Origin of the sequence: Cohnella sp. GCM10020058 (assembly GCF_042683485.1) — a bacterium.
In the GTDB taxonomy this organism is placed as follows: Bacteria; Bacillota; Bacilli; order Paenibacillales; family Paenibacillaceae; genus Cohnella.
This window is the reverse complement of sequence record NZ_JBHUJV010000015.1, coordinates 287,380-345,050: the sequence shown is the minus strand read 5'-3', so window position 1 is coordinate 345,050 and position 57,671 is coordinate 287,380. Positions and strand designations below refer to the sequence as shown.

Genomic DNA, 57,671 nt, shown 5'->3' with positions numbered 1-57,671 from the left:
CTGGCTGGCCGTCGTCACCTCGTTCATCCGCAAATACCGCTGCAAAATGTCGTTGTACTGCTCCTGCGTCTTCTGGTTGTAGTAGGTCAGCGTCATCCAGATCGCGACCATGATGAACAGGACGATGGCGGCGAGCGTCCAGATCTTGCGCTGAATGCTCGTCATGGCGCCTCCTTCAGCTTAAGCATCCGGATGTCGGTCAGGTAGCCGTCGGTATTAAGCGGCATGACTTGTCCGTTCAGCCATTTGACCATCAAATTAACGCTCAGCCTTCCCATCTTGTCGGGCGATTGCTCAAGCATGCCGTCCAGCTTGCCCGTCTTGAGCAGATCCAGACTATCCGAGCTGTCGTCGAACGAATATATATCGTACGGCCCCACCTGCGAACGCCTGCCGATCTCCTGAATCATCGCGTCTGCGATGTTGGCGTTGACGGCGACGAAGGCGTCGACATCCGGCAGCCGATTCATCATGTCCTGCGTCGTCGCAATGATTTGCTCGCGCGTTTCCCCGGTTTCCGCGTAGGCGGTCTTCACGTCAGGATAGTTTTTGAGCACGTCGTTTATGCCCTGAATGCGCTGCCGTTGATAATACTCCTGCCGGTTGTCGCCCATCAGGATGACGGTGCCCGACTTGCCCATGTCCGCGATCAGCTGCTTCGCGATCAACTGCCCTGCCGCGAATTGATCCGAGCCCACATAGGTTCGCCGGAGGCTCTCGGCCATCGGCACATCGCTGCCGACCGTGATGACGGGGATACCGTAAAAGGCAGCCTTGACCTTCGTCAACTCTTTAAACGCTTCCGTATCCAGCCCCTGAAGAATGATTCCGTCCACCTTGGAATCGATGGCGATCTCCAGCTTCTTCAGGAAGTCGTCCTGGTCTTTGTTGTAGCTGCCCCACACTTCGATGCTGGCGCCGTTCGCCTTGGCCTCCGCCTTCGCGCCGACGGCGACCTGGTTCCAGAACGGCGTGTCCAGCTCTTGCGTGATCAGGACGACACGGTAGCGGGCCTCCTGCCCGGCCCGCGTCTGCGGGAGCTGCCGGTCGGAGCGGAATACCCGGTCCGCCGACTGGACCGTAAAGTACAGAAGCACGGCGCAAAGGGCGCCGATCAGGATAAGCAACGATTTGCGCAAGCGAATGACTCCGTTTCCAATTGGACTAGCTACATCATAGCAGAGGCCAACGGAAGTTCAAGCGTCAACACGACGGGAAGCGCAAAGAAGCCCGGCTGTCTGCGAGGCAGACAGGCCGGGCCGGGTACGAATACTATGGTTGGGCTGCGGTTTGATCCAGGCAGCGCAGCAGCAATGCGACGACGTCTACAAGCCCAGCTTGTTGCCCCGTTCGAGTCGCAGGATTTGCTTTTCGCCGGTGTCCGCCAGCTCGCGGAACTGATTGATCGTCTCGCGCATCTTCGGCAGCGCCTCCTGCTTGTAGGCACTGATCGAATCGAGTGCCGACAGCACGTCGGTGAACGCCTGCTTCATCGTATCGACGGAGATGTTGGCCTCGAGCGACTGCTTGTGGATCGACGCGCCTTGTTCCTTGAGCATCCGGGAGGTGCCGGCGATCAGCTCGTTCGTCGTCTGGTTGAGCAGCTCGATTTTTTTCAGCACGATCTTCTGATTGTACAAGGCGCTTGCCACGATGACGGCGATCCGGAGCGCCGATACCGTCACGTTCTTCGCGCGGTCGACGCCGCGGATGAGCTCCTTGTTGTTCCGCACGACGACCTCGATCGCCATGATGCCCTGCTGATTAACGACCTGCATCTGCTGCAGGTCCATCAGGCGCTGGCGCAGCGGGAACATGACCTCTTCCGTGATGAAACGGACCTTCTCGGGATCCTCGCCGCGCACCTTGGCCGCTTCGACCTGCTGCTCAATCGACGAATCCATGAGCGTACCGAGCTCGATTTCCTTTTGCAGCTTCTTCGTCAGGTCGCGCAGCGTCTGCTGCTCGATCTCGAGCGTCGTATTATCGTTTTTCAGCGTCGTCTTGCCCTTGTCGAGGGAGGTGATGATGTCGGCGATGACGACATCCGCCTTTTCGTACCGCGCGAAGTAGGCGCGCAGCGGATTGAACAGCTTGCCGAGCAGCCCGTGCTTGGCGAAGTCGACGGCGCTCGGGTCGAGATCCTTGAGCTGGATGTTCAGCTCCGAGAGCCCCTTGGCGACCTGACCGCCTTCATCGCCCGTCTTGGACAGGTTGCCGACGGAGATTTGCAGCAGCTGATTTTTTTCCGCGGAATTCCGCATCGTATTCATGCCGAACGTATCGATCGACTGCAGAATGCCCTTGCGATGGTCGAGGGATTCGAGGTCGAGCGTCATTATCGCGTTCACGTTGTTATCCGCCAGCTCCTTGAGCTTGGCGACTTCCTCGGGGACGGGCTTGACCTCTTCTTCGATCGCGACCTTAATTTCTTCCTGGCTTGGGACTTCCATCGAAAATGACATTTCGCGTCCACCTCTCCTATGTGTTGAGCTTACATTTGAACGTTAAACAAGTTGCCGAGCTTGTAGACGACATCGTCCGTGTCCGCGTTGATGCTCGCCGCTTCGTTGATGCTCGAAATATTTTGCAGCGCCTTGATGTCCGCGTTATAGCCGACCGTGTAGATCGGAATCTTGTAGCTCGCGATCAGGCTCTGGACTTCCTTGAGCTTAAGACCGACGTTGGTCTCGCCGTCGCTCAGGACGAAGATCAGCGGCTTGACGTTGGGATTGGCCGCCATGTAATCCTGCAGCATCTTGAGTGCCACGACGACGCCGTCGAACGTCGCGGTGCTGCCGCCCGCCTGCAGGCCGTCCACAGCGCCGACGAACATCGACTGCTGGTTCGTATCGTACTTGCCGATCGGCAGGTTGATCGTGACCGCGCTGGAGTACGAGACGAGTCCGATGCTGTTGTCGCGTCCAAGGTACTTCTGCCCCTTGAGCAGAGATTCCTTCAGCCTGTTCAGCGGCTCGCCGTCCATGCTGCCGGAGACGTCGGCGACGAATACCGCGGCGATCGGCTTGGCGCCGTTTTTCTTTTCCTTCCACACCTTCTGCGCGGCGATCAGCGTACTTCCGTCAACCGCGCCGACCGTCGGCTTGTAATCCTCCAGCTCGTTGAAGCCCTTGCTCTTGGCAGCATCCTGGTACTTGGCCTGCGCCGCGAATTCGGCGAATTTCTTGACGATCTCAAGCTTGGTAGCGGAAATGTTGCCGAGCGCATACAACGGGCTGTCATGCCGGGCGCCGAAAGGCGTGAACACGTAGCCGCCCTTCAGATCCGCCGCGTTGACGTACGTCTGATACTCCAGCACGAAGCCATCGAGCGCGCCCGACTTGGCGGCGTCGCGCATCTGCAGCGTCGTCGACGCGATGAACGGCACGTTCGCCTGGAAATTCTCGAAGCCCTGGACCGCCTTTTCGCTGAGCAGATTCGAGCCGTCGAACGTCTTTAGCGCGGACACGAGGAAATTAAGTCCCGTCGAGCTGGCAAAGGGATCCGTATAGCCCATCGAAAAGTCCCCTGCCGCGATCGCCTCGGTGACGGTCTTGACGCTCACTGAGCCGTATTTCTGGACAAGCGCGTCGTTTTTGGCCTTGGCGATGACGATCCCCGGCACGTTGCCGACGAGCCGTTTGGAGACGAGCTGCGTCTTCACGCCGGAAGCCTTGACCATCTCGCCCCACAGCTCGTTGGACGGCGTGAACGCGTCCGGCACGTACTTGCCCGAACGGATATAATCCGCCGCCGTGCCCGAGGCGATGTTCCGCAGCTTGACCGAGACCGTCTTGCCGTTCACGCTGATATTCGCCTTGTTAAAATCGTTCGCCACGTCCGTCAGCCAGCCGTCGTTGCCCGTGCCGGACTTTTCCGTCGAGGAGAAAATCTCCGCAAAGTCCGATGTCGTGCTGTCCGCCGTAATCGGGAACTTGGCGATATCCGGCAGCGTAGCCGCCACGTCGACCGGATCGAGGTCGATCTGTCCCTTGACCGGCGTCTCGGTCGTAACGTCGATGTTGTTGTAAAGCTTATTCAGCCGCTTGCCCGCATCCTCCGTCGCCACCTGCTTGTCGGACTTGCCCCAGTTCGTGGACACGTTGACGCCGATATAGACAATCGCGAATACGACGATCAGAATGATGCCGGTTACCCATAAAAACTTTTTGCCGCTCCTCAATGCGCTTGCACCCCTTACTGTTTATAGTACTTGGTTTGCTTGATCAGCGAGTCGATCTCCACCATGGCCGGCATCTGCTCGATGTCGCCGGGCTCGATGCTGTCCAGACGCGAGATCTCAAGCAGCAGCTTGTCGAGCTGCAGGAGCATCTCCTCATTGGTGCCGATCGCGTGCTTGATGTAGGACATATAATCGTTGTAAAAATCGGTTTTCTCCTGGAGCAGCTTCGGCGAGTATCGTGCCGACTTCCGCGTCATGACCCGCTCGTATTCGGCTTCGTCGAACACGCCGAGCCGATTGAGCACGCTCTTTATATTCAGATAGAAGAGATTTTCCACCTCTTCGGCCACGCTTGAGAACTTGGCGAAGCTCATCTCGGCAGGATCGAAGCGCTGGTGCAGCACCTTGAACAGCGTCGCCTTTTTCTTGTCCATGCGATCCATCTGCTCCAGCGCCAGCGCGATATCCTCCGCAAGCGCGCGAACTTTGCCGTACGGCGCGAGCGCGCTCGCATAGTCCTCACGAGTCTTGATGGGCTTATTAGTAGCCAGCACGATCGAAGACTTGTAGAGCCAATTATAGCTGCCATAAATGATCGCGATCGCGCTCGCGGCCAGCAGCGTCACGCCCAGCGCCGTCTCGAACGCGCTGCCACCGATCGTCAAGCCGGCGAAGGCGGGAGACAGCGCTAGGATATTCACGAGGGCCGCGCCAACCACGACCCCCAGCATTTTCAAATAGTTCTTTCCGACCAACGCCAGTAGCCCCTTCCCTCGTTGTATGGATGTCCGTTCCGCTCGCTCTGCTGCTATGCTATGAATATGCGATCGATCGGGCGCTCAGTTCATATAATTAAATAGTACCATATAATGCTAGGGTTCGAGGATTGCAAACAAAATATCCATATAAACGGTTGCCTTCGACAGCGCGGCGGCGCCGCCGTTTCATTCCTTATATCGGGAATACGTAAGAACGGCTTAAGAAGTTACTCTATTTTTTTAAAGCTTGTACTTTGCGTGTAGCGGATTAACGGGGCTTGACTCTTAGCGCGCGGCCGCAGCGGGCACAATAGCGCGTCTCGCGCGGAGAGACGGTGCCGCAGCCGTCGCAGCGGAGCTCGCCCGGCACGATCGATGCTTGTTCGACGTGCCGTACCGCCTCTTGGACGTAAGGATTCAACGCGGCGAAGGCGCGGTACTCTTCTCTGCGGCCCGTGCGAACCAGCAGGTACAGGAGGCCGATGCCGGCGCCCCCGACCGCAGCCATCATCCCGACCTTCGCCAGACCGCCGGCGAATTGCAGATCCCATGCCGCGTGCAGGGCAACGACGGCTGCCAGCAGAAGCGCCGCGCGCCAAGGCCGGATCCCCCGCCTACGCCTTGATTCCCTCCCTGCACCCGGCGCCCAAGCTCCGGCTGCGATCCAGATGCCTGCCGCGGCGATTGCCGTCCAGGTGCCATGCCCGAAAGGAGACAGCAGCGCACGGATCCAAAGCACGGACAGCATGCCCAGCGACGAAGCCTCTTCCAGATGGGACCAGCCGTAAATTACGCTCTCGATGGCCGCGAACCCCATCCCCGCCGCCGCTCCGAATACGACCGCGTCCATCAGGAAGCGCATCTGCTTTGTCCGGATCAGCGCGAGGCATACGAGCAGCTTGGCGCCCTCTTCGATGACAGACACCGTCAAGGGGGTTTGGAAACTCGAAAAATCGCTCTGTCCGGCGCCGAAAAGCGACATATGCTCCAGGTACCACGCCAGCGGCACGGCGACGACCGCGGAAGACAAGAAGATCAGACCGAGACGCAGCGTGCCGAAGCCGAGCAGTTGATGGCCGCGAATATAGGCGACAAACGTCACCGGGCCGACGAAGGCGCCCACGATCAAGGTCGCGAAGCTGAGCCATTCGCTGCGCACGAGCAAGGCGAGCACGGTCAGCAGGACGAAGCCGCCGCCGAGCCATAGCAGCACGTCGACCCATCGCTCCTTACCCTTGGGCAGCGCGGACTCGGGTACGACGGCAGGCGTTTCCGCGCCGCCTGCTTGCGGGATCAGATGCGGAGCCCGAATGCGCAGCATCTCCAAGAACTGCCGGCGCACGGGTGCATAGTAGTCCAATATGTACTGAAATTCGCTTTTTCCCATCACGAGCAGCTCGCCGTCCTCGGCGGCCATGACCGACATCTGAGAGGGCATGCCGGTCAACAAACCGATCTCTCCGAAAAAGTCGCCCTGGCGCAGCTGCGTTTTCCGCCGGCCTGCGCTTCGCACCTCTACGCGTCCGCTGCTAATCATATAAAAAGAGTCCGCTTGATCACCTTCCTTAACGAGCAGCTCGCCTTTTCTCATCGGCCGGACCGTCGTGATCTCCGCCAAGCCGCGCAGCTCGGCATCGGGGATGTCCGACCAGATCGAGGCTTTGCGGAGCATCCGATGAATCATTCGGAGCCGGACCGTGAGCAGCAGGCTCTCGTGGAACAGCGGACTGCGCCCGGCAAGCAGCTCGAACGACCGGCGGTCCAGCCGCAGCGCCTCGACCTCGCCGTTCGCCGTCACCGTCGCCGTTCGTCGTTCGCGGCGCAGCAGTCCGATCTCCCCGACGAGCGCCCCTGGACCAAGCTCGGCAAGCAGCAGCGTCTTACCCACCAGATTGCGGGAAGACACTTGTACGGAGCCCCGTTTGATAAAGTAACAATCCTCCCCCGCAGCTCCCTCCACAAGCAGCGAACGGCCGTCCTCGAACGAGACGGGCTCGATCGAAGCGGCCGCGATGCGGAGCTCTTGTTCGGGTATGCCGCGCAGCAGGACGTGTTCGCCCAAGAACGCGATGATGTCTTCTCTGGTCATGGCTGCTCTTCCGTTTCCGCGATGGCCCCGGCCGCTTATCTGATGTTGCCGACGATCGATCTGCGGGAATCCTGCGTCATTTGAATGAAGTTATTTCCAGTCTAATTTGTCCGCGGGGGAGCGTCAACGAAAAAGGAGGCGGGACGGCGCTAACCCAGGGATCCGCTCAACGGTTGAGAATCCCGAGATATTGGACCCAGGGGCCGACGTCCGTCTTGTAGCGCAGCGCCATCGTTCTGACGATCTGTGCAAGATGCGTCAGGTCGTGCACGACCCAAGCGGAGATGAGCTCCCTGGCCTTGACCGTGCCGAATGCCGGATGCGCGCCGGTGCGCTCCAACCGTTCATCGGCGGCGATGAGCGCCCTCAGGCTTTTAATGCCGCTTGTTCTGAGCTCCGCAAATTCCTCAAGCTTGCGCTCCGTCGTGCGGCTCTCGGCACTCAAGTGCGCATACCGGTCGAACGCGGGAAACGGCTTGCTCTCGCCCTCCTGCAAAATAAACGCAAGACGCGGAATCCAGTTCGTTTTCTCCCCTTCGATCAGATGGCCGACAACTTCGTCCGCGTTCCAGGTACCTTCCCCTTCGTTGCAGCTCAGCCAGCCTTCGGGCAAACCCGATAGGAGCGAGGCGAGCGTCTGCGGCGTCCGGCTCAAGATCGCGACGGCTTCATCTATGTTGAAATTCATGAGTAAATCCTCCTTTGGAGCGATTGTGCGGCGCTGGCGAATGTGTTGAAGGAGCGGCGCGCAGCGCCACGGGAATTGCCTGCACGACAAGAGGCAAAGGGCGCGATGGCCGTTCGGATCCGGCGATTGCCTTCTCTACGAGAGGCGATGGGGCGGGTGGCCGCCCGGATTCGGCGATTGCCTTCTCTACGAGAGGCGATTGGGCGGATGGCCGCCCAGATCCCGCGATTGCCAGTACGACGAGAGGCGATGGGGCTGCTTTAAACCTTTTTGCCACGTTTCGCTTCGGCCCGCGCCTTGTTCTGGCTGACTCTGTAAGCGGTGATTCGACTGATCAACTCGTGAGGCAGCGGCTTGTCCAGCGGAAACTGCACCGAGCCCTTCGCCCCCTTGTACGCAGACAGCTCCTCCTTAAACGCCGCAATGCCGTCCGCGCCCGGGTAAAATCCGATATGGTTTTTGAATGCGGCGAAGTGCACCAGGTTGCCATGCAGATCGAACGTCGGCATCTGGTAGCTAATCTTCTCCTTCGCTTCCGGCGCCGCCGACCGAATCGTCTCCCGGACGTCCTGCAGCAGCCGCTGAATCTCGGGCGGGAAGGCCGCGATATATGCTTCCGTCGATGTTAACGAGGTACCTTTTTCATCCATGGCAATGCGCCCCTTTTGGTCGGATTGGAGATGACATCTATAGTATATTCGAAATGAATGAGCGAGGGGGAAAAGAAAAGCTTCCGCGAGGTGGCGTGGCAGTCGATGAGAAGACGAGGCGAGAGGCGTTGGGCCAAACAGTGGCGCGATGCGAGCAATCGCCTTCTGTACAGAAGGCGTTGGGCCAGATAGTGGCGCGATACGAGCTATCGCCTTCTGTATAGAAGGCGTTGGGCCAGACAGTGGCGCGATGCGAGCAATCGCCTTCTGTACAGAAGGCGTTGGGCCAGACAGAGGCGCGATGCGAGCAATCGCCTTCTGTACAGAAGGCGTTGGGCCAGACAGTGGCGCGATACGAGCTATCGCCTTCTGTATAGAAGGCGATGAACCAATCGGTACCGCGACACGAGCAATCGCCTTCTGTACAGAAGGCGTTGGGCCAGACAGTGGCGCGATGCGAGCTATCGCCTTCTGTACAGAAGGCGTTGGGCCAGACAGTGGCGCGATGAGAGCAATCGCCTTCTGTACTGAAGGCGTTGGGCCAGACAGTGGCGCGATGCGAGCTATCGCCTTCAGTACAGAAGGCGTTGGGCCAGACAGTGGCGCGATGCAAGCAATCGCCTTCTGTACAGAAGGCGTTGGGCCAGACAGTGGCGCGATGCGAGCTATCGCCTTCAGTACAGAAGGCGTTGGGCCAGATAGTGGCGCGATACGAGCTATCGCCTTCTGTATAGAAGGCGTTGGGCCAGACAGAGGCGCGATGCGAGCAATCGCCTTCTGTACAGAAGGCGTTGGGCCAGACAGAGGCGCGATGCGAGCAATCGCCTTCTGTACAGAAGGCGATGGGCCAGACAGTGGCGCGATACGAGCTATCGCCTTCTGTACAGAAGGCGATGAACCAATCGGTACCGCGACACGAGCTATCGCCTTCTGTACAGAAGGCGTTAGCCGGCGATGCCTCTCATCCGCAGCAAAAACGGGACGAAGCCAATATCGCTTCGTCCCGTTTGCAAACGCCGCCTCATGCAGCGGCGCTTACGGCGTCGGCGTGCCACCGTTCGCGTTTAGCGTCTCGCCGCTGACGTAACTGGATTCCTGGCTCGCCAGGAATACGTACGCCGGCGCCATCTCAGCCGGCTGGCCCGGACGGCCGAGCGGCGTCGTCTCGCCGAACTTCGCCAGCTTCTCCGTCGGCTGGCCGCCGGATACCTGGAGCGGCGTCCAGACCGGGCCGGGCGCCACGACGTTGACGCGGATGCCCTTGCTCGCGACCTGCTGTGCCAGCGCCTTGCTGAACACGTTGATCGCGCCCTTGGTCGTCGCGTAGTCGAGCAGAATCGGCGCGGGCTTGTACGCCTGGATGGAAGACGTATTAATGATCGTGCTGCCCGGCTTCATGTGCTTGATCGCCGCCTTGCACAGCCAGAACAAGCCGTACACGTTCGTCTTGAACGTCGCGTCGAATTGCTCCGTCGTCAGCTCTGCGATATCCGGCACGAACTGCTGCATGCCCGCCACGTTCGCGAGGATATCTAGACCGCCCAGCTCGCGGACCGCAGTCTCGACCAGTTGCTCGCAGTAGGCCTCGACCTTCTGGTCGCCCGGCACCGCGACAGCCTTGCTTCCGGCTTCTTCCACCAGCCTGACAACCTGCTGCGCGTCCGCTTCCTCCTCCGGCAAATACGACAGCACGACATCGGCGCCCTCTCGCGCGAAGGCGATCGCCACGGCGCGGCCGATGCCGCTGTCCGCACCGGTCACGATCGCCTTGCGGCCTGCAAGCCGTCCCGTGCCGCGGTACGTCCGTTCGCCGCAGTCGGGTATCGGCGTCATCTCGACCTGGAGCCCCGGCGGCTCCTGCGTCTGTTGATACTCCGGTCCCGCTTTGGGATACTGCTTCGTCGGATCCTGCATCGCGTACTGGTCGGCCATCGTCAATCCCTCCATTGGATGTTTCGCAAATTTTTAACGGATAGGCTTAAACTCCTCTCTATATAACCTTCCTGGCCTGCCTTTAAACGAAAATGCCGTCCCAATCGATCTCGACCGTACGGCCCGTCGCCATCGATACGTCCGCCCGGAAGCCCGACACATGCCCGACGATCGAATGCGCCAGCGCTGTCGAATAACCGGCGTCCGGATCGCCCCTGACGACTCGCAGGAAATCCTCGACAAGCCGATGGTCGCCTCCCCCGTGCATCTCGCCCGACACCTCGATACGGACCTCCCGCTCCGAAAAAACGCGTCCGTCCGCCCATGGATCCGGATGCCGCACGACGAATACGCCTTCCTCCAGCTCGCCTTGAATCTCTCCCCTGGTCCCCGTAATATGCACGGTCCGGCAAGCCTTGGCGGCGCCCCCCACGAGGCTGTGCGCGGCCGTGCTCCCGTCCTCGAACGCGAACTGGACGACTTGATGGTCCACGATATCGTTGTCGCAGCGCCAGACGTAGCGGCCGAACCGATTGTCGCCCGCAAGGCTCGCCAGCTTCTCCTCGTCGCTCAGCCGCACGCCGTCCAGGTAACCCGGCCATACGTAAACCGGCCACAGCTCCCGATCGACATAAAGCGTCTTGGCGGAGTAAGGACATGCCGCTTCGATCGGACAATCCGTCACGCATCTCGTGCCTGCGCCTTCCGGCGCCCGATCCTCGCGGAACTGTGAGAGCCGCCCGAAGCTGCTGACGCGGACAGGTTTGATTCCGGTCTTGAACCAGGAGATCAAGTCGAGATCGTGGCAGCATTTGGCCATGAGAAACGAGGACCCGTCCCGCGCAAGACTCGCGAATTTGCCCCGTACGAAGGCGGTCGCCATATGGTGATAATCAACGTTTTCCTCCGTATGGACATGGATGACGTCGCCGATCTCGCCGGTCTGGATAGCGTGATTCAACGCCTGGTAGAAAGGCGCGTAGCGCAGCACGTGGCAGACCATGACCTTGCGGCCGTAAGTCTCCGCGGTCCAATAGAGCGCCAGCACCTCCGCTTCCGAGATGCCCACCGGCTTTTCGAGCAGCACGTCGTAGCCCTTGCGCAGCAGCGGCAGCGTCGTCCGCACGTGGTGCGCGTCCAGCGTCCCGTTGATGACGGCATCGGCGAGCTGCGGGCGGGATACGAGTGCGTCGACGCTGTCAAAGCACCGGTCCGCCGGTAAATCGTATAAGCTCGCCGTATGCGCCCGCCGGACGGGATTGGGCTCCACGACGCCGACGATCCGCATCGCATCGGGATGCTTGAGCGCATAGGAGGCATAGTTCATCGCGCGGCTGCCTGCGCCGACAATAACGACGGTGACCGGATCGCGAGACGCGCTCGCCGCGTCGCTGGTGGTTACGTTCACTTTCATCCATCTCCTTAGCATGATAAGAGCGCAGGACGTTTGTCCTGCGCCGCGTTCTATTAACCGATATGCAATTTGATCGCCGAGTTGACCGATTCCCGCAATCCCAGCAGCCATGCGGCGTCGCGCGGATACGCGCTGAACGTCAGCGGCTCCTCGAGCCCCTCTTCGATCATCGCAAGCACGCGCTCGCGTCCGATCAAGCTTTCGAGCAGCTGCAGCGCCCGCAGATCCTGGAGCCCTTCCTGGAATACCTCCATGCGGATCGACTCGACGGGCGTACCGTCCGCCCCGGGATAGACCAGGAACGCGTCTCCCGAAGGAAACGTGCAGCCCGCGTCGGTCACCCGATACGGATCGATCGCCTCCAGCGAATACTGGATGTTCCAGAAGTTGTAGCCCCAGTGCAGAAATCCGGCGATTCGATACTTGTACAACTGAATGCCGATGATCCGGTTGCGTGCCGACGGCATGTTGAAAAAACGGTTGGATACGTCCTGGTACTGCACGCAGCAGTAGTACGTCCAAAGCTCCGGAACGTCATGCGCGAGAAAGGGTTCGATATGATTGTTCGCCGGAATCGGCCGCCGCACCAGCCCCTGCTCGTAGTAAGCATAGTCGGTGAGCGCGTCGTTAATCGGCAGTTCACCAAGATGCGCCTGCATCAGCTCGCTCGCGCTGCGGTACCAGGGCATATGCTCGGCAAGCGGCTCGTCGGAAATGTGAAAGTAGCTGCGGTCCAGCAGGCCGTCCCGGCGGAGGAAGGCGACCAGGCACGGCAGAAACGCGCCCAGAAAAGCCCTGTATTCCTCGCCTGCGGAATCGGTATCCCATCCGAAAATCCGCCGATGCGTACCGTTGTCGTCCGCCATGATCTTGGGCGCATGCTTGGCCCCCCATTGCGTGAACAGATGCGAAAACTCAAAGTAACGGATGCCGACGCGGTCGCACATGGCGATCCAGCGCTCCAGACGTTCAAAGCCGAAGACATAGCATTCTCCGTCCTTCGCTACCTCTACCAGTTGAACCGTCGGCCGCTCCCCGCCGACCGCAGTATCGAGCGGCGGCGTGAAGAGCGGGGTCAGCACCATGTTCATGCCATGCCGCACGGCCGTATCCAGGTATCGTTCGATCAACGACCCATGTGCTTCGCCGAATACGTGGACGCCATAATAATTGGCCAGACAGTCGCTATGGAACCATTCGGTATGGATGAGCGTCTGCGGAGGCAGCTCCGCGTCCAAGACCTCCAGCTCGAAGCGCGCTTCCCCGAGCGGCTCGCCCGTCTCGGCGGCGAATCGCACGATGACCGGATATACGCCGGCAAGCGTATCTGCGCCGGTCTCTACCGTGACCCACACCGACCGCCACTGATCGGGCAAGCCCGTCACGCCATGCGCTTCCCGGATCGGATACAACGGATCGGGATACAGTCCCCGGCGTCGCCCGCAGGACGTGCTCGTCGCGATCGTGCATACAGGGAAGCTCCGACGGAGACAATCCGACGACTCTTAGAGAAACGCGCTCCCCAAGCGGCGATTGTACGGCGACGGCCTTGGTCAGCTCCGACGCGCGGTAAGCAACCTGGAAGGCATAGGTTTCTCCCTTGAGCGCCGAGCCGCGCGTATAAGCGGCTGCGCTAAGCGCCTCGTCGGGAAACACCTTTTCCAGGGAATGCAGGCATCTGGTCTCGAAAAGCGGGGCGGGGCGGGTCATGGCGATTCTCCTTCTGCTAAACGCTTATGCTTTTAATCGATAAAACATCCTGCCCAACACATTCTGCTGTGAAGCGCGTTAGAGCTGCTTGAAGATACGGTACAGCATCGTCGCGGTCTCGGCCCTCGTCGCGGAGAACTTCGGATTCAATTGTCCGTCGCTGCCCTGGATGATGCCGGCGCCGACCATGCCGCTTACGGCTTCCTTCGCATAACCGGAGACAGCGCCTCCGTCTTTAAACGTAGACAGGTCCGCCGAAGCGCCTGACAGTTCGAGTTTGCCCGATACTTGCAGCGCTCTCGCAATCAGCACCATCATATCCTGCCGCGAAATCTCGGCTCTCGGATCGAAGTTCGTGCCGTCGATGCCGTTGGTGATGCCGAGCTTCTTCACGACCGCCAGCGTCCGGTAAAAGTAATCGTTGGGCGAAACGTCCGCGAAGTTGTCCGCGCCGTCCACGTCCGCTTCGAGACCCAGCATGCGAACGAGCAGCGTCATGAAGTCCGCGCGCGTGATCGGCTTGGCCGGATCGAAAGTCGATTCGTTCGTGCCCTGGATGATGCCCGCTGCAGCGAGCGTTCCGATCGCTTCGTCCGCCCAGGCGTATTTCGCATCTACATCCTTAAAGATCGCAGCGCCCGATGTCGGTGCCGGCGTAGGTGTAGGCGTCGCGGTCGGCGTCGGCGTTGGAGACGGAGAAGATGTCGGAGACGGCGTTGGCGTCGGTGTCGAAGCAGGTGTCGGCGTCGGAGATGTCGACGGCTGCGGATCCGGCGTGTCGCCTTCGACTGTGACTTCGAGCTTCGAGATGACGGCCTTCACCGGAATCTTGCCCGCGCCGGAGAACATGCCGATGCCGGCGAGGAAGTCGCCGTCTTCGAATTCGACGGTCGTGCTGCCGATCGATACCCATGCGTTGTCTTTCAAATAAAACCCTTCGACGCTATCTCCCTGCTTGACCAGTTTCATCTGGAAGGGAGCGTCGATGCTCTTGCCCTGGTAGTCCAGCAGCAGACCGGTTTGCGATCCCCAATACTTCTGCTGGGCAATGGGCTTCTGCGCGTCCAGAATGCTCTCTTCGTTGCGGAACACGTAACGGAGCACCTTGCCGGTCCCGTCCGTGCGGAAGTGCACGTGCTTGGAATCCGCAGTGTCCTGCGCCCGAAGCATCAGGCCGACCGAAGCCGGATCGCCGGCGCCAAGCGAATCGATGGTCGCGGTCAGCGTGACCTTCGCATTCGTGTCGTTCACATGCACAGGCTTGCTAAAATAAACGAAGTCGTCGGACGCGTTCCATACATTGTCGCCTTGGCCGATCAATGTATAGGTCGAGTTCGCCACCGTGGCGAAGCCGCGGCTGTTCGTGCCGTAAGTCCGTACGGACCAGTCTCCGATCGGGGACTGCTGCCCGTTCGGGAATACCGTGACGACCTTCGTAGCCGCCTTCGTAATGCCGTCCTTGACGGCGATCGCCTCGATCGTCACCTGTCCCGGCGCCAGCGCCGTGTAGGACGCATTGCCGCCGGTCACGCCGTCGATACGCAGAACGCCGCTGTCGCTCGACGTGAACGTGACATCGGCATCGGACAGATCTGCAGCCTGGTCGTCCTGCTGCTTGCCGGCGAGCGGAATCGTGCCTGTGCCGCCTACCGTAAGATTCGTATTCGGCAAATTGATGCTCACTTCCTTGAGCAGCGTGTCGCTTACGCCGGAGTCGAACGGCGTCGTCTCGAATAGACCGAGATCGTCGGCGTAGGAGATGCCTGTAGTCGCGTTGCTCTTGTAAATGCGTACCCGCGCACCTGTAATGTCCGCTCCCGTCCGGAACGGCACTTCGATACGCGTATACTTCTCTTCTTTGGTCGAGATATCTTTGTCGGCTCCGCCGTATTGGGTCACGCCGACAATAATCGTTTCGCCCGGTTCGTTGTAGACCCAGGCCACGAACTTATAATCCGTGTTCGGCTTAAGCCCGTTGACCTTCTGTTCAACGCCGCCGCCCTTGCCGAGCTTCAGCCGCATTTGGTAGCCTCTATTCTTCCAGACCTCATTGCCCGTTGCGTTCGGCACTTGCTCGAGCGACGTCGTCGTCGCCGACCATGGGAGCCAGTTGTCCAGCGTGCCGAAGCCGCTGTTTTTGACCAGATTCATATAAGGCGTCGCGATCTGCGTGTACGACGGATTCGGCGGCGTCGTCCTATTCGGTCCGACCGTCCAGTCCGTGCCGCCGTACTCGTAAGCGCCCGCATCCGGGGCGGCGCCCGCAAAGCCGTCCGTAATGCCTTCGATGATGGCGCCCGTATTGATGGCCGTAGAGCCGGCTCCGAGACGGAAGTTGCCGTTTGCGGCATCCGCGAAGTTCACGCCGCTGGCCGACAACGTATTGAACCCGTTGGCCGTATCCGCCGTAAGTCCCGCTTTATTCGTGAAGATGTTGTTGTACACCCGCGAGCCGTAAAGCTCTTGGTCGTACGGCGCGGAGCCCCAGTAGCCGATGCTGCTCAGATCGTTGTTCGCGACCGTGTTGTTATAGATCAGCCGATAGTTGCCCGGCGTGTTGAGCTGGATGCCCACATTGTTGTTGTAGATGACATTGTGATGCGCGACGACATTGGAGGCGTAGTTGTCGAAGTACAGACCGACGCTCATGTCCGTGCCTTTGCTGTCATGGATCAGGTTGTGGTGGATCTCGCTGTTGCCCATGTCGGCGCCCCAGCTGTAGATCAGCGCCCCGTCGCGCGACAGCCACATGCCGTCATGGATGTCATTGTACTGAATTTCCGCGCTGCCGCGGGACCAGTACAGAATATAACGTCCCGAGTTTTTCATATCGTTGTGGCTGATCAGGTTCTGGGTGCCTGTCGTCAGCTTGACCAGCGGATCGTATGCGCCCATGTATGCGCCGTCGTGAATGACATTGTTCACGATACGGTTGTTGCTGCCGTCGATGTTGATCAAAGTGCCCGTGGAATAGCCGATCGAGCTGTTCTTGATCTCATTGTTGCTGCCGGAAATATTGATCCCGCCCGTGAGCTGATGCGCGACGGACGTACCGTGCGATTCGGTGGAGAAGTACAAATACTCGGCCGTGATGCCGTCGAGCACGTTGTTGCTCGCGCCGCCGTCCATCGGGATGCTGCCGCCGAACGTCTGCAGCCCTTGGACATGAATATAGGAGCGTCCGCTCAGATCGAACGTCTTGAGACGCTGCTTGATCTCGACATTCTCAGGCACGCCGCCGTCCGGCGCCCACAAATATACTTTGCCCGCAGCCGAATCTATGTACCATTCGCGCGGCGCGTCGAGCTCGCTGAGCAGGCCGGAGAGATAAAAGGTAGAGCCTAGCTTCGGATACATGTAGTCGAAGTTGCCCTGCATCGGCAGGTAAGTCAGCGTATCGGTCGCAGCGTCAAAATCGGTTACCTTGGTCGACTGCGCGACATACGCGTCGCCGCCGCGTTCCCAGAGCGTAGCGCCGACCCAGTAATTGTCGGCCTGCGTCAGCTCGTTGCTGGTAAGCGTCGTAGCCGAGCCGGCTTTCGCGACACCCACGTGGTTTTTGAGCTCGGGCAGCGTATAATCGCCGATATTGGGCCATCTCGCTTCCCACAGGGATGTGACGTTCCCGCCGTCCCGGATGAAAAGCTGGTTCTGCTCGCCCAGGCTCGTCATGCCTTCCGGCAGATCGGTAATGTAGATATGATCGTGACCTTGATACGGCGTCCAGCCGCCGAGCTGCTCGGTGCCGCTGACGACGACCGCCGCGCCCGTCTCCGGCGCGAACGTGATCGGCGATGCGCTCGTTCCGCTGACGGCCGGCTTGACCGTCTCGCGGTACGTGCCCGCGCCGATCAGGCAGGCGTCGCCCGGCTGTACGACCGCGGCGCATTTGCCGATGGTCAGAAAAGGCGCCTCTGCCGAACCGTCGGCATTGTCGTCGCCGTTGGTCGAGACGTGATAAGTCGCCCCGGTCACGCTGAGGGTATTGAGCGTCGCGCCCGCGCCGTTGTCCGCGATCGGGACGTCAGGCTCGGCAGCCTGCGCGCCCGTTACCGGCACAAGTCCGATAATCAATAATGCAATCATAAATGCCGCCATGCAGGAAACAAGCTTCGATCTCTGTTTCTTGTACAAGAACCATACCTCCTCTTGTCAGATGGCGAATCGGTGACATCCGCACCTCATACAGTAGCAGGACGCTTAAGAAAAAAAAGTGCAAAATCTGCACTTTTCCCCCTTGTCGCGCTCCTCGATATGGTTTTTAGTGAACCTTGTTCTACAATCCCATCGATTTCTTGATCCGGTAGTCCTTCGGCGTCGTGCCGAAGCGCTTTTTGAACAATTTGAAGAAGTAGCTTTGCGAGCTGAACCCGACTTTCTCCGAAATCTCGTTGACCTGCCAGTTGTTTTTTTCAAGCAGAATGACCGCGTTTTGCAGCCGGACCTCGTTGATATAATCTGCAACCGATACGGTCTCGTACTTTTTGAAGATCCGGCCTACGTATGCCGGGGACATCTTGAGCAAATCGGAGATCTCCTGCAGGCTGAGATTCCCGTTGGCGTAGTTCGACTGGATGACGTCCTTGATCGTATCGACGATGACCTGGACCTTGTTCTCGACGACGGCTTTGTGATCGACGAAGATGGCGTCCATAATCTGGACGAACGCCTCGAAGATCTCGTCGAGCGTCTCCTTCTCGAACACGAGACCGTCGATGGAACGCAGGTCGAGCATGATCGGCGACACCTTGTTCTGGTTGATCTCGCGGATCGTCTGCTTGATGATGATGCCGACATGGACGACAGACTGGATGACGGCATCCGAGCTCATCCCGGAGATGACGCCGCGGATGCGCGCGAGCTCCTGATGGACCTGCTCCTGCCGGCCCGACTTAATCCCTTCGATCAGCTTGCGTTCGAGCTCGGGCGGAATCTGCGCATCGTGGTTGTCCTGCCTGGCCCGGACCGTCTCGGGCGTGATCACCGCGTTCGCGCCGACGTTCATCCGGTATTGCAAATAGTCGAGCGTCCGCTCGTAAGAATAGGTCAGCTCGCTATATGAGGGGACGAGGTCGCTGAGCGCCACGGTGAACGTGATGTGGTAGAGATCGCTAATGATCGATTGCGCTTTTCGCATAAGCGAAGCGATCCGTTCGTACGTCTCCTCGTCGGGCTTCCCGATGTCGAACAGCAATACGAAGTGCTCTTCTCTAAGATCCACCGCATCCACCGGCAACACCTCGGATACGACCTCCTGCACGATATTGGAGACGGCAAACTGCAGCAGCTTAAGGTCCAATCCCCGGGTATCCTTAAGCTTTTTATAGTCGTCTACTTTAATGACGCCCAGCACGAACGGCCATTCGAGATCGGTCTTGAGGTAGCCCCGCTCCCTGAACGACTTCAGTTCATCCGCCGATATCGCCGTGCTGTCGGTCACGAGCTTGCGCAGGTGATAGGAACAAATGATATTTTCGTTGCCGGCCTGCCTCGATTGCTCCGACGCCAGCTTCTCGACCAGCCGGTCGTAAATGTCCGTGACATAGCTGAATTCATCCTTGCCCTGCGATGGCTCGATCGTCACGCCTGGCACTCGCGCCGTCTGCTTCAGCAGCACGCTGACGGGATTGTACAGCTTGTTGGACACGAACAGGGAAGCGAGGAGCGCCAGTACAAAGGAGATCGCGGCCACGGTAATGAACACCTTTTTGAGCTGCTCGATCTGGGCCAGCACGCCGGTGAACGGCTCGATATTGACGATGACCCAATTCGTCGATGCGTTGGCCATGTAATTCACGATCTGCTTCTGGCCGTCGTACGAATAGGTGAATTGGGATACCTCTTGTTTAGAAGCGTCGATCCGTTTATAAATCTCGTCCTTGAGCTTGGCGAGCCCCTCGTCCACCGGCGCGATCGGACTGTAGATTTCCTTGTTCTGGTCCAGGATAAAGATGCGGTTGGACGGATTGTCGGACGTTTGGTTCATGAGCTCCAGCTTCTGGAACAGCCATTCAGGCTTGATATTGATAATGAGAGCGCTGTCGGTTTTGTTGTAGGCCTCTATCGAATCGTACATAAACAGCGAAAAGATTTCCTGCGAATTTTCCGGATGCTCGGTGTTCGGCGCGTAGGCGATCGGCATCAGCTGCATTTTATAGATCGACTTGGTGCCGGCCAGATAGCTCTTCGTAATATCCATCAGATTGCTCTTGGGATTCGATATGGAATCGTCGCCGCTCGTAAAGTACGTATCCCGCTTGCTGTTGTAGAAGACAATGGAATGGATAAACGAGTTGTAAGCGATCGTTTTGTTCAGCTTGATAATTCGCAGCGTATCCTCGAACCGGTCCAGTTCCCTGCTGAACAGCAGGTGGGCCATATCGTTATCGTAATAAAGGGAGATTGCGAAGTTTTTGACCGTCTCGTTCATGTAGGAAATGTTGTAATTGATCTGGGAGAGTACCTTCTCGTTGGCCTCCCGCTGGGAATCGAGACTGATCTTCCGCGAGTACATGTAGGCCGTCAGCAAGGACGCCAGCATGGAAACGACGATAAGCAGGTTGATCGAGAGCATGATGCGCATCAAGTATTTGCGTTCTCTGTATTTCCGCAGGTAGTGAGCCATGGCGTAATCCCCTCCGTCTCTACCTTATCAAGAATTTAAACGAAGAGAAAAGTGCAAAATCCGCACTTTTCTCCATTATGGACAGTATGTGAACGACCTTTTTACAGTCGTTGGAACGATTCCCTAATGCAGCTTGCAAGCGGCAGCGTAACTAGCGCTGTCGTCCAGCGCGCCGCCGCTGCTTGCGTAAAAAGCCGGGGTGAGCCTGAACATGCCGGACGCCGGCTCGATCCAATCGCTCCCCGATCTCGGATGGCCGCGTTTCATGTCTTCCCAGCGCCGATAATTTTGCCCGCCGTTCGATTCGATCAGGCCCATGGACAGACCGGGCAGGGGCGCCAGACGGGCGGCCAGGTTTTTGTTCCAGTCGACCATCAGCGGATTGGCCGTCAAGTCCGCGCAAAAGCACGGAATGCGGTAGGCGGCAGCCGCCCGGGCGATCCTCAGGCTCATGCTCATCGTCTTGGCGACGGGCTTGAGCGCGAACGCGCCGTAGCCCATCTGGATGCGCGCCAGCGCATCTCCCTCGTCGTGTACGCTCTCGTCGCCCGCCACCCGGACCGGCAGGTCCGCGACGCTCGCGTGAACGTGCTCCGGGAACGGCTCCTCGACGACCAAAACGCGGTCCAGCGCGCCCATTCGTTCCGCCGCGTCGATCAGCCGGCACAGCGGCTCCTTCCCAGCGTAACGTCCGTTGATGTCCAGATAATACGCGATCTTCCCGTTGTCGGTATGCGGGCAATCCCGGTCTCCCGCGATCCGGTGGATCTCCGCCAGTCGCCGGATGTCCCATGCCAGCATCTTGTCCGGATCGCCGTCGCCGTCCGGGTCGGAGCCGAGCTTGATCTTCAGCACGAAGTAGCCGTCGTCCAGCAGCGCCTCCACGTCCGCCGCCGTCATTCCGTAGGAGACGACCGGCGTGCAGGCCAGCCGGTCGTGGCGGGCCTGCAGGGAGGAACGGTATGCTGCGGGTATCAGCTCGAAGAAGGAAGCGTCCGGCTGCCGCCTTCCGAGCAGCGCCCATGCCGCATGATCGACGGGCACGAGGGCATTTAAAGCGAAGGTCGCGCGGAGCGGACCTTCGCCCCACTCGCGGTTGGCATAGCCCCGCGCCTGCCCGACCAGGTCGTCCAGCAGATCCAGCGGTGTCCCGAAGGATGCGCCGTCAGCTGCCTTTAAGGCATACGCGGTGATCGCTTGCATAAACGCGTTGCCGCGTTCGGCCCCCCATTTCGCATAGACGTCGGGGTCCGACCACAGGACGCTCTGGACGCCAAGTCCGGTCGATCGGTTGCCGCGCTCGTCCTCCAGGCAGACGACCGACTGCCACAGCTCGTCGACGTAACCGCCCTTGAAGCCGAAAGGCGCGGCAAGCGGCTCCCGAATCGTACCCAGCCCCGTCTTTTGAATCGTGATCATCGCGTTCGCCCCCTAGCTTGCATGCGGTATTGAGCCGAGAAGTCGCCCCCGTCGTACCCCGGCTCCGACTCGACCGCGATCTCCTCGAGCGTGACCGTCCGTCCGCCTTCCAACCGGGAGCGCCTGGCGGCGACCGCCGCCAGCTCCGCCTCCAGCAGCTCGCCAAGCGGCGGGAAGGCGGCGGATTCTCCGGCCAAATAAGGCAGCGCTGCCTCGAGGAACGAACGGTACAGCCGGTCCGAATCCACCTGGATATGCCGGACTTCGCGCTCCGAGACGATTGTCGCGTAGAAGGGCAGGTAGCCCGCGGTCGTACCTACGCTGAGGAATCCCTTGCGGCCGTCCTGCCAGACCAGCTCGATTTGATGCTGGATATGGACGCCGGTTGACCTGACGCTCGCGATTCCCGGCCCCATAATGGCCAGCATCAGACCGAAGGCGTGGATGCCGTAGTTAAATTCGTCGACCGAACAGCCCGCCAGCGCGGTGACGATCCGGTCCTCCGGAACGCGGGACCTGCGCCACGCCTCGGCTTCGGCGCAGAAGCGCAGCGCCGAGCCGCCCGCGATCCGCACGCCGCCGCGCGCCCAGGCGAGCAGCTGCCGGATGTCGCGCGCGTTGCCCGCCATCGGCTTGTCGATCAGGAGCGCCTTGCCCGCTTCGGCAAAGGGGCGCGCCCGCTCCGCATGCAGGTCCCAATTCACGCTGTGGATGATAGCAGCGTCGACGAGCTCGGGCATATCCGCCAGCCTGTCGCAGACGAACGGAATGCCGTGCTTCGCGGCGAACGTGCCGGCCGCGCCCGCGTCATGCACCGTGCCGCCGTCGAATACGGCGACCACCTCGTGCCCCAGCTGCTGCAGGATCGGCACCCAGGCGTTCGGATGCGACGTATCCAGATCGACGATTCCGATTTTCAAAGCGCATGCCTCCTTTGTTTCCTTGTTTCCTTGTTTCCTTGTTTCCTTGTCTCCTTGTCTCTTTGTCTGCTTGTCAGGGCTCCATTCTTCCCGGCAGATGCCTGGACCGGTCCGCCCGCGCGAAGTAATCGTCAAGCCGTTCGAGCCCGAACTCGGCTACGATATCGTCCGCCGTAATATCCGGCGATTCGCTCGTCAGCAGCACGCAGCCAAGATAGCCCGGATCGTGGATGACGACCGCAGGGCCGTATTTAGCCTTCATGTCCGGGAACTTGGCGTCATTCTCGTCAATATGAAGGACGGCGTAGTCAAGATTGACCCGAGCCGTGATAAAGGAATAATAGTTCGTGCTGCTGGCTGCCACTTCTCCAAGCGGCGTCACGATCGTACATGGCGCACCGGCGACCGCTCCCGCGAAGTAGGAGCGGCAGGCGTACGCCCAATAGCCTTGCATCAGCCCGCCGTGATACATCGAAGGGAACAGAATCAGATCGGGCTTCTCGGCTGCGTAGCGCCGCAGAAGCTCTTCAAAGTTGAGGTCGAAGCAAATCGCCGCCGCGACCCGCCCGAAGTCGCATTCGAAGATCGGTGCCTCCCGCCCGTACAGGATGTTCGTGCGCGTATGCTCGTCAGGCGTCAAATGGTTTTTGCGGTAAGCCCCCATAACGCGGCCTACGCGGTCGATGAGCTGCATGGCGTTGCGCCACGAGCCGTCCTTCGCCTCGGTATGCGCCGGATAGGCGATGTAGCAGCCGTGGCGCCTCGCGACGTCCGCGAAGAAGTCGCGGATCCGGTCCTTGCGCGCGCGATAATACGATAGGCGCCGGTCGAGCGGAAAGCTTAAAGGATCCGGCCGGTCGCAAGCCTCCGGCAGGACGATCAGATCCGGCCGGTCAGGCAGCACCCGGTCGAGCTGCGATTGCCAGTGGGCGATCATGCGCCCGATCGCTTCTTCGTCCGATACGTCGGCCGGCACGGCGAGCGGCCGCGGGCCCAGACAGCTGATCGTAATATAATTCGCCACTGCTGCCTACGCTCCTTTCTTATTCAAGCCAACAAATGCAACTGGTCGGCGCGCACTTCGCCGGCAAGCGGCTCGCCGTCCATGAACGCCTCCGCATCCAGAACGACAGCCTGCGCGAGACGCTGCAGCCCGTTGTTGACGGCCCCCGCGATATGCGGCGTGAGCACGACATTCGGCAGGCTGCGGAAAGGATGCTCGTGAAGCGGCGGCTCGGGATCGGTCACGTCGAGGCAGGCGAAAAACCGGCCCTTGCGCAGCTCCTCGGCCAGCGCGTCCTCGTCGATGACCGAGCCGCGGGCCGTATTGATGATTACGCAGTCGTCCTTCATGAGCGCCAGCCGCTCCCGGTTGAACATATGATAGGTCTCGGGCAAGGACGGCAGATGAATGGAGACGACGTCGCTCTGCGCGAGCAGCGCTTCGAGCCCGGCCTTGCGCGCGCCCATCTCCTTGGCCTGCGCCTCGTCGACGAACGGATCGTACACCACGATGTCCACGTCGAACTGGCGCAGCAGCTTGATGTAGTGCGAGCCCGCTTTTCCCGCGCCGACGACGCCGATGGTCACGTTGTACACCTCGCGGACGTTCGCCCCCTCCCCCCAGCCGCCTTCCCGGGTCCCGCGGACAAGCCGCCACATGTCTTTCAGCGACACGATTGTAAAGCCGAGGGCCGTCTCCGCCACGCCCTTGCCGAGCGCGGCCGTCGCATTGGATACCCGGATGCCTCTGTCCCACAGCTCCTGCGTGACGATCGGCTTCACCGTGCCTGCCGCGTGCAGCACGAGCCGCAAGTTCGGCGCGGCATCCAGCACCCGCGCGGTGAGCGGACCGCAGCCCCAGGACGTGATCGCGATGTCGGCGTCCCGGATAAGCGCCTCCAGCTGATCCTCCGACGGATCGCCGGCTATGTCGTTAAGGGCGACGTCGCCCAGCTTCCGCAGCCGGTCGATATGCTGCTGTGTAAATACCTTCTCCCGCTGTTCTTTGCCCTGCAGCAGCGCGATTTTCATCTGCGTAACCTCCCTTACCGCGAAGAAAATAGACGGGGGTGAGCCCCGGTCTATTTTCGCGTCGGCCTTTCGATACGATTTTATCGCCCGGCTTATTGCTTGCCGTTCGCGGCCAGCCATTCGTTCAACTGCTTTTGCTTCTCGGTGCGAATCTTTTCCGCTCCCGCCTTCTTCAGCTTCTCCTCGTAGATCGGCAGGTACTTCGCCGGATCGAGCGTACCGCTGCCCAGCGAGGCGGCATATTCGCCGTTCACCGCGTTGACGTTGGCAATCTCCGTTTTGACCGCCTCGCCGTTGAAGACGAAGCCGTTATACTTGGATACGCGCGCCTCGTTGTTCATTTTGATCGTCTGCTCGATCTTGTCGGCCGGAGAGCCTTCAGGCAGATATTCGTTGGTGATGTTGCCGAAGATCCAGTCCGTGTTGGTAAAGTAGCCTGCGTTTTGGTCGATCTTGATGAAATCGCCCGTCGTTTTCGTATAATGTTTGCCCTCGATTCCGTAGACGAGCGTATTGTACAGCTCCTTGTCGGTGTTCACGAGCTCGAGGAACATCATCGCGCGCTCCGGATTTTGGGACGTGCGGCTGATCGCGTTGAGCGTACTGGCCGCACCAGTGAATACCGGCTCGCCGAGCGGCACAATCACGACGTCGTTGCCGCCGTCGGCGGCCTTGTACTCGACCTCGGAGCCCGGCTTGCCCGTCCAGTCGAACCAGACGGCCGTCGTTCCTTTGTTGTATACGTCGGCGGCGGCCTTGAGCGTCGCGGCATCCTGGTTGATATAGCCCTTCGTATACCAGGAGTGAGCAAGCGCGTAATTGGCTCTCATTTCATCGGTTACGTCCGGAAGGACGGTGTTCGTCGCATCGGTATAGTAGACCGGCACTTTAGTGTCGATGCCGTACAGCAGCGCCGTGTAGAAGCCCTTCCACGTGCCGAACGGCGTAATGCCCGGCTCGCCTTCCTTGATCTGCTTCAGGAACGGCTCGAGGTCCTCCATTTTCTTGATCGTGCCGGTGTCGAGGTTATATTTTTCGATGAACCGCTTCTGGATGACGACGCTCGCGCGCTGCGCGGAGAATTGGAAGTTCGGGACCGCGTAGATCTTGCCTTGTAGCGTAGCATCGTCCCAGAACTTCTTTTCCAGCGAATCGAACAGCTTCTGCCCGCTCGTCTTCAGCAGATCGTCGAGCGGCAGGAATGCGCCCTTGAGCTGATTCTGATCGAACTTGAACAGCCAGCTGGACGTCCAGACGATGTCCATCTTCTCGCCTGCAGCGGTCATCGTGTTCATCTTCTGCTCGTAGGTGCCGAAGTCGATCGGACTTAGCTTGACCGTGGCGTTGATCTTTTCCTTCGTGATCTTGTTGACCGCGTCGTTCACCAGCTGAAGGTCGGCATTCGCCGCGTTTTGCGGATAGTACCAGGTCAGCTCTACGGGCGGGAGCTCGCTGCTTGCCGAAGGAGACGCGCTGGCGGAAGCCGGTGCCGACGGAGCCGCGCTTGCGCTGCCCGACGCGTCTGCGCTTGGCGAGGCTGCGCTTGGCGAGGCTGCGCTTGGCGAAGCATTGGCGTTGTTGTTGGCATTGCCGCAGCCGGCTGCCGCAAGCGCAAGGCCAAGCGAGAGCGAGGCGAGGAGCGTGGTTCGGAATCCGTATTTGCCGATGTTTGTTTTGTACAACATAAACCCTCCCGAAGTTTAGGATAATGATGCCATCCCGTGCCATACAGCAGGCCTCGCCGTTCGCCCCGCTTTTACGCTCGCCTGAGGCAGCAAGCTTATCGGCGGGTCGCTCCCATGATTCGTTTCTCTCTATGTACCAATGAAAATAGACGGGGCGAGCCCTGTCTATTTTCTAGGTCTGTCATTCGATTCGATGGCTCATCCGATGCTTAGCCCTTGCCGTTCGCGGCCAGCCATTCGTTCAGCTGCTTTTGCTTTTCGGCGCGGATCGTTTCGACGCCGGCCTTTTTCAGCTTATCCTCGTAGATCGGCAGATACTTCGCCGGATCGAGCGTGCCGGTGCCGAGCGAGGCGCCGTATTCTTCCTTGACCGCGTTCACGTTGGCGATCTCCGTCTTGACCGGTTCCGTGTTGAAGACAAAGCCCGTGTAAGGCGAGACGTACGCTTCGTCGTTCACTTTGATCGTCTGCTCGATCTTGTCGGCCGGAGCGCCTTCAGGCAGGTATTCGTTGGTGATGTTGCCGAAAATCCAGTCCGTGTTCGTGAAGTAGCCTGCATCCTGATTGATCTTGATGTAGTCGCCCGTCGTCTTCACGTAGTGCTTGCCCTCGATGCCGTAAACGAGCGTGTTGTACAGCTCCTTGTCGGTGTTGACGAGCTCGAGGAACATCATCGCGCGCTCCGGATTTTTGGACGTGCGGCTGATGGCGTTCATCGTGCTGGCTGCGCCCGTGAACGTGGACTGTGCCAGCGGCGCGAGCACGACGTCGTATCCGCCGTCGGAGACCTTGAACTCGACCTCGGAGCCCGGCTTGCCCGTCACGTCGAACCAGACGGCCGTCGTTCCTTTGTTGTAGGCGTCGGCTGCGGACTTCAGCGTCGCGGCATCCTCCATGATGTAGCCTTTCGAGTACCAGGAATGCGCGAGCTCGTAGCTATGCTTCAGTTCGTCCGTGACGTCCGGCAGGACAGTATGCGTCGTATCGTCCCTGTACACTTCGACCCGGTTGTCGATGTTGTACATCAGACCCGAGTAGAAGCCCCTGGTCGTGCCGAACGGCGTGATGCCCGGCTCGCCGTCCTTGATTTGCTTCAGGAATGGTTCGATGTCGTCGATCTTCTTGATCGTGCTGATATCCAGGTTGTATTTGTCCACGAACCGCTTCTGGAGCACGAGCGAAGGGCGGCTGGCCGAGACCTGGAAGTTCGGCACGGCGTAGATCTTGCCGTCCAGCGTGGCGTCGTCCCAGAACTTCTTTTGCATCGAATCGTACAGCTTCTGCCCGCTGGACTTCAGCAGGTCGTCGAGCGGCAGGAATACGCCCTTCTTCTGGTTCGTATCGAACTTGAACAGCCAGTTGGAGGTCCAGATGATGTCGATCTTCTCGCTGGCCGCCGTCGTCGTATTCATCTTCTGCTCGTAGGTGCCGAAGTCGATCGGCATGAGCTTGATCGTCGCATTGATTTTTTCTTTCGTGATCTTGTTGACCGCATCGTTGACGAGCTTCAGGTCGGCGTTCGCCGCGTTTTGCGGATAGTACCAGGTCAGCTCTACGGGCTCAAGCTCGCTGCTAGCCGAAGGCGACGCGCTGTCCGAAGCCGGCGCCGACGCCGACGCTGTGGAGCTGGCGTTGCCGGAAGCGGCGGCGCTCGGCGATGCGTCCGTATTGTTGTTGGAATTGCCGCAGCCTGCAGCCGTGAGCGCAGCCGCCAGCGAGATCGACGTGAGAAGCGTAGTCCGGAATTTAAATTTGCTGCTGTTTGTTTTTTGCAACGTGAACCCTCCCGAGAAATGTTGGATGATGATGATGCCTATCGATAGATTAAAGGCCGCCGCGCAACCGTACCGCCTTCACCGCCTTTCCGAGCGCCTTTAATGGGACATCCCGCTAACCGGTATTCGGTATTGCTCAACCCTTAATGGCGCCTACGGTCAAACCTTTGACGAAGAAACGCTGGAAGAACGGGAAAACGATTAACATCGGACCCGCGGACAGGATGGCGATCGCGAATTTGGCCGCCGTCTTCGGGAAGTTCGCCAGATTGAAGTTGGACATGACGAGCGCGAACTCGGGCCGCGAAGTAATAAAGTCGAGCGAGTTCATCGTCCGCACCAGCAGCAGCTGCAGCGGCACCAGTCGCTCGTTGTCGATGAACAGCAGCGCATTAAACCATTCGTTCCAATAGTTGAACATGATGAACAAACCGAGTGTCGCGAGCGACGGTTTAGACAACGGCAGGATCAGTTGTACGAAGATTCGCCATTCCCGCGCGCCCTCCACCTTGGCGGACTCGATGATTTCGAACGGAATTTTGGACATGAAGCCCTTCATGATGAGCACGTAGAACGGACTGAGCATCCCCGGCACGATCAGCGCCCAGATCGTATCCTTCAAGTGCAGATACTGCGTGACCAGAATGTAAAACGGGACGAGCCCGCCGCCGAACAGCATCGTGAAGAAGACGTAGAAGGAGGTTGGCCGCACCAGACCGTAATCTCTTCTGGAGAGCGTGTAGCCCATGCTTGCCGTCAGGATCAGGCTCAGGATCGTGCCGACGACGGCGACGAAGATCGTCACGCCGTAAGCGCGCAGGATCGCGTCCGGCGACTTGAAGAAGTATTCGTAAGCCGCAAAGGAGAATTTATCCGGAATCATCCGGTACCCATGATGCAAAATCGAGTTTTCGTCCGTCAGCGACACGATGATCACGAGCGCTAACGGCACGAGCATGCTAAGCGTGATCAGGATAAAGATGAGATGAATGATCAGCGTCGACCACTTGAAGGAAGACTTTTTGGCAGTCGTGGACTTGGCGGTCGTGGTCTTCGCGGACATAGACTTCGCGGGCATAGAATTGGCAGGCATGGAGCTGTCCTCCTTAGAACAAGGAATTTTCTTCGTTGATTTTGCGGACCGTGTAATTCGCGGCTACGACGAGCACGAGACCGACCACCGATTGATAGAGACCGACGGCGGAAGCCATGCTGACGTCCCCGAGCTCGCTGAGCGCCCGATAAATATAGGTGTCGATAATGTCCGTCGTGGCGTACGTCATGCCGTTATTGTTCGGAATGAAGTAGTGCAGGCCGAAGTCCCCACGGAACATATTGCCGATGCTCATGATCAGAAGAATGATGATAAGCGGGGTCAACTGGGGAAGCGTGACGTTGGTAATCATCTGCCAGCGCTTGGCACCGTCGATCTTGGCCGCCTCGTACAGCTCTGCGTCGATGCCGAGGATGCCGGCGAAGTACACGAGCGCCGAGAATCCGATCGCCTTCCACAGATGGACCGCATTGAGAATGTAGGGCCAGACGTTGGCTTTGAAGTACCATTGGACCCGGTCGAACCCGAGTCCCTCCAGCCAGCCGTTCAGGAAGCCGTTCTGGTGATCGAGGAACGCCATCGTGATGTAGCTGACGACGACCCACGACAGGAAGAAAGGCAGGATCATCGCCGTCTGGTAAATCTTCAGCCATTTCTTGGCGACTTCGTGGAGCAATATGGCCACAGCCAGCGAGAATACGGTCGTCATGAGCATATAGCCCAAGTTGTACAGCACCGTGTTCCGCGTGATCCGAAAGGCATTTTCGCTCTCGAACAGGAACTTGAAGTTTTTGAAGCCGACCCATTCGCTTCCCAGGATCCCCTTGTCGTACACGTAGTTTTTGAAGGCGATAATGACACCGAACATCGGGACATACGACATGACGAAAATGTAGATGATCGCGGGAAGCGAGAAAATAAACAATTCGCCGTTCCTGCTTACAAACTTTAAAAACTTGCCGCGTTTCATATCGGCCGGCGTCCTCCTTGCTGCTTGGATTTGCGTCTTGCGCCTTGCTCATGCCTTGACGATATCGCCGTTTCGGGGCCAAAGAAAGTGAAGAAATCGTACTTTACTCTCCGCCGGAGTGCGCGATTTGCTTTTTTCTGCCCGATTCCGCGCACGCGGCGGCCATACGAAAAAAGCCGCAAAACGGACGGGAAGAATTCCCGTCGTTCGCGGCTGGGGCAGCGTATGAATAGGGCTTGCGCGGGGCTACTGTAACGTGGCAATAAACGCTTATGGCGGCGGAGGGCGAGGCTTCGGCAGAAATAATACCGGCGGGCGGATATAGCGATGTGCTACATCGTTATTGCGCGGGAAAACAGCCGGCGGGCGGCTATAGCGATGTGCTACATCGTTATTTCACGGGAAAACAGCCGGCGGGCGGCTATAGCGATGTGCCACATCGTTATTGCGCAGGAAAACAGCCGGCGGGCGACTATAGCGATGTGCCACATCGTTATTTCGCGGGAAAACAGCCGGCGGGCGGATATAGCGATGTGGCACATCGTTATTGCGCAGGAAAACAGCCGGCGGGCGGATATAGCGATGCGGCACATCGTTATTGCGCAGGAAAACAGCCAGCGGGCGGCTATAGCGATGTGCCACATCGTTATTTCACGGGAAAATAGCCGGCGGGCGGATATAGCGATGTGCTACATCGTTATTGCGCAGGAAAACAGCCGGCGGGCGGCTATAGCGATGTGCTACATCGTTATTTCGTCAAATACTGGTACTTGGAATGAAATAGCGATGCGACACATCACTATTTTGCAAAAAGTCGGGATTGAGGCAGGCATATCGGAAGTTTGTTCTGCTATCGCGCCGCAGAGGCATCGTTCGAGCAGGCATAGCGGAAGTTTGTTCCGCTATCGCGCCTCAGAGGCATCGTTCGAGCAGGCATAGCGGAAGTTTGTTCCGCTATCGCGCCGCAGAGGCACCGTTCGAGCAGGCATAGCGGAAGTTTGTTCCGCTATCGTGCCGCGAAGGCGTCGTTCGGGCAGGCATAGCGGAAGTTTGTTCCGCTATCGTGCCGCGAAGACGTCGTTCGAGCAGGCATAGCGGAAGTTTGTTCCGCATTGCATCGCAGGTCCGCTGCTACTTCTCCCCCTTCGCCTTCAGCCACGCGTCCAGCTGCTTCTGCTTCTCCTGGACGATCACGCCGGAGCCCGCCTTCGCGAGCTTGTCTTCGTATTCCGTCAGGAAGCGCGCCGGGTCGACCGTGCCCGTAGCGAGGGCGGAATAGTATTCGTCGTTGACGGCTCGCACGTTCGCGATCTCGGTCTTGACCGGGTCCGAATTGAACTCGAACCCTTCGAAGGCGGAGACGGACGCCTCTTCATTCGCCTTGACCGTCTGCTCGATCTTGTCGGGCGGGGAGCCCTCTGGCAAATATTCGCCTCGGATATCGCCGAACACCCAGTCCGTATTCGTAAAATAACCGCCGTCCGGATTTATTTTAATGAAATTGCCGGTCGTTTTCGTATAGTGCTTGCCTTCGATGCCGTACACGAGCAGGTTGTACAGCGGCTTGTCCGCGTTCACCAGATTCAGCAGCATGACCGCCCGATCCGGATGGGCCGACGTTCGGCCGATCGCGTTCATCGAATTGCCCGCGCCGACGAAGGCCGATCCCGTCAGCGGCACCAATTGCACGTCGAAGCCGCCGTCCGCCGCCTTGTACTCGACCTCGGAGCCCGGCTTGCCCGTAATATCGAACCATACCGCCGTGTTTCCTTTATTGTAGGCATCCGCCGCATCCTTAAGCGTAGCGGCGTCTTCATTGATGTAACCCTTCGTGTACCAATCATGCATCATCGTAAAATTGGCCCGCATCTCCGGCGTCACGTCCGGAAGCACGGTCGGCGTCGGATCGTTCCGGTAGACGGGCACGATCCAGTCGATGCCGTAAAGCAGATTCGTGTAAAAGCCTTTGGTCGTGCCGAACGGCACGATACCGGGCTCGTTTTCCTTGATCCGTTTCAGAAAGGGCTCGATGTCTTCAATCCGCATGATCTTGGAGACGTCCAGCTTGTATTTATCGATAAAGCGCTTCTGAATGACGAGACTCGGTCGCATCGCGGCGATCTGATAGTTCGGGACCGCGTATTGCTGCCCGCCCAGCTTCCCGCCGTTCCAGTATTTCTCGTCCATGGAGGCGAGCAGTTGCCCGCCGTATTGGCCAAGGAGGTCGTCGATCGGCTGGAACACGCCTTTTTTTGCATTGGTCGTCCATTGGAACAGCCAGTTGGACGTCCAGACGATGTCCATCTGCTCGCCGGAAGCGACGATCGTGTTCAGCTTCTGCTCGTAATTGGCAAAATCGATCGGGCGCAGGTCGACGGTGGCGTTCAGCTTCGCGCGAGTGATTTCATTTACCCCGTCGTTCACGAGCCGTTGGTCGGAATTAGACTGGTATTGCGGATAATACCAGATCAGACTGACAGGTTCGAGCCCCGACGCCGCACTGCCCGCCGAGCCGCCGGCCGCATCTCCTCTTCCGCCGCCTCCGGCGCATCCGGCCAGACATGCCGCGCCTGTCGCGAAGACGACGAACAAAAAAGCCAACCGGCGCCAAATCCCGCGTTCTATCGCTTTATACAAGCGCAATCGCCCCTTGCTGCCGTTTTATCCGGATGATGTATGCCACGATCGTTTACTTCTATATCAATATAGCAATTCGACCGTCTAGATGAACATACAAAAGCGCAAGATGTCCCGGCGCGATTGTGCCGTGAAATTTGGCAAGCCGGTCGCCGGAACAGCCAAGGTCAGCCTGGGTCAGTCTTTCGTTCTGTCCGACAGCTCGGTAAGCAGCTCCGCGATCAGGCCGTCGTAATCGGCTTCGTCGAGCGAGATCAGCTCCTCGATCCGCCGCCTGGCGTCCCGGTGCAGGTCAGCCGGGCTCTCCCAACGGATGACGCTGCGCATGCGCGAATCGAGCCGCTCGCGGTCGCCGCCCTCCCGGACGTAACGCGCGATAATCTCGTAGTCCCGAATTCCCTTCTGCAGCAGCTTGTAACGCAGGCTCAGCAGCGGACGGCCGTCCCGGCCCGGGTAGACGAAGTTGGTATCGCCTGCCGGGAAAAACGGATGGTGATACGAGATTTTGCGAAGCGGATCGGTCGGCCATACCGTGTAGTTCCAGCGCAGGAAGCCGTCCAGCCCGAGCTGCCGGACGATCCAGGGGATGGCGCGTGCCTCCAGCAGATGGGAGTTGATAAAGGTGTTGGGATGCTTGACGTCGCAGGCGACATAGTAAAGCGTACGTCCCGTCTTGCCATCTCGCATGGCCTGAATCTGCGCAAGCTCCTGCCCTGCGCAATCGAGGATCGGCACATGATCCACAATGCCTTCCTCCGCCATAAACGATGCGTGCGCGATCGCGGCCTTATATTGGAAGGAAGGGGCCATCTTGCGCATGGCGCCGAGACGTTGGCGGAACAAGGGAAGGTCCGAAGGCTCGTCCGCCAGCACCCGTACCTTGTCAATCCAACCCCGGTCGATAAAGTGCCGCTCCAGCGCGACGACGTACGCTTCGAACTCGCTCCGCTGCCGGATGAAGCGGTACGTGCCGCTGGCTTCGTCACGGTACCGGATGCGTACGGCATCCGGATGATCCGCAATGATGCCGCCGTAGCCCGCATCCTCGATCACCCAAATGTTCAGCAAGCCGAACACCTCGATCTCGTCCGCGATGCTATACTTCATGCACAGCTCCACGTAGCGGTCGAGCGCGCGGAAATCGTAATCCCACGACCCGTCGGCAAGTTTGGCCACCTGTACGATGCTGTACTCGAACAAGTTGGCCGGATCGATCCGGTCGTAGCAGGAAGCCTGGCCGGACCAAGGAATTTCCGAGACGACCAGCGAGATCGCCTTCTGTCCCAGCGCCGCGAGCGAAGCGACGTAAGGTTCGATCGCCTCAAAATGGTTGTCGCTCCACAGCTCGGCGTCGTACTTGCGCGCAATATTCGAATTATGCTGCCACAGATCCAGATAAAACGTATTTTCCGCAGGCGCGCCCAGGATCACGTCATGTACGACGATCTCGAACTGCAGGGTAGCCTCTACCCGCTCATCCTCGAACATCCGTCGGCGATAGACCGTAATCTCCGTGCGATAGACGCCAGGCGCCGCATCCGCGCCGATCTCCGTCTCGATCCACACCGGCTGCATCCGCCGTTTGTCCACCCGGAGCGAGGTCTGCCGCAGGAGAATATCCGATTTGAGCTGCCGGTCGTCGTCCTCGACGAGGCCGACCAGGCTCGCACGGACGCTGCCGTCCGCGAGCCCGGGCACCTTCGCGCTCACGCGCAGGACGTCGATCGGTCCGCGCTCGTCGAACGCGGCATCCTCGCCGACGCAAACAAGCAACTCCTCGTCCGCGTAAATCAGCAGCTGCGCGGCTGCCCGGTCGCGGCGCCCGCAGGCCAGCGTGACGGTGCGTTCCGGATCGAACGGCACCTCGTACTTGTGGTAAACGCCGAATACGTATTTGTAGCTGTCCGGGGCGAGCCCCATGATGATGTTCATTGCCAGTTCTCCTTTAATACAGCATGCAGACGGCGCGTGGCGCGCCGTCTGCATCGTCGTGATGTTTGTTTAACGGAAGTCTTACGTTAAGTTGCGGTTCATTGCGTTGCGCCGATCAGGCATCCGCAGGTTCAAGATTGAGCGTCGGCTGCTCTTCGCCCGCCTGCAACTCGTCGCCGTATACGGCGTCCGGAACTGATGTCGCCTCTTCGCTCGCCGGCTCTGCCGCCTCGGCGGAAGCCGCGTACGAGAGCGCGTCGTTCGTATTGTACAGGACGAACTTGTCGAGCGTGTACTTGCCCGTGAACCGCTGCGCGGTAAACCGGAACAGCTCGAAGCCCTTGACGACGTTGTTCGGATCCATGAACGGAATGTTCGTCACGCGGTAGATGCCCGTAGCGGTATCCAGCGTGCCGCCGGCCGTGACCGAACCGCCGTAGGTCTTGAGCGAATTCGCCTGCACGGTCAGCGTGTAAGTCTTGGCCGTAAAGTTAAAGTCGAAGCGCAGCGTCACCCACTCGTCGGCCGGCTGCTTGTAGACGTTGTAGTCCGTCAGGCGGACGAACGTCGGCGTCCCGTTCACCAGCTTCTGATAGCCGAGCCCGCCGTCGGAAAAGCCCACGAACTCGCCGAAAATCTTGCCGTTGCCGGCCAGATCGATCAAGTAGTGGCCGATGTTGCTGTTCAGCTTGGAGAACTGCACGCGCGTCTCCAGCGTCACCAGTCCGTTAATGCTGCTCGTCGTGCGCTGCATGATCGGCGACGAAGCGTAGGCGTCCGTCGACGGATCGTAATTGTCGATCGCCTGCAATCCCTTGCCGCCGAGATCGCTCAGCGGAACGGCTTGCACGGATGTGCCGCCGGTCTTGGTGTAGGTCCAGCCCGCGCCGTTCGAGACTTCGCCGGTCGGCCACGTATCGAACGAATCGTACACCATTTTGCCTGTCGCCGGCAGCGTGACGGTCAGCGTCGGTCCGTCTCCGGACTCGCCGCCCGCGGCGTTTTTCGCCTGAACGCGGAACGTGTACGTCGCGCCAGGCGTCAGGTCGGCCACGTCGAGCGTCGTGCCCGTCGCGGTCCCCGCCGGCACGGCAGCCGACGAGTCTTGCGACCGGTACACCGTATAGGAGGCGACTTGACCGGAGCTCGCCGTCGCCGGATTCCAGACCAGACGCACGGCGTTCGTGAAGGTCAGGTCGGCGCTCAGCGCGGCCGTCCCGCTCCAGGTCGGCGCGCCTGCCAGCGTCAGGACCAGGCTTCTGGATTCTGCGGAAGTTTTGTCGCTCTGGTCGACGGCCCGGATCGCGAACGTATACGCGGAGCCGACCGTCAGTCCCGTCAGCGTCGCGGTATTCACGTTTGCCGGTACCGTCGTTTTCAGCGTGCCGTTCTGATAGATCGCGTAGCTCTTCACCGCCGGATCGGTCGAAGCATCCCAGGCAAGCGTCGCCGACGTATCGATCTGGGACGCCAGACGCAGCTTAGGCGCCGGAAGGCTCTGCGCGATCGTCGCCGTCGGATAAACGGCCAGATAGTCGAACGTATACTTGCCCGTGTACCGCTGGGCGGAGAAGCGGAACATCTCGAAGCCGACGAGCGTCGCGCTCGTATCGAGGAACGGAATGCCCAAGACGCGGTACGTCCCGGTCGCGCGATCGAGCTGGCCGCCCGCGACGAGCGTGCCGCCGTAGTCCTTGAGTCCGTCCTCCTGAACGGTCAGATCGTACGTCTTGGCGGCGAAGTCGATGTCGTAGCGGATCGTCATCCATTTATCCTTCGGTTGCTGGTATCCATCCGCCAGACGAACGTTCGTGGAGACGCCGTTAATGAGCTTCTGGAAGCCGATGCCGCCGTCCGAGAACCCGACGAAACCGGCGAAAATCTTGCCGTTGCCGCTCAGGTCGATCAGATAGTTCCCGACGTCGTGGTTCACCTTCGAGAACATCGTCCGCGTCTCGACGGTCAGCTTGCCGCCGGTATTGGCGATGATCTTGCGCATGACCGGCGACGATGCGTACTGGTCCTCCGCCGGAAAATAGTTGTCGACCGCGACCAGGCCGTTGCCGCCTTCGGGCAGCGCTGCGGCTTGGACCGACGTTCCGCCTGTTTTCGTAAAGGACCATCCGCTGATATCGGCGACCTCGCCCGTCGTCCAGTTGTCGAACGTATCGTACACCGGGATGGCAACGGACGACGGCAGCGTCGCGGTCACGTCGGGGCCGTTGGTCGTGGCGTTGTTCTGATTATCCTTGGCTTCGACCTTGAACGTATAGGTACCGCCCGCTTGCAAGGACATGACGTCGAAAGTCGTGCTCTTCGTCGTGCCGACCGGCAGCAATGCAGCGCCGTTCACGCGGTAAATCTGGTATTCGCTCACCTTCCCGGCATTGTCTACGGCCGGCTCCCAGGAGAGCCGCACCATCTGGTTGGACAGAAACCGGGTATGCACCGCGGCATCCGCGCTCCATACCGGCGGCGTCGTATCCACCGTCTGGATGACAAGCGGCGCCGAGCCCGGGGCTCTGAACGAGCGGTTGCCGCTCGTATCGACGGCTGTCGCGCGGAAGGCGTACGACACGCCGGAAGACAGGCCCGTGATCGTGGCCGTGTTCGTGCCGAACGGAACCGTCAGCTTTTTAACGCCGTCCATCTCGATCTCGTATTCCTTGACGGCCACGTTGTCCGTGGACGCATCCCAGCCGATCGTGATCTGGCCGTCCGCCTGGGACACTTCGTGCACGTTGGCCGGCGCGGATGGACGAAGCTCATCGCTGCCGACCTTGACGAGGCCGATCCAATCCAGGTTCACCCCGCCGAGCGAGTGGAACATCGTCAGGTCGACGACGCCTGCGGACAGCTGCACGCCCGTCTTGACCCGCAGCCCGCGCCACTGCTCGGCCGTCGTGCCGAAGCTCTCGGTCTTCGGCAGCTTAAAGTACTTGATCTCGTCGCCGAGCTTCACGTAGCGGACCGAATCCGTATCCGCGGTCGTCAGATCCCAACCCGCCACGTACTTCACGACGAGGTCGTAGGTGCCGTCCTCCGGCACGTTCAGCTTCCACTTGAGCGATACGCCGAACTGGTCCCAGTTGCTGACGCCCTTGCCGTTCGAGAGGAACGGGCGCGTATCGTAAATCGTCGGCTGCTTGGTACCGTTCCACTGCGTGAACGACTCGGCTTCCTGCCATTCGATGCCGACCGTCTGGCGCGTCTGCTCCGGATCCTGGTACTGCTCCGTCTGCAGCGGCGCGCCCGACCCGAGGTTTTTCAGCTTCAGCGTGCCCGTGGCGCCCTTCAGCAGGACGGAAGCGTTGGCGTCGATGAGCCCGCTCGCGATCTTCCCGTATTTCTGGAACGAGAAGCCTGCCGGCGCGCTTTCCACTTCATAGAAGCCTTGCGCGTTGGACAGCTGCCCCCAGGCGACGCTGTCGCCGTTCACGTCGCGGTACGCTTGCAGCGTCACCGATCCGGCGACGCCGTCAATCTCGGTTTGCAGCGTGACCGGCGCGAGCGGGCCCGGCATCGGGGCGGCGTTCAGCTTGAAAGCGCGCTGCCCCTTTTCTACGTGCATCGTGAGCTTGTTGCTCGCGAAGGACCATTGGACGCCGCGGTTGTTCAGCCCGCCTTCGACCGTGCCGCCGGAAGGAATCGCATTGCCGGTGTCCGCGTCGCGTACCGCGGTCAGACCCGTGGCGGCCAGCGTTACTTGAACGTCGGCCTGCGCGGAGACGGACAATTGATCGCTGCCGTAAGAGACCGTCGCCGCGGAATCGCTCTCGATGAGCGTCGTGCCGTTCTTGACGAGCTTGGTGCCGACGACGAGCAGCGCCGAATTGCCCTTGACCGCGGCGGCCGCGCCGTCGAACTGCACGCCGTCGGCGCCGGTGTCGACCAGGCCGCTGTCGGTTTTGCGGACATAGACCGTCGTGCCGTCTTCGAACGCGAGCTTCAGATAGGTCGCGTATTCGGTCGACGTTACGTTCGCAGGCGCTTCGCCGCGTTTGTACGGCGCCAGCGTCGCGACCATCTTCGCTTGGTTCTCGCGCGGCGTGATGAAGGCCGCGTGAATCTGCGATTTGCCCGCGAAGTTACCCGTCGGCGGATAGGATACGCCGTCCGGTCCGAGGTACTGCGTCTCGTAGGTCGTGCGGTAGCTCTGGGCCTCCTGGCCGTAGAATTGCACCTTCAGGTTCGCGTCGCCCTTGGCGATCGTGGCGCCCTTGCCGGTTGGGTCGAGGACCAGGTTGTCGTCGGCGTGCAGGTTCCACTCGAACTCGGAGCCGCCGTCTCTGGTCGTCGCCAGATCGTCGATGACGACGTAGACGGACGGACGCACGTAGATGATATGGCGAACCGCCTTCGACAATCCGCCCGCGTAAGCCTGGGTCGCGTCGCCGCTCGTCGCGTCGAAGTCCGGGCTCGTCACGAAGCCGAGCACTTTGCCGTCCGCCGAGATGTTGTCGTTGGCTTGGCCTTTGCGTCCGTCGAACGTGATCGCGTTAGCAGAGTATGTCTGCCGCGTGAAGTTGGAATGATGCTTGCTGCCGTAAAAATCGTAGTAGCCGGCCTTGACGGCCAGGGACTCGCCGAATGCGTTCAACACGAAGCTGTTCTGGTCGGACATGGTGTGGTTGTAGGTGCCGTACGGGCTCGACCGGAAGTACAGCGACGTGCGGTCGGTCTCGTACAGCTCCGAATGCATGGCGACCGCGCCGGTATCCGGGAACCAGATCCCTTTCGGCAGGTCGACCGGCGGCTGGCTGCCCACGTCGTCGGCCCGGTAGAAATAATCGGTCAGGCCGGTCGACTTGGCGCCGATCGCCTCGGCCTCCCACTTCAGCCGCGAGTCGTCGTAAATATCGGCCATCCTGGTCAGCAGGCTCACGCTTGCCGCGCCCGGCGTATATTGCGAGTCGTCGCCGAACACGCCGATCGGGCTGCCGTGCGGGAACATGTACAGCGGGTACAGGCCCTCGTTGCGCGAGAAGGCTTTGTCGTACAGATTGATCGCGCCCGAGCTCAGCAGCACGTCCATTAATTCCTTGTTGGAGCCGGACGACCACTGCCAGTATCCCGTGCCTTGCGACCAGGAGCCGTCTTCGCCGCCCCACGGCGGCAGCACGTTGATGAACAGCGGCACGGACAGTTTATACCAGTTCGTCGCTTCCGGCATGTCGTTCAGCATCGCGGTCGCGATGATGCCGATATAGCCGACGATCGTCCAGCCGTGAGAGTCGTAAGGGAATTTGTAAAACCCTTGGTTGCTCAGGTAGTTTTGGACGAGCGTATCCGTCCGTGTCTTGATCATGGTCCGGAGGGTCGTCTTGTCGCTCTCCGACAGCAGATCGTAGAGCCAGTCGTACGCGATCGCCGAGCGGTAGGCGATGGCGCGGTGCACCTGGTCGTGAATCCGGTAGCTCGTCGCGCCGTTCGGATTCCAGGACGCGAGATTGAGCAGCAGCGTTTTGGCGCGGCTGCCGTACGTGCTGTTGCCGGTCACGAGATAGAGGAACGACGCGTTCATCATGTCGGTCATCGCGGTTTCGGCGTAGCCTTTGAGCACCCCTTGGGCGGCGACGTACTCGTCGCTGTTCGTCGGCACTTCGTTGTTCATGTAAGGGAAGGTCGGGTCGGCCGGCAGCGGCTTGCTCGCGCTGGCGTTATAGGCGGTCACCGTCTGATCGAACACCGTCTTGGAGTTGCCCGTCAGCCGAAGGTTGCGGAAAGCGGTCAGCTCGGCCGGCGTGGTCCAGACGCGCGGATGCGCGGTCGAGACGCCGCTCATGATCGTCTCGACCGGCGGCACCGCGAACGGCACGTTGTCCTGGTCGATCCGGAACTTGCGGGTCGTGCTCCAATCGGACCAGGCGCCGCTCGTCTGATGGTAGCGGACGCGCCAGTACCAGGTGCCGGCATCGAACGTTACGGGAAAGTTGTAGTAGTTGAACAAAATCGCATCGTTCTCGTGCGCGACCGTCGCGAAGGATGTATCGCGGCTGACCTGGAGATCGTACTTGTCCGCTCCGGTTACGAACGGCCAGCTGAAATCGGGCGGGTTCTGCGTGGTGACGAGGGAATCCGTCGGCCGGAAAGGCATGTTCGTGCCGCCGAGCACGTTCGCGGGCCAACCGGAGTCGGCGGCCGCGGCATGCGGCGCCCCGCTTGCGGGCCACAGATTCAATAAGCCAAGCAGCATCGTCAGAGCCAATACAATTGCGGTTTGCTTTTTCAATTTCCCGTACATCGTCACTACACTTCATCCCTTTCGATTCCGATTTTTTTCGACTCCGCTTTCGATACCCATTCCTGTAAGCGTTTTCCTTTTCGACTCGTCGAACGGACGTCTCCCCGCAGAGAGCCGCCGCTCGATATTAAACGCTAACGGATGCCATCAGATCCCGAATTGGAATCGTCTTGCGCTCCAGTCTGGACTTCTCGGCCGCGAACGCCATCATATGGCTCTGGACCGAGACGTCGGCCGAAGACAGGCTGTCTCCGCTCCCCTCCCCTCGCACGAGTCGCGTGAAGTCGCGCATAATGCCCAGGTCACCGCCGCCGTGATTCAGCCCGGTGGACGCCAGATCGATCGTCTCCACGCGTCCCGTCTTAAAGTCGGAAATCTCGATGGTGTTTTTAGCCATATGGGCGCGCAGTTGTCCGCGGGTTCCCATAATCTTGAGCGTGCGGCCCCCGTCCGTCGTGAAGGCGGTCATCGTGAACGTCGCCGTGATGCCGTTGGCGAATTCCATCGCGACGACCTGATGATCGACGACGTCGTTGTCGCAGCGGTAGACGCATCTGCCGTAAGGGCCGGTGCGCAGCGCCTCCAGCACGCCCTCCATGCTCGTATCGTGGCTGATCGCGCCGCGAAGGATGCGCGCCGATACCTCGTCCGCGTTGTTCAGGTAAATATCCGGCGCGTAATACGCACATTCGTCGCTGACCGGGCAGCCGTCCAGACAGCGGTACGGGGCGCCGGCCGGCGCGTTTTCTTCCTTAAAATGCCGCAGACCGCCGTAGGAAGACAGCGAGGCGCAGTCCGCGCCGGCCAGCCAGACCAGAATATCGAGATCGTGGCAGCTCTTGGCCAGGATCATCGGATTGGACTCGTCAGCTCTGCGCCAGTTGCCTCTGACGAAGCTGTGCGCCTGATGCCAGTAGCCCACGTTCTCGATCATGTCGATCGTGACCGGATCGCCGATCCGCCCTTCGTCGAGCAATCGCTTGACGGTCGAAAAGAACGGCGTGTAACGGAGAACGTGGCAGATAGCGAAAACCCGGTCCGTGCGCTCCGCGTATTGGCCGAGCCTCGCGCATTCGCCGGGGTCGTTGGACATCGGCTTTTCGAGCAGCACGTGGTAGCCGAGAGTGAGCGCCTGGACGGCCGGTTCGTAATGCATCCGGTCCTGCGTGCAGATGAGAACGGCGTCCGCGACGGGAGGCCCGGCGAGCAGCGCCTCCCAGCTGTCGAAGCGCATGGACGGGTCGATGCCGTGCCGATCGGCGAACGCCTCGCGCCGGATCGGATCGGGCTCCGCCACGGCGGTAATCCGCAGCTCCCCGGGCTCATCAAGCGCGTACTGCGCGTATTCCCTGCCTCTTCCACCGGCGCCGATGACGGCAGCCGTAACGGTTTTCATGATGTCCGGCTCCTTTTGACGCATCGATCAGCCCTTGACGGAGCCGATCATGGCGCCTTGCTCGAAGTGCTTCTGAATAAACGGATAGATGATCAGGACCGGCAAGCAGCCGAGCAGGATGACCCCGTATTTCAACGATTCGAGAATGACCTTGTGCCCGTCTTTGGTCGTTGCCTCCAGCACGTCGCCCGCTTGTCCGACGACGACCAGATTGCGGATGACGAGCTGCAGCGGGAACAGGTTCGGGTCGCGGATGAGCAGCAGCGCGCTCTGGAAGTCGTTCCAGATCGCGACGGTGTAGAACATGCCGATCGTCAGCAGCACCGGCTTGGACAGCGGCATGACGATGCGCGTGAGTACCGTGAAATCCGACAGGCCGTCGATGCGGCCCGATTCCTCGACCTCGACGGGCATCCCCGAGAAAAACGTTCGCATGACGATTAGATTGTACGTATTGACCGCATTGGGCAGCACGATCGCCCAGATCGTATCCATGAGTCCGTAGGCTCGCGCGGTCAGGTAGAACGGAATCATGCCTCCGGCAAACATGATCGTGAACACGATGTACAGCATGATCGGCTTGTAGAGGACGAGTCCCCGGCGCGAGAGCGCGTAGGCACCCATAATCGTCAAGGCCATCGAAATGAAGAGACCCAGGATGACGTAGCCGATCGAATTGCGGTAGCCGATCCACAACCGCTTGTCTTCGAATACGGCTCTCAGGGCATCGAACTGCAGGCCCTTCGGAAAGAAGCTGATCTCGTTGCGGACGACATATTCCGGTGCGCTGATCGCCACGGAAGCCATATGCAGGAACGGGAACACCATGGCGATCGCGACGAACAGCAGCAGCAAAAAGTTGACGACGTCGAACACGCCGATTCTTCCTGTTCTTACCATAGACTGGTCTCCCCCACTTTGCGGCTTGCGACATTCGTTAAATAGACGAGCAGCATGGTAACAAGGCCCAAGGACAAATTAATCGCCGTAGCGTAGCTCATGCCGCCGCCGAGAATGCCGATCCGGTAGACGTAGGTCGAGATGATGTCCGCGGTGTCCAAATTGCCGGCGTTGCCGAGCAGGAACGCTTTGTCGAACGGAATATTGATAATCCCTGAAATACTCAGGATGAACATGATGACAATCGCCGGGATGATGCCGGGGAGCGTCACGTGAACCGTCTGCTTCCAACGGTTCGCGCCGTCCATCCGGGCAGCTTCGTACAACTGGGGATCGATGGCCGCGAGCGCGGCGAGGAAGATGATCGTGCCGTAGCCCGTCATCTGCCAGATGTCCGACGCGATATAGATCGTCCGGAACCATTCGGGCCGCTGCAGGAAGTTGATCGGCTCGAAGCCGAAGGATTGAATGGCTTTGTTGATCCACCCTGTGCTCGGGGACAGCAGCATGATCATGATGCTGGACAAGACGACGCTGGAGAGGAAAAACGGCAGGTAACTGACGGACTGCACGAATCGCCTGAACTTCTTCCAGCGCATCTCGTAGAACAAAACCGCCAGCGCGATCGGCGCCGGAAAGGCGAAAATAAACTTATATAAACCCAGTAAGAGCGTATTGCGGACAATGAGCCAGGCGTCGGGGTTGCTGAAAAACATCCGGTAGTGCTTAAGCCCGACCCATGGACTGTGCCAGACGCCCTTGAACAGGTTGTAGTCCATGAAGGAGACCACGATCCCGAACATCGGGACGTAGTGGAACAGGAGGTAGTAAAGCAGCACGGGCAAGAGCAGCAGCAAATACACCTTGTCGCGCTTCATGCGGTGAAGTACGGATTGCTTCATGGCGTTACTCCTTTCCGGAAAAGCACGGGGCCGTGCACTGCCCATCTACGCACGGCCCCGCGGCTTGCTATCGTTGCTTACTTCGTATTCGCGAGCTGACGATCGAGCGCCGTTTGGTACGTCGTACGGACCTTCTCGAGATCATGCTTGCCGAGCTCCTTGATGAAAGCGTCCCACTCGCTCATCGGACGGTCGCCGTTGATGAACTTCGTGACTTCGCCCGTCCAGAACTTCCACAGCTGGTCGTTCGACGTCGAGAGCGCGGCCGCTTCGTCGGCGGTCAGGTTCGGACGGCTGTAGGCGACGGGGAACCGGTACTTCGGCGCCTCGACGTAAGCGTACTGCTCTTCCGGCTTAACCAGCGAGAGCCAGGCGTTGAAGTCGAACCAGCCGTAGGTCGCGGCGGTCTGGATGCCGGAGATGACGCGCAGGTCGTTCGCTTCCTTGTAGTTGTCGTTGAACTTGCGCTTGCCGTCCACGACCGTGTACGTCTCGCCTTCCTTGCCCCAGCTCTGAATGTCCTTGCCCTTCTCGGAGAAGATGTAGTCCAGGTAGCGGTATGCCGCGTCCTTGTTCTTGGACGTAGAGGCGACGGCCAGACCGTAGCCCTCTTGACCGCCCTTCGGCAGGTAAGGCTTGTCGCCGGCGCCGATCGGAGGCGCCATGAACTGCAGGTGACCTTCGGTCAATTGGCTGTTCATGATCTCGATCTGGCCGATGAACTGTACGGTGACGAACGCCTTGTTGGTCGACATGAACTGCGTCCAAGCCTTGTAGTCCATCGTCAGCCAGTCCGGCGGGATAAGCTTTTCCTTCACGAATTTGTTGAGCCATTCGACCATCGTCTTGGCGTTCGGGTCTTCGAGACCGAACTTCATCTTGGTCGGATCGGCCGGATCCTGATAGAACTCCGGATAAAAGTCGAAGGAAGGTCCGAACGTATCGAGCGTGCTCAGGCCGTGGCGGAACAGGAACGGATAGCTGTCGGGGTAGATCTCCTTGAGCTTCTTGGCCACCGTGTACAGCTCATCCCACGTTTTCGGAACTTCGAGATTATTCTTCTTGAAGATGTCGTCGCGGTAAAACCAGACCATCTGGCTGCCTTCGCCCGCTCCGTCGTTAATAATGCTGAAAATCTCGCCGTTCGGCGACACCACGCGGGACATGACGTCCGGATGGCTGTCGAGGAACGCCTTGACGTTGGGCATCTGGTCCATATGCTTGGACAGATCCTCGAAGGCGCCCTGGGAACCGAACTTCTGCACGTCGTTCGGGAATACGGACAGCACGTCAGGCATGTCGCCCGAAGAGACTGCCAGCGCGAGCGATTCCGGACCGGTCGCGAGCACCTGCTCGACGTCGATGTTGGTCTCTTCCTTGACCCACTTCCATACGCCCCAGTCCGGCTTGGGCGGCCAGGCCGTATTGTTTTCTGTAAAGATGCGAATTTTCGCCGGCTCCGGCAATGCAGCCGACGCGCTTGCCGATCCGCTCGCCGTTGCCGACGCCGACTGGCTCGCTCCGCTTGCTTCAGATGAGCTTGCAGCCGGCTCATTATTATTGTTGCTGCCGCATCCGCTTACGGTCAGCGCGACCGCCGCAGCTGCCGCCCATGTCCATTTCAACGATTTCATTCCGACACCCCGTCCTTTTCGAATATCGTCTTAAGTTGCCTTGCAAGTTGCCTTGCGATTAAGTTGCCTTGCGCATGCTGCTTGCCGTTCGGTCCGGCCCGGCAACTCTCCGGTCGTCCTTTGGCTTGCTCTCATCGTAGGCGCTCCGGGCCCGCCCGGTAAATAATCGGTTGTCTTTAAAAATAGTACTTTTTTCGAGGCATATTAAAAAAGTATTAACTTTCCGTAAAACAGGCAAAGAAACAAGCGCAAACAATCAAAAACGGCGGCAGGACGGGCTTTTCCCGTTCCCTGCCGCCGCCGGCTTCATTCCCCCGAAGCGCCTTGCATGCTTTTTCGATAATCGCTGGGCCGAAGGCCCGTATACTTCTTGAACATCCGATTGAACGAAGCGATGTTGCGATAGCCGACGGCCTCCGCCACTTCCTGAATCTTGGAGCGGCCGCTCACGAGCATGGCCGCCGCCGCCTTGATTCGCGTCTCGTTCACGTACTCGACGAAGTTTTTGCCGGTCTTGTCCTTGAAGTACGTCGACAGGTAACCGCTGCTAAGGTTCAGCTTTTCCGCAAGCGCATCGAGATAGATTTCCTCCGCCAGATGCTCGTTCACGTAGTTCATAACGAATGTGGTCACCGTATCCTTGCGGTCCTTTTTGCCGTCGATCTCCGCCGCCGTCCGGCGTGTCCAATCGAGCAGCAGAAGCTCCAGCGCCTCCACCGTGACGCAACCTTCGATGAGCTGCTCTGCGTTTTCCAGGATGGCGTCCGCCGCCGGCACGCCGAGCTGATCGGCTGCCGCGCTTCGGATGCGCTCCGTCAGCGACTCCGCGAATCCCAGCCAAGCGGCCGCCGTCAGTTCCCGGGCGCGCTGCTTCGCGAAGAATCGTTCCATGAGCCGCTCGAGCACCTCCCCGTTGCCTTCTCGCAGATTCGCCCTGAACTCGGAATCTTCTTCTTGCGTGAAGGCGACCTCCGCGTGCCTGCTCGAAGAGGAAACGACGATCTGCGTCTCGTCGACGAGGCCGCGATCGTCGATCCGCTCCCGCACCTCCTTGTAGGCGGCGCTGATCTGGTCGGAGCGATCGTAGATCGAGGTGACGGCGATCGTGATCGTGCCGCTGTCCCGATCCTGGTCGAACACCGTCTTCATCTCCCGCAGCAGCTCCTGCAGCGTCTCCAGCCGATCGATGAACACAAGGCTTAGAATCTGGTTGTATTCCACCTGATTCGTCAGCGCGTCGGGGAATACGCGGTTCAGCTTGTCCTCGATAAATACTTTCATATAATACAGCCAGCTGCTGAACGTTCCGTCGTCCCAGCTCGCGCCCTTCTTTTCGACGACCTGGAACAGGACGAACACAAACGGCTTGTCCGTAAACTCCAGCTTCGCAGCGTCTCGGCCGCCTCCCCGGATATCCTTGAGCAGATGAATGAACGCCCATTGCTTCATCAGCTTGTTTTTGTCCTGCAGCTGGTTGCCGATCAAGTCGAACTCCCGGATGCTCGACCGGTAAGGCACCTCGTCGCTCGCGCCCCGAATCGATTCGACCAGCCGCTTGAACGGATTGTTGATACGGGCGGCCAGCAGCAGCGCCATCACGAGACTGAGCAGCACGACCGCCACCACGAGCACGACGAGCGTCAGATTAAGACGCGTCTGGGAAGCGATCTGCGCGACGGGCAGCCGGTGCATGTACGTCCTTCCACTGATGCTCGTCCTGAAAAAGTGATAGCGTTTGTCCATGACGAACTCGTTTCCGATACGCGACTTAAGACTGGCGAGCGCCGGGAAGCCGCCGATGTCGGAGCGCTCGAAGATCGTCTGGCCTTCGAAATTGTAGATGATGAAGTCGTCGTTCAGCGACTGGTGAAACGCCTCGTACATCCGGTTCGCGTCAAGGAAGACCGCCATATAAAAGTCGCGGTTGTCCGCGCGCTTGAAAATCATGGGGATATAGTCGCCTACGACTTCCTGCCTGCCGGTAAATACATCGGAATAAAAGCGATCCGCAGGAAAAGTCTGGTTGGTGTAGCTTTCTTCGAATTGCCGGTCCCAGAAGGACTTGGGATATTGCTCTCCGGCCATGAACACGTCAAACAGATTGTCCGGCGTCGTGCTCGCCGACTTGTCGATGACGAAGTTATGGGACTTGGAGTAGAATACGATGTCGGCGATATACAAATTCGAGTTCAACACCTGCGTCTGAATATCGGTAACGATCGCGCCGAAGTCGGAATAGCGCGGTTCGCGCTGCAGCTTCTGGACGCGGTCGCTGAACATGAAAAGGTACATTTGCTTGCGAATAATGTCGAAATGCTTCTCGTAATTCTCCATCGTGGTGTCCAGCATCAACGTGTTATACTTGACGATTTCTCCGCGGACATTGCTCTTGGAGACGGACAGCGCGTACGCGGTCAGCGATACGAGGAGAATGATGATGCTCAAGAAACCCGCCATCAGGCGAAGGAAGAGCGTCGTCGAGAAATTGCGAAAATAACGCAGCGGCTGGAGCTTCATGATGATCATCCTGTCTGTTTGGTCTGATCGCCCAGGCGTCGTGTAAACGCTGTCGCGGGAGCTGCCAATAATTATGTCCATCGGAACGGATTCAGCTGCCAAGCGGCGTCGTTCGCACGTTCAAGTTGCGATAAAGTTGCGCTGAAGTTGCGGCGCTAATGCAAACGACCTATGTCCATCATAATAGCCCAGGGCATTTCGAGACAAATCTTTTTTATGTCTTTATACGATTTCGTGAAGAAAGCGCAATAAAACGACAGCGGTACCGTCCGCTCTCGCCGGCATTCGATCGATATTTAATAATAAAAAGGGATGGATGGGAAAGGATGGCTGTGCATCGCCTGCATGCAGGAGTTCCCGCTTGACGGAGAAGCGCTGAAGGGGAACTCCACGGGGCCTTGGGGGCCGGTTGCCGAGGTTAAGCTTTTTGTCCTGCGTACTCTTTGTTCGCCTTGTCGAGCATCGTCTTCCAATCGGCGAACTTGGTCTCCCTGGCTACGTGCCGCTCCCACAGCTCTTCATGAATATTCTTAATATCTTCGTGGGAGTAAACCTGGAAGTTGCCCTTCTCGAGAAACGCGGGGAACGAGTCGAAGTTCGTGTACTTGCTCATGAACGCTTCGTTGAACAGCTTATCCAGCGAGACATGGTTCGGATCCTCTTGAAACGTGCGCTGGCCTTGCAAGTCTTTCAGCAATTCTTCCATGGACATCGGTTTTTGCTTTTTCAAACGACCACTCCTAATTTTTAACGATACTCCATTATTGCCGTATTCCGCCAAAGTTACAAGTCGGTAACGCAGAAGTTCCGTGAACGATGGCCGCGACATAGAGTGAAACCGGCCGCAGTCTATTGCACAGTCCCGCTCCAGGAGCCGCGCCTAATACGCCGTGTCTCGCGAATCGTCTCTTCATAAGCCAACAGAACCGTCAGGGCAAATCGTCCTGACGGTCCAAATAGCGCCTATCGATTGCTCAATCGGGAGCCGCTCCGGCCTGCTGGCCGATGCATCCCAATTTGCTCTCTCCAAGGCTAAAGTAACTGCAAATATACATCTTTTCTCGCCTAAATCACCATTTAACAGAGAAAAGATGCAAAAATACATCTTTTTCACAAGCGCAAACAGATTACCTATGCAGACTCTGAATTTACCTGCATATCTGCATGTATTTCGTCCGATCTCACTGGATGGTTGAAAAAGGATGTACGGATGCAGGTTTTGATTCAACGGCCGAATCAGTCATCGGCCATTCTGCGATACGATCTGGGGGAATGGCCGAAGGCGGCCTTGAACGCCCGCTCGAAATGGGGCAGCGTATTGAAGCCGGACGCAAAGCAGATCTGAGTGACAGGCAGCTGCGACACCTTGAGCAAGGCGCTTGCGAACTGTAGGCGCAAATCCTGGAGGAAGCGCTGGTAGGTCATGCCGGTCAGCTCCCTGAAGCGGCGGCTGAAGTAGTTGGGGGACAGATGGGCGTGCGCGGCTGTCGCCTCGAGCGTGAGCGGCTCGCGGAAGTGAATCTGCATGTAAGCGACGGCCTTTCTGACGGCCTGGTCGCCGCCATGCTCCCGCGCCGGACCGACCGGCTCGGAGGGAACCCGCCGGATCAGCTCGACCAGGATCCGCTCGATCGTCCCTTGGACGATCAAGCTGGAGCCCGGACGCTGCCCTTGGCGCAGCTCCGTCTCGATGCGTTCGAACTCCGCACAAATCCGGGCTGCTTCCGCTTTTTCGAAGTGGAAGACGAGGCTGTCCGTGCGGGGGACGAACAACAGCGCGCGAAGCTCGTCCCGCAGCGCCTCGTCGGAAAAGATGAGATTGTAGTGGACGCAAGGCGGACCGGCCGGTTTGTATAGCGCGTGAAAGTCCGCCGGCGTCAGCAAAAACAGCGTGCCGGGCCGCAGCGGGGCGGACCGGCCGTTCAGCACATGCTCGCCCGCGCCGGAAATGACGAAGCCGAGCTCAAAAAACTCGTGCCAATGCACGTCGACGTCGCCCGACAGCTCGTGCACGTACAGCCTAAACGGAAGCGCCCGGTGCATATAATCGCGATTCGTGAGCCGGTCCGGCTCGCGGGTTCGATGGACGGTCATGCCGGGCACCTCCGCTTTCGTTTACGCTGCGCCGGGCCGCTTGAATGGGGCTCGCCGCCTGCTTTATACGTTGACGAACGGGCTGCCGGCGACATCCTTGCCGCGGGCGAGCCAGATCTTGAAGCCCGGATTGCGCTCCGGATAGACGCGGGCTTCGGTGGAAAAGTAGCGCATCGTATAGCCGCACCGTCTGTACGGACTCGTATTGGGCTCGGCGCCGTGGATGATGCGCGAATCGTGGAGCGAGCACTCGCCCGGCTCCAGCTCGAAGTAGACCGCCTTATTTTCATCAACCTGGCCCTTGATTTGCGTCGGGAACAGATTGCGTCCGCTATCGATGTCCTCGTACTCGGAGAATCCGCCCCTGTGGGTGCCGGGAATGACGCGCATGCAGCCGTTCTCCCGGTTGCTCCGGTCGATCGCAAGCCATACGGTCACGATCTTGTCGTAGGCGCTAAGCCGTCCTTCCCAGTAAGCGGAATCCTCATGCCATGGCGTGGCGCGGCCTACGTGCGGATCTTTGCAAATAAAGTGGCTCGACCATAGCCCGATATTCGGACCGATGATCGGTTCCACCAAATCCAGCACCTCGTCGCTCATCAAAAACGAGAGCAGCCGTTCGTCGCGAAAGTGCGGCGTATCCAGCTCGTCGGACAGCTTCGAGCCCTTCTGTGCGAGCTGATCCTCGAAGATCTCCGTCAGCTCCGCCATGCGTGCCGGGGAGAACAACGGCTTCTTATGCAAATAATAACCTTCGTTGCGATAAAACGCTACCTCGTTATCGGTCAATACGGACTGCGTCATGTGCGAATTCCTCCTCGGTTCTGGTCGTTGCAGTACCGATTATAGATCGCGCCCTTATTGGCGTACTCGTCTTAACATAACGAAAAGTATGCATATTTTATCGTTTCCGCTCTCCCGTCGCAAACCGTACTCTGCAGCTTCATCTTCAACTCAAAAAGGAGCTGCCCCAACTCGTTCGCACGACTGGGGACAGCTCCTGTTCGCGTTTGCGTACCGGTCGAAGGAAACCGCCTTTTGGCCGATTGCGCCTTAAACCACCATGCTGAGGAAATGCGCCAAAAACCGGTCCGCCTCCACCTCCAGGCAGACGTCTGCGTTGGACGCGCTAGCGGGCTTCGCCCGCAGATCGCCGACCGTCCGCCCGTAAGATAGAATGCCTTCCAGGTCCACCTGGACGTGCATCCGCCGATGACGGACGAAGCTCGGGTCGATCGCGACGCCGACCGCGAGCGGATCGTGCAGCGCACAGCCGCCGATACCGGGATACATCCGCTCGTAAGCCCCGATATAAAACTCGGTCATGTCAGCCAGCATTCCGGCATGCGCCGAAGATTTGCTTCTCCATTCCTGAACCCGCGCCAGCGGCAGCAGCGTTTGCATCGTCACGTCGAGCCCGACCAGCGTCAACGGAATGCCCGACTTGAACACGTACTCGGCAGCTTCCGGGTCCGCGTAAATGTTGGCCTCGGCGTGAGGCGTGACGTTACCCGGCACCGTGACGGCACCGCCCATGACGATCACCCGGTCGACAAGCTCGACGATCCGGGGCTCCTGCATGATCGCCAGTGCCAAGTTCGTGAGCGTTCCTACCGTGACGATAGTTACCTCGCCCGGATAGCGCATGATCTGCTCCGCGATGAAGCCGGCAGCGAAGCCGCCGAGAGCCTGCCTGCTTGGCGCGGTCTCATACGTATTGCCGATGCCGTCTTCGCCGTGAATCTCGACCGTGCTCCCTTTCGTCGGTCCGCGGAACAGCGGCTTGCCCGCCCCCGCTACGACAGGCGCCTCGCTGCCCAGACGCTCCAGCACGACCAGCGTGTTGCGCGTCGCTTCTTCTACTGTGGTGTTGCCGAAGCAGGTCGTCACGCCGAGCACGTCAAGCTCCGGAGAGCGGACGGCATAGGCGATCGCCATTGAGTCGTCAATCCCCGTATCGACGTCCAATATGATTTTTTTCATTTCGGTTTCCTCCTAATATTAGCTATCGATCTCAGCGATGGTACGCTTTTGTCGGCCGTTAACAGCCGTATGCTTGCGCCAGGCGAGCCACTCAGGAAGCGCCACGCCGACAAGGATGACAGGTACGCCCGCCCATTGCAATCCGGTCACCCGCTCCTGCAGCACGACGGCGGACATGACGATCGCAACCGGCAGCTCCGCGGCGCTCAGGATGGAGGCCAGACCGCCGCCGACCTTCGGCGTCCCGATGGCGAAGCACAGCGGCGGGATGACGACGCCGAAGAACGCCAGCAAGCATCCCCACAAGGCCAGACCCCCGCCCAGCGAACCGTCCGAGACGCATGCCGGCGGATAGACACTCAAGATGAAGACGGCTGCCATCACCACCGTGAAGGTGCTCCGGGTGAGCGGCGCGACGCCAGGCGCCGTTCTGCCGCTCAGCGTAATGAACAACGCGTAGGTCAAGGCCGACAGCAGGCCGAACACGATGCCCAATACGGTGAACTGGCGCCAACCGCCGTCCAGAATCCCCCCGGACATCAAGGTGCCGGCCAGTACGACGGCCAGGGCCAGCAGCTTTTCGGCTCCCGGACGCTTGCGCTCCAGCACGGCCTCAATCAGAACGCCCATCCAGGTGAACTGGAAAAGCAGGACGATTGCGATGGAAGCGGGAATGTAGCGAAGCGCGGCGTAATAAAGCATGCTCGTGCCGCCGACGCACAGGCCGATCGGCAGCAGCATGAAGAGCACCCGAGGCGACAGACCGTTTAATGCCGTACGCAAGCTGAATTTGGCGGATGCCAGCCATAGAAGCAGTATCATGAGGGCGCCGAGCAGCACCTGGCTGCCTACGACCTGGTCGGTGCGGAATCCCGCCGCGTAAGCGGATTTGACGAACGTGGACAGCAGACCGTAGCTGACCGCCCCGAGCAATATATACAAAATCGAACGCATGGTCTTGCTCCTAACTGTCCTTCCGTATGGCGGCTTTAAACACGCGGCCTGGCAAGAACTTCAATGAAATGGTCGAGAAAACGCGTCGCATCGACCTGCACGCAGACCGAAGCATTCGTTTTGTCCGGCGCTTTCCGCTGATCGGCCAGCGTCGCTCCCGCGCTCAGCGCGCCCCGCGTCTCGATCGTGACGTAATGCGCTTCGGTGCCGACGAAGGAAGGATCGGCTGCGACGGCCACAGCGAGCGGATCGTGCAGCGCCGAGCCGTAATATCCATTGAACCGCTCATACGCTTCAAAATAAAACCGCAAAATATGATCTGCGAACGCGATCGTCGGATCGGTATCCGGCGGCGCCAGCCGCTTGAGCCGCTCGAGATGCGCCTCCGTCAGGAGCGTCTTCATCGTCACGTCGAGGCCGACCATCGTGATTGGAATCCCCGATTCGAACACGCGATGCGCCGCCTCCGGGTCGCCCCAGATGTTGGCCTCCGACACCGGCGTCGCGTTGCCCGGCACCTTCAGGGCGCCGCCCATCAGGACAAGCTCCTTCACCAGTCCCGCAATGGCAGGCTCCTTGGCGAGGGCCACCGCCAGATTCGTCAGCCGTCCGACGAACACGAGAGTCAGCTCTTTGCCGAGTTCGCGGGCTTGACGCACGATAAAGTCGGCCGCGTCTTCCTCGGAAGCCCGGCGAACGGCAGGCGGCAGTTCATAGCCTGCTATGCCGTTTTCCCCGTGAATATGCTTGGCTTCATGCGTATATTCGCGGGCCAGCGGCCGCGCCGCTCCTTTGACGACGGGAATCTCCGGGGACGCCTTGGCCAGGTCGAGTACGCGCAGCGTATTCTCGGTTGCCTGCTCCGCGTTGACATTGCCGCAGGCCGTCGTCACGCCCACCAGCTCGATATCGTCCGACTTTACGGCGTACAGGAGCGCGAGGGAATCGTCGATTCCCGTATCCACGTCCAGAATCATTCGGGTTTTCGCCATTGCAGCCACCTCTTCTTTCATCGAATGGGTCAAGCCGTCGCGACTCCGGCGCTTCTTCTCCTCTTGCGGACCTCGAAGAAGACAAGCGCGCAGAGCGTGACGAGGTAAGGAATCATCTGAACGAATTGACTTGGGACTGCGCTGCCCTGGGTCGTCTGCACAATCGTCGCGACCGCGCTGGCCAGTCCGAACAGCATGGAGCCGAGCAGGATCCCGACCGGGTTGCGGTTGCCGAGCAGCACGACGGCGAGGGCGAGGAAGCCCGTGCCCGCGGTCATATCCTTGACGAACATGCTCGTCATGCCCATCGACAGGTACGAGCCGGCAAGCCCTGCGAACGCGCCGCTCCAGAGGAGCGCCGAATACCGGATCCGGGTGACCGGAATGCCGAGCGATTTGGCCGCGGCCGGCGCCTCTCCGACCGCGCGCAGATGGACGCCGTACGGCGTGCGATAGATCATGAGGACGCAGAAGAAGACGGCGAACAAGGCGATCCAAACCATCAGGCTATGGCCGCTGAGCAGCTTGCCGACGACAGGCGCGTCCGAAAGAAAAGGAAGGTTGATCGTCGGAATATTCACCGGATGATTCGGCGAGTAGTTGCCTGTCGTATGATAGATCTTGCTCATCAGGAAAATGGTGAACCCGGAGCCGAAAATGTTGACGGCGAAACCGGCGATGATAATATCCACCTTCATCTTGATCGAGAAAAACCCCATGCCGTACGCGATCAGGACCGAAGAGGCGACGCCTGCCAGCACGCCTAGCTCCCAACTGCCCGTCGCGGAGCCGACCGCGATGGAGGCGAAGGCGGCGACGAGCATCAAGCCTTCCAGACCGATATTGATAACGCCTGCGATGTCGGAGATCAGACCGCCAAGCGCTGCCAGTAGAATTGGCGTCATGTAACGCAGGAGCACGACGATCAGCGTCAGGTCCAGCGTCTGCGACCAGAGACTATGCCACATGGCGTTCGCCGCCTTTCGCGCGAAATTTCTGCTTCATATAATGGAAGATCGCTTGGGAAGACACGAGCAGCACCAGCATAACTTGGATGATGACGGCGACCTCCCGCGGCATATCGCTGCCGACCTGCATCGTCTGCGCACCGACTTGAATGTACGCGTAGAACAGCGAAGCGACGACGATGCCGATCGGATGATTGCGCGCCAGCAGCGCGATGATAATGCCGTCGAAGCCGAGGCCCGAGGAGAAGTTGTCCTTGAACGTGCCATGGATGCCGAGAATCTCGACGATGCCGGCGAGTCCGGCGAGCGCGCCGCTGATCATGATGCTGGACAGAATGACCCGCTTCGTGGAGATGCCCCCGTACTTGGCGAACTTCCCGTTCTTGCCGACGAGCCTGAGCTCGTAGCCCAGCTTGGTCTTGTAGAGCAGCATATAGACGATTGCCGCCGCGCCCAAGGCGATGAAAATTCCTGCATGCGCCGGGAAGCCGCCGAACGGCCTGCCGAGCAGCAGATGGGGCGACAAGTATTTCATGCGCGCCGCCCCGCCGCTGGTCGGATCCTTGAACACGTTGTTGACGAGATAGGATGTCGTCAGTATCGCGACAAAGTTAAGCATGAGCGTCGTCACGATCTCGTTGGCGTTGGCGTACGTCTTGAGCAGCCCCGCGATCGCGGCGAACAGCGCGCCGCCCGCCATCGCGCAGACGAAGATTGCGATCAGATGCAGCCAAGACGGAAGCCCGTTCATATACACGCCTGCCAACGCGCCCGCGAACCCGCCCATATAGAGCTGACCTTCCGCCCCCATGCTGAACACGCCGGACTGAAAGACGACGGCGAGCGCCAGTCCCGTGAAGATGAGCGGCACCGCCTTGTTCACGATCGTGCCGATATTGAACAGGCTTGACACCGGGTCCAGCAGCAGCGAGGACAAGGCGTCCAAAGGCTGGCTGCTCGTAGCCAGGATGACGATGAACCCGCACAACAGCGCGAGGACGACCGCGACCGCTATGCCGAGCGCTTCTTGATAGACTTTTTTGAAGGATCTCATACGGCCCCCCGCTCTCTGTTCGATGTCTTGTCGCCGAGCCCCAGCATGTGGCGGCCGATCTCTTCCTCCGTCAGCGACGGCGTGTTGTCGAGGACGGCGACGATCTCGCCTTCGTAGACGACCGCGATGCGGTCGCTTAAGGCCATCACCTCCGACAGCTCCGCCGAGACGACCATGACGGCCGCGCCGCCGTCCCTGCGCTTGACGATCTCGGCGTGGATGAATTCGATCGCGCCGATGTCGACGCCGCGCGTCGGCTGGGACACGACGAGCAGCTTCGGATTTTTGGACAGCTCCCGGGCGATGACGACCTTCTGCAGATTGCCGCCGGACAACGAGCCCGCCATCACGTTCTCGTCCCGGGCGCGGACGTCGTAGATCCGCATCATGACGTTCGCGAATTCCTTGATCCTCTTGGCGTTCAGGAACGGGCCGCGACGGAATTCGCGATTGCGGTAATGATCCAGGATCAGATTCTCGGCGATGGTCGAGTCGAGACTCGCCCCCGACGTCTGCCGGTCCTCGGGCACATGCCCGATCTTCATCGCCCGGATTCGCGCGACGCTCTTGCCGATCAGCTCCTCGCCCTGATAGCGGATGCTGCCGGACGATGCCCGGCGCAAGCCGGTGATCGCCTCGACCAGCTCCGTCTGGCCGTTGCCTTCGACGCCTGCGATGCCGAGCACCTCGCCGGCGCGGATGTCGAGCGAGACGCCGCGCAGGGCCGGAGCGCCTTTGTCGTCCGCAGCATGGAGGTCCCGTACGGACAGGACAATGTCCGCCGGCTCGGCAGGCCGCTTGTCGACGCGGAACAGCACCTCCCTGCCGACCATCAGCCGCGAGATCTCTTCCGGATTCGTATCCGCGGTCAGCAAGGTCGCGATCGTCTTCCCTGCCTTAAGCACCGTCACCCGGTTCGAGATTTCCATCACCTCCCGCAGCTTGTGCGTGATGAAGATGATCGTATAGCCTTGCGCGACGAGCGCCTTGATCGACACGAACAGCTCGTCGGTCTCCTGGGGCGTCAGCACGGCCGTCGGCTCGTCGAGGATGATAAGGCGCGCGCCGCGATAGAGCACCTTGAGAATCTCGACCCGCTGCTTCTGCCCGACCGGGATCGTGTCGACCCGGGCGTCCGGATCGACCTTAAGGCCGTAGGTCCGGATGAGCTCGGCGATCTCGCCGCGTTCCTTGGCGCGATCCCGGAACAGGGACAGCGCCCCCTTTTTCGGCTCTTCGCCGAGTACGATGTTCTCCGACACGGTCAGCGACGGGGCGAGCATGAAATGCTGGTGCACCATGCCGAGCCCGTGCTTGATCGCATCCCGCGGACCGCCGAAGGAGACGGGCGCGCCCTTGTATTCGACCGTTCCCGCGGTCGGCGTCTCAAGGCCGAACATGATTTTCATCAGCGTCGACTTGCCCGCTCCGTTCTCGCCGACCAGAGCATGAATTTCGCCTTCGCGGATTTGCAGATCGACGCCCCGATTGGCTGCCGTCCCGTTCGGATAAACTTTATGAATGCCCTTCATTTCGAGCAGGATCGCCATTTGGAGTC

At 59.6% G+C, this 57,671-nt stretch carries 39 protein-coding genes (1 of these 39 running past the window's edge); 1 reads left to right on the top strand and 38 read right to left on the bottom strand.

Annotation, left to right across the window (positions count from 1 at the left end; genetic code table 11):
• From ACFSR7_RS26205 to ACFSR7_RS26105, 21 genes are all read right to left on the bottom strand, one after another.
• Nucleotides 1-165, bottom strand: partial view of a sensor histidine kinase gene (locus ACFSR7_RS26205; protein ID WP_378166726.1) — the 5' portion only. Its footprint begins 1,281 nt before the window's first position; the window shows 165 of its 1,446 coding nt (coding positions 1-165); it begins with the start codon at nt 163-165; its stop codon lies beyond the left edge, outside the window.
• On the bottom strand, nt 162-1,139 hold the full coding sequence (locus ACFSR7_RS26200; RefSeq protein ID WP_378166724.1) for a sugar ABC transporter substrate-binding protein: 978 nt from the start codon (nt 1,137-1,139) through the stop codon (nt 162-164). The genes ACFSR7_RS26205 and ACFSR7_RS26200 overlap by 4 nt, the downstream gene beginning before the upstream one ends.
• A 186-nt stretch (nt 1,140-1,325) precedes the next feature.
• Entirely contained in the window at nt 1,326-2,465 is a 1,140-nt protein-coding gene (locus ACFSR7_RS26195) for a toxic anion resistance protein (protein WP_378166722.1), read from the bottom strand.
• Between the two features lie 29 nt (nt 2,466-2,494).
• Complete coding sequence (locus tag ACFSR7_RS26190) at nt 2,495-4,183, bottom strand: vWA domain-containing protein (protein ID WP_378166720.1); 1,689 nt, start codon at nt 4,181-4,183, stop codon at nt 2,495-2,497.
• Between the two features lie 14 nt (nt 4,184-4,197).
• Nucleotides 4,198-4,938: a hypothetical protein gene (locus ACFSR7_RS26185; RefSeq protein WP_378166718.1), complete on the bottom strand. Its 741-nt coding sequence runs from the start codon at nt 4,936-4,938 to the stop codon at nt 4,198-4,200.
• A 271-nt stretch (nt 4,939-5,209) separates the two neighbouring features.
• Nucleotides 5,210-7,030, bottom strand: a complete 1,821-nt coding sequence (locus tag ACFSR7_RS26180) for a cyclic nucleotide-binding domain-containing protein (protein WP_378166716.1) — start codon at nt 7,028-7,030, stop codon at nt 5,210-5,212.
• Between the two features lie 166 nt (nt 7,031-7,196).
• Nucleotides 7,197-7,718, bottom strand: coding sequence for a DinB family protein (locus ACFSR7_RS26175; protein WP_378166715.1), 522 nt, complete (start codon nt 7,716-7,718; stop codon nt 7,197-7,199).
• Nucleotides 7,719-7,978: 260 nt separating this feature from the next.
• Entirely contained in the window at nt 7,979-8,368 is a 390-nt protein-coding gene (locus ACFSR7_RS26170; RefSeq protein ID WP_378166713.1) for an iron chaperone, read from the bottom strand.
• 1,035 nt (nt 8,369-9,403) lie between these two features.
• On the bottom strand, nt 9,404-10,300 hold the full coding sequence (locus tag ACFSR7_RS26165; RefSeq protein WP_378166711.1) for an SDR family oxidoreductase: 897 nt from the start codon (nt 10,298-10,300) through the stop codon (nt 9,404-9,406).
• Between the two features lie 82 nt (nt 10,301-10,382).
• Nucleotides 10,383-11,708: a Gfo/Idh/MocA family protein gene (locus tag ACFSR7_RS26160; protein WP_378166709.1), complete on the bottom strand. Its 1,326-nt coding sequence runs from the start codon at nt 11,706-11,708 to the stop codon at nt 10,383-10,385.
• Between the two features lie 59 nt (nt 11,709-11,767).
• Nucleotides 11,768-13,099: a DUF4091 domain-containing protein gene (locus ACFSR7_RS26155; protein WP_378166707.1), complete on the bottom strand. Its 1,332-nt coding sequence runs from the start codon at nt 13,097-13,099 to the stop codon at nt 11,768-11,770.
• 403 nt (nt 13,100-13,502) lie between these two features.
• Entirely contained in the window at nt 13,503-17,558 is a 4,056-nt protein-coding gene (locus ACFSR7_RS26150; protein WP_378166705.1) for an S-layer homology domain-containing protein, read from the bottom strand.
• Between the two features lie 142 nt (nt 17,559-17,700).
• The gene (locus ACFSR7_RS26145; RefSeq protein ID WP_378166703.1) at nt 17,701-20,049 is read right to left on the bottom strand and encodes an AraC family transcriptional regulator; all 2,349 of its coding nucleotides are present in this window, start codon (nt 20,047-20,049) and stop codon (nt 17,701-17,703) included.
• Between the two features lie 123 nt (nt 20,050-20,172).
• On the bottom strand, nt 20,173-21,468 hold the full coding sequence (locus tag ACFSR7_RS26140) for a hypothetical protein (RefSeq protein WP_378166701.1): 1,296 nt from the start codon (nt 21,466-21,468) through the stop codon (nt 20,173-20,175).
• Entirely contained in the window at nt 21,465-22,388 is a 924-nt protein-coding gene (locus ACFSR7_RS26135) for a Gfo/Idh/MocA family oxidoreductase (protein ID WP_378166699.1), read from the bottom strand. The genes ACFSR7_RS26140 and ACFSR7_RS26135 overlap by 4 nt, the downstream gene beginning before the upstream one ends.
• A gap of 73 nt (nt 22,389-22,461) precedes the next feature.
• Entirely contained in the window at nt 22,462-23,412 is a 951-nt protein-coding gene (locus ACFSR7_RS26130; protein WP_378166697.1) for a carbon-nitrogen hydrolase family protein, read from the bottom strand.
• A gap of 23 nt (nt 23,413-23,435) precedes the next feature.
• Complete coding sequence (locus tag ACFSR7_RS26125; RefSeq protein WP_378166696.1) at nt 23,436-24,422, bottom strand: hydroxyacid dehydrogenase; 987 nt, start codon at nt 24,420-24,422, stop codon at nt 23,436-23,438.
• 92 nt (nt 24,423-24,514) lie between these two features.
• Nucleotides 24,515-26,104: an ABC transporter substrate-binding protein gene (locus ACFSR7_RS26120; RefSeq protein WP_378166694.1), complete on the bottom strand. Its 1,590-nt coding sequence runs from the start codon at nt 26,102-26,104 to the stop codon at nt 24,515-24,517.
• Nucleotides 26,105-26,316: 212 nt separating this feature from the next.
• Nucleotides 26,317-27,882 carry an ABC transporter substrate-binding protein gene (locus ACFSR7_RS26115; protein ID WP_378166692.1) on the bottom strand — a complete coding sequence of 522 codons (1,566 nt, stop codon included), beginning with the start codon at nt 27,880-27,882 and terminating at the stop codon, nt 26,317-26,319.
• Nucleotides 27,883-28,018: 136 nt separating this feature from the next.
• Complete coding sequence (locus ACFSR7_RS26110) at nt 28,019-28,975, bottom strand: carbohydrate ABC transporter permease (RefSeq protein WP_378166690.1); 957 nt, start codon at nt 28,973-28,975, stop codon at nt 28,019-28,021.
• Between the two features lie 13 nt (nt 28,976-28,988).
• Nucleotides 28,989-29,906 (bottom strand): ABC transporter permease, encoded by a 918-nt coding sequence (locus tag ACFSR7_RS26105; RefSeq protein ID WP_378166688.1) that lies wholly within the window; start codon nt 29,904-29,906, stop codon nt 28,989-28,991.
• A gap of 327 nt (nt 29,907-30,233) precedes the next feature.
• On the opposite strand from ACFSR7_RS26105, the gene ACFSR7_RS26100 reads away from it, so the two are divergent.
• Nucleotides 30,234-30,845 (top strand): hypothetical protein, encoded by a 612-nt coding sequence (locus ACFSR7_RS26100; RefSeq protein WP_378166686.1) that lies wholly within the window; start codon nt 30,234-30,236, stop codon nt 30,843-30,845.
• 192 nt (nt 30,846-31,037) lie between these two features.
• On the opposite strand, the gene ACFSR7_RS26095 is transcribed toward ACFSR7_RS26100, so the two are convergent.
• From ACFSR7_RS26095 to ACFSR7_RS26015, 17 genes are all read right to left on the bottom strand, one after another.
• Complete coding sequence (locus tag ACFSR7_RS26095) at nt 31,038-32,543, bottom strand: ABC transporter substrate-binding protein (protein ID WP_378166684.1); 1,506 nt, start codon at nt 32,541-32,543, stop codon at nt 31,038-31,040.
• A gap of 177 nt (nt 32,544-32,720) precedes the next feature.
• On the bottom strand, nt 32,721-34,475 hold the full coding sequence (locus ACFSR7_RS26090; protein WP_378166682.1) for a DUF4091 domain-containing protein: 1,755 nt from the start codon (nt 34,473-34,475) through the stop codon (nt 32,721-32,723).
• A gap of 115 nt (nt 34,476-34,590) precedes the next feature.
• A complete protein-coding gene (locus tag ACFSR7_RS26085) occupies nt 34,591-40,707 on the bottom strand; it encodes a DUF4962 domain-containing protein (protein ID WP_378166681.1) in 6,117 nt (2,038 codons plus the stop codon).
• 139 nt (nt 40,708-40,846) lie between these two features.
• On the bottom strand, nt 40,847-42,115 hold the full coding sequence (locus ACFSR7_RS26080) for a Gfo/Idh/MocA family protein (protein ID WP_378166679.1): 1,269 nt from the start codon (nt 42,113-42,115) through the stop codon (nt 40,847-40,849).
• 27 nt (nt 42,116-42,142) lie between these two features.
• Entirely contained in the window at nt 42,143-43,015 is an 873-nt protein-coding gene (locus tag ACFSR7_RS26075) for a carbohydrate ABC transporter permease (RefSeq protein WP_378166677.1), read from the bottom strand.
• Nucleotides 43,009-43,917 (bottom strand): ABC transporter permease, encoded by a 909-nt coding sequence (locus ACFSR7_RS26070; protein ID WP_378166675.1) that lies wholly within the window; start codon nt 43,915-43,917, stop codon nt 43,009-43,011. Before ACFSR7_RS26070 ends, ACFSR7_RS26075 begins: the two co-directional genes overlap by 7 nt.
• A gap of 77 nt (nt 43,918-43,994) precedes the next feature.
• Nucleotides 43,995-45,551 carry an extracellular solute-binding protein gene (locus ACFSR7_RS26065; protein WP_378166673.1) on the bottom strand — a complete coding sequence of 519 codons (1,557 nt, stop codon included), beginning with the start codon at nt 45,549-45,551 and terminating at the stop codon, nt 43,995-43,997.
• A 306-nt stretch (nt 45,552-45,857) separates the two neighbouring features.
• Entirely contained in the window at nt 45,858-48,068 is a 2,211-nt protein-coding gene (locus ACFSR7_RS26060; RefSeq protein WP_378166672.1) for a helix-turn-helix domain-containing protein, read from the bottom strand.
• A 418-nt stretch (nt 48,069-48,486) separates the two neighbouring features.
• Nucleotides 48,487-48,780, bottom strand: coding sequence for a hypothetical protein (locus ACFSR7_RS26055; RefSeq protein WP_378120544.1), 294 nt, complete (start codon nt 48,778-48,780; stop codon nt 48,487-48,489).
• A gap of 524 nt (nt 48,781-49,304) precedes the next feature.
• The gene (locus tag ACFSR7_RS26050) at nt 49,305-50,162 is read right to left on the bottom strand and encodes a helix-turn-helix domain-containing protein (RefSeq protein ID WP_378166670.1); all 858 of its coding nucleotides are present in this window, start codon (nt 50,160-50,162) and stop codon (nt 49,305-49,307) included.
• 63 nt (nt 50,163-50,225) lie between these two features.
• Nucleotides 50,226-50,966: a phytanoyl-CoA dioxygenase family protein gene (locus ACFSR7_RS26045; protein ID WP_378166668.1), complete on the bottom strand. Its 741-nt coding sequence runs from the start codon at nt 50,964-50,966 to the stop codon at nt 50,226-50,228.
• A gap of 249 nt (nt 50,967-51,215) precedes the next feature.
• Nucleotides 51,216-52,145: a nucleoside hydrolase gene (locus tag ACFSR7_RS26040; protein ID WP_378166666.1), complete on the bottom strand. Its 930-nt coding sequence runs from the start codon at nt 52,143-52,145 to the stop codon at nt 51,216-51,218.
• Nucleotides 52,146-52,163: 18 nt separating this feature from the next.
• Nucleotides 52,164-53,099, bottom strand: coding sequence for an EamA family transporter (locus ACFSR7_RS26035; RefSeq protein ID WP_378166664.1), 936 nt, complete (start codon nt 53,097-53,099; stop codon nt 52,164-52,166).
• A gap of 35 nt (nt 53,100-53,134) precedes the next feature.
• Nucleotides 53,135-54,091 carry a nucleoside hydrolase gene (locus ACFSR7_RS26030; RefSeq protein WP_378166662.1) on the bottom strand — a complete coding sequence of 319 codons (957 nt, stop codon included), beginning with the start codon at nt 54,089-54,091 and terminating at the stop codon, nt 53,135-53,137.
• Nucleotides 54,092-54,120: 29 nt separating this feature from the next.
• Nucleotides 54,121-55,059: an ABC transporter permease gene (locus ACFSR7_RS26025; RefSeq protein WP_378166660.1), complete on the bottom strand. Its 939-nt coding sequence runs from the start codon at nt 55,057-55,059 to the stop codon at nt 54,121-54,123.
• Nucleotides 55,049-56,113 (bottom strand): ABC transporter permease, encoded by a 1,065-nt coding sequence (locus ACFSR7_RS26020; protein ID WP_378166658.1) that lies wholly within the window; start codon nt 56,111-56,113, stop codon nt 55,049-55,051. Before ACFSR7_RS26020 ends, ACFSR7_RS26025 begins: the two co-directional genes overlap by 11 nt.
• Nucleotides 56,110-57,663, bottom strand: a complete 1,554-nt coding sequence (locus tag ACFSR7_RS26015; protein ID WP_378166656.1) for an ABC transporter ATP-binding protein — start codon at nt 57,661-57,663, stop codon at nt 56,110-56,112. Before ACFSR7_RS26015 ends, ACFSR7_RS26020 begins: the two co-directional genes overlap by 4 nt.
• Nucleotides 57,664-57,671: the final 8 nt, after the last annotated feature.

Bases quoted from the DNA above. Each gene is read 5' to 3' on its own strand.
- ACFSR7_RS26195 (WP_378166722.1), bottom strand. From the start codon at position 2,465: ATGTCATTTTCGATGGAAGTCCCAAGCCAGGAAGAAATTAAGGTCGCG.
- ACFSR7_RS26180 (WP_378166716.1), bottom strand. From the start codon at position 7,030: ATGACCAGAGAAGACATCATCGCGTTCTTGGGCGAACACGTCCTGCTG.
- ACFSR7_RS26175 (WP_378166715.1), bottom strand. From the start codon at position 7,718: ATGAATTTCAACATAGATGAAGCCGTCGCGATCTTGAGCCGGACGCCG.
- ACFSR7_RS26170 (WP_378166713.1), bottom strand. From the start codon at position 8,368: ATGGATGAAAAAGGTACCTCGTTAACATCGACGGAAGCATATATCGCG.
- ACFSR7_RS26165 (WP_378166711.1), bottom strand. From the start codon at position 10,300: ATGGCCGACCAGTACGCGATGCAGGATCCGACGAAGCAGTATCCCAAA.
- ACFSR7_RS26145 (WP_378166703.1), bottom strand. From the start codon at position 20,049: ATGGCTCACTACCTGCGGAAATACAGAGAACGCAAATACTTGATGCGC.
- ACFSR7_RS26140 (WP_378166701.1), bottom strand. From the start codon at position 21,468: ATGATCACGATTCAAAAGACGGGGCTGGGTACGATTCGGGAGCCGCTT.
- ACFSR7_RS26125 (WP_378166696.1), bottom strand. From the start codon at position 24,422: ATGAAAATCGCGCTGCTGCAGGGCAAAGAACAGCGGGAGAAGGTATTT.
- ACFSR7_RS26110 (WP_378166690.1), bottom strand. From the start codon at position 28,975: ATGCCTGCCAATTCTATGCCCGCGAAGTCTATGTCCGCGAAGACCACG.
- ACFSR7_RS26105 (WP_378166688.1), bottom strand. From the start codon at position 29,906: ATGAAACGCGGCAAGTTTTTAAAGTTTGTAAGCAGGAACGGCGAATTG.
- ACFSR7_RS26100 (WP_378166686.1), top strand. From the start codon at position 30,234: ATGTGCTACATCGTTATTGCGCGGGAAAACAGCCGGCGGGCGGCTATA.
- ACFSR7_RS26090 (WP_378166682.1), bottom strand. From the start codon at position 34,475: ATGAACATCATCATGGGGCTCGCCCCGGACAGCTACAAATACGTATTC.
- ACFSR7_RS26080 (WP_378166679.1), bottom strand. From the start codon at position 42,115: ATGAAAACCGTTACGGCTGCCGTCATCGGCGCCGGTGGAAGAGGCAGG.
- ACFSR7_RS26075 (WP_378166677.1), bottom strand. From the start codon at position 43,015: ATGGTAAGAACAGGAAGAATCGGCGTGTTCGACGTCGTCAACTTTTTG.
- ACFSR7_RS26070 (WP_378166675.1), bottom strand. From the start codon at position 43,917: ATGAAGCAATCCGTACTTCACCGCATGAAGCGCGACAAGGTGTATTTG.
- ACFSR7_RS26065 (WP_378166673.1), bottom strand. From the start codon at position 45,551: ATGAAATCGTTGAAATGGACATGGGCGGCAGCTGCGGCGGTCGCGCTG.
- ACFSR7_RS26060 (WP_378166672.1), bottom strand. From the start codon at position 48,068: ATGAAGCTCCAGCCGCTGCGTTATTTTCGCAATTTCTCGACGACGCTC.
- ACFSR7_RS26055 (WP_378120544.1), bottom strand. From the start codon at position 48,780: ATGTCCATGGAAGAATTGCTGAAAGACTTGCAAGGCCAGCGCACGTTT.
- ACFSR7_RS26050 (WP_378166670.1), bottom strand. From the start codon at position 50,162: ATGACCGTCCATCGAACCCGCGAGCCGGACCGGCTCACGAATCGCGAT.
- ACFSR7_RS26045 (WP_378166668.1), bottom strand. From the start codon at position 50,966: ATGACGCAGTCCGTATTGACCGATAACGAGGTAGCGTTTTATCGCAAC.
- ACFSR7_RS26040 (WP_378166666.1), bottom strand. From the start codon at position 52,145: ATGAAAAAAATCATATTGGACGTCGATACGGGGATTGACGACTCAATG.
- ACFSR7_RS26035 (WP_378166664.1), bottom strand. From the start codon at position 53,099: ATGCGTTCGATTTTGTATATATTGCTCGGGGCGGTCAGCTACGGTCTG.
- ACFSR7_RS26030 (WP_378166662.1), bottom strand. From the start codon at position 54,091: ATGGCGAAAACCCGAATGATTCTGGACGTGGATACGGGAATCGACGAT.
- ACFSR7_RS26025 (WP_378166660.1), bottom strand. From the start codon at position 55,059: ATGTGGCATAGTCTCTGGTCGCAGACGCTGGACCTGACGCTGATCGTC.
- ACFSR7_RS26020 (WP_378166658.1), bottom strand. From the start codon at position 56,113: ATGAGATCCTTCAAAAAAGTCTATCAAGAAGCGCTCGGCATAGCGGTC.
- ACFSR7_RS26015 (WP_378166656.1), bottom strand. From the start codon at position 57,663: ATGGCGATCCTGCTCGAAATGAAGGGCATTCATAAAGTTTATCCGAAC.